At 37.1% G+C, this 50,000-nt stretch carries 50 protein-coding genes, 2 tRNA genes and 2 rRNA genes (2 of these 54 running past the window's edge); 53 read left to right on the top strand and 1 reads right to left on the bottom strand.

Annotated features, from left to right (window positions below):
- From MKX66_RS19700 to rsmI, 11 genes are all read left to right on the top strand, one after another.
- Positions 1-2,479 (top strand): 23S ribosomal RNA (locus MKX66_RS19700); it begins 443 nt to the left of the window's first position.
- 49 nt (positions 2,480-2,528) lie between these two features.
- Positions 2,529-2,644 (top strand): 5S ribosomal RNA (gene rrf / locus MKX66_RS19695).
- A gap of 199 nt (positions 2,645-2,843) precedes the next feature.
- Positions 2,844-3,023, top strand: coding sequence for a sigma factor G inhibitor Gin (locus MKX66_RS19690; RefSeq protein ID WP_002130199.1), 180 nt, complete (start codon positions 2,844-2,846; stop codon positions 3,021-3,023).
- 79 nt (positions 3,024-3,102) lie between these two features.
- Positions 3,103-4,524 (top strand): aminotransferase class I/II-fold pyridoxal phosphate-dependent enzyme, encoded by a 1,422-nt coding sequence (locus MKX66_RS19685; RefSeq protein WP_033708702.1) that lies wholly within the window; start codon positions 3,103-3,105, stop codon positions 4,522-4,524.
- A 1-nt stretch (position 4,525) separates the two neighbouring features.
- A complete protein-coding gene (tmk, locus tag MKX66_RS19680; protein ID WP_002009634.1) occupies positions 4,526-5,152 on the top strand; it encodes a dTMP kinase in 627 nt (208 codons plus the stop codon).
- A gap of 35 nt (positions 5,153-5,187) precedes the next feature.
- Positions 5,188-6,171: a DNA polymerase III subunit delta' gene (gene holB, locus MKX66_RS19675; RefSeq protein ID WP_002009636.1), complete on the top strand. Its 984-nt coding sequence runs from the start codon at positions 5,188-5,190 to the stop codon at positions 6,169-6,171.
- Positions 6,172-6,176: 5 nt separating this feature from the next.
- Positions 6,177-7,004 carry a PSP1 domain-containing protein gene (locus MKX66_RS19670; protein WP_002009637.1) on the top strand — a complete coding sequence of 276 codons (828 nt, stop codon included), beginning with the start codon at positions 6,177-6,179 and terminating at the stop codon, positions 7,002-7,004.
- 14 nt (positions 7,005-7,018) lie between these two features.
- Positions 7,019-7,369 carry a DNA replication initiation control protein YabA gene (gene yabA, locus MKX66_RS19665; RefSeq protein ID WP_002009639.1) on the top strand — a complete coding sequence of 117 codons (351 nt, stop codon included), beginning with the start codon at positions 7,019-7,021 and terminating at the stop codon, positions 7,367-7,369.
- A 120-nt stretch (positions 7,370-7,489) separates the two neighbouring features.
- The gene (locus MKX66_RS19660) at positions 7,490-8,230 is read left to right on the top strand and encodes a tRNA1(Val) (adenine(37)-N6)-methyltransferase (RefSeq protein ID WP_002029328.1); all 741 of its coding nucleotides are present in this window, start codon (positions 7,490-7,492) and stop codon (positions 8,228-8,230) included.
- On the top strand, positions 8,217-8,507 hold the full coding sequence (locus tag MKX66_RS19655) for a GIY-YIG nuclease family protein (protein WP_215591271.1): 291 nt from the start codon (positions 8,217-8,219) through the stop codon (positions 8,505-8,507). The genes MKX66_RS19660 and MKX66_RS19655 overlap by 14 nt, the downstream gene beginning before the upstream one ends.
- Positions 8,476-9,351 (top strand): 16S rRNA (cytidine(1402)-2'-O)-methyltransferase, encoded by an 876-nt coding sequence (rsmI, locus tag MKX66_RS19650; protein ID WP_002143972.1) that lies wholly within the window; start codon positions 8,476-8,478, stop codon positions 9,349-9,351. The genes MKX66_RS19655 and rsmI overlap by 32 nt, the downstream gene beginning before the upstream one ends.
- A 20-nt stretch (positions 9,352-9,371) precedes the next feature.
- On the opposite strand, the gene MKX66_RS19645 is transcribed toward rsmI, so the two are convergent.
- Positions 9,372-9,656, bottom strand: a complete 285-nt coding sequence (locus tag MKX66_RS19645; RefSeq protein ID WP_000843037.1) for an AbrB/MazE/SpoVT family DNA-binding domain-containing protein — start codon at positions 9,654-9,656, stop codon at positions 9,372-9,374.
- Between the two features lie 519 nt (positions 9,657-10,175).
- Between MKX66_RS19645 and metG the strand changes: the two genes are divergently transcribed.
- From metG to lysS, 42 genes are all read left to right on the top strand, one after another.
- A complete protein-coding gene (gene metG, locus MKX66_RS19640; RefSeq protein WP_002029324.1) occupies positions 10,176-12,158 on the top strand; it encodes a methionine--tRNA ligase in 1,983 nt (660 codons plus the stop codon).
- A gap of 165 nt (positions 12,159-12,323) precedes the next feature.
- Positions 12,324-13,091: a TatD family hydrolase gene (locus MKX66_RS19635; protein WP_215590554.1), complete on the top strand. Its 768-nt coding sequence runs from the start codon at positions 12,324-12,326 to the stop codon at positions 13,089-13,091.
- Positions 13,092-13,351: 260 nt separating this feature from the next.
- Positions 13,352-13,909, top strand: a complete 558-nt coding sequence (gene rnmV, locus MKX66_RS19630) for a ribonuclease M5 (protein ID WP_002029323.1) — start codon at positions 13,352-13,354, stop codon at positions 13,907-13,909.
- Positions 13,906-14,784 (top strand): 16S rRNA (adenine(1518)-N(6)/adenine(1519)-N(6))-dimethyltransferase RsmA, encoded by an 879-nt coding sequence (rsmA, locus tag MKX66_RS19625; protein WP_002091590.1) that lies wholly within the window; start codon positions 13,906-13,908, stop codon positions 14,782-14,784. The genes rnmV and rsmA overlap by 4 nt, the downstream gene beginning before the upstream one ends.
- A gap of 117 nt (positions 14,785-14,901) precedes the next feature.
- A complete protein-coding gene (yabG, locus tag MKX66_RS19620) occupies positions 14,902-15,765 on the top strand; it encodes a sporulation peptidase YabG (protein WP_002009651.1) in 864 nt (287 codons plus the stop codon).
- Between the two features lie 238 nt (positions 15,766-16,003).
- Complete coding sequence (gene veg / locus MKX66_RS19615) at positions 16,004-16,267, top strand: biofilm formation stimulator Veg (RefSeq protein WP_002009653.1); 264 nt, start codon at positions 16,004-16,006, stop codon at positions 16,265-16,267.
- A 91-nt stretch (positions 16,268-16,358) separates the two neighbouring features.
- The gene (sspF, locus tag MKX66_RS19610) at positions 16,359-16,538 is read left to right on the top strand and encodes an acid-soluble spore protein SspF (RefSeq protein ID WP_002094215.1); all 180 of its coding nucleotides are present in this window, start codon (positions 16,359-16,361) and stop codon (positions 16,536-16,538) included.
- Positions 16,539-16,734: 196 nt separating this feature from the next.
- Positions 16,735-17,604 carry a 4-(cytidine 5'-diphospho)-2-C-methyl-D-erythritol kinase gene (gene ispE / locus MKX66_RS19605; protein WP_012260164.1) on the top strand — a complete coding sequence of 290 codons (870 nt, stop codon included), beginning with the start codon at positions 16,735-16,737 and terminating at the stop codon, positions 17,602-17,604.
- A gap of 54 nt (positions 17,605-17,658) precedes the next feature.
- On the top strand, positions 17,659-18,507 hold the full coding sequence (purR, locus tag MKX66_RS19600) for a pur operon repressor (RefSeq protein WP_002091587.1): 849 nt from the start codon (positions 17,659-17,661) through the stop codon (positions 18,505-18,507).
- A gap of 123 nt (positions 18,508-18,630) precedes the next feature.
- Positions 18,631-19,005 carry a RidA family protein gene (locus MKX66_RS19595; RefSeq protein WP_000869819.1) on the top strand — a complete coding sequence of 125 codons (375 nt, stop codon included), beginning with the start codon at positions 18,631-18,633 and terminating at the stop codon, positions 19,003-19,005.
- Between the two features lie 152 nt (positions 19,006-19,157).
- On the top strand, positions 19,158-19,451 hold the full coding sequence (spoVG, locus tag MKX66_RS19590; protein WP_000454042.1) for a septation regulator SpoVG: 294 nt from the start codon (positions 19,158-19,160) through the stop codon (positions 19,449-19,451).
- A 324-nt stretch (positions 19,452-19,775) separates the two neighbouring features.
- Positions 19,776-21,155 carry a bifunctional UDP-N-acetylglucosamine diphosphorylase/glucosamine-1-phosphate N-acetyltransferase GlmU gene (gene glmU, locus MKX66_RS19585; RefSeq protein WP_002166365.1) on the top strand — a complete coding sequence of 460 codons (1,380 nt, stop codon included), beginning with the start codon at positions 19,776-19,778 and terminating at the stop codon, positions 21,153-21,155.
- Between the two features lie 18 nt (positions 21,156-21,173).
- Positions 21,174-22,127: a ribose-phosphate diphosphokinase gene (locus MKX66_RS19580; RefSeq protein WP_002091580.1), complete on the top strand. Its 954-nt coding sequence runs from the start codon at positions 21,174-21,176 to the stop codon at positions 22,125-22,127.
- Positions 22,128-22,199: 72 nt separating this feature from the next.
- A complete protein-coding gene (gene pth, locus MKX66_RS19575) occupies positions 22,200-22,760 on the top strand; it encodes an aminoacyl-tRNA hydrolase (protein WP_002144538.1) in 561 nt (186 codons plus the stop codon).
- Between the two features lie 70 nt (positions 22,761-22,830).
- Positions 22,831-23,055 carry an anti-sigma-F factor Fin family protein gene (locus MKX66_RS19570; protein WP_002091576.1) on the top strand — a complete coding sequence of 75 codons (225 nt, stop codon included), beginning with the start codon at positions 22,831-22,833 and terminating at the stop codon, positions 23,053-23,055.
- Positions 23,056-23,160: 105 nt separating this feature from the next.
- A complete protein-coding gene (gene mfd / locus MKX66_RS19565) occupies positions 23,161-26,691 on the top strand; it encodes a transcription-repair coupling factor (RefSeq protein WP_016102352.1) in 3,531 nt (1,176 codons plus the stop codon).
- Positions 26,692-26,826: 135 nt separating this feature from the next.
- Complete coding sequence (gene spoVT, locus MKX66_RS19560) at positions 26,827-27,363, top strand: stage V sporulation protein T (RefSeq protein ID WP_002009670.1); 537 nt, start codon at positions 26,827-26,829, stop codon at positions 27,361-27,363.
- 231 nt (positions 27,364-27,594) lie between these two features.
- The gene (locus MKX66_RS19555) at positions 27,595-29,196 is read left to right on the top strand and encodes a putative polysaccharide biosynthesis protein (protein WP_326997314.1); all 1,602 of its coding nucleotides are present in this window, start codon (positions 27,595-27,597) and stop codon (positions 29,194-29,196) included.
- A 12-nt stretch (positions 29,197-29,208) separates the two neighbouring features.
- Positions 29,209-30,669: a nucleoside triphosphate pyrophosphohydrolase gene (mazG, locus tag MKX66_RS19550; protein ID WP_002009675.1), complete on the top strand. Its 1,461-nt coding sequence runs from the start codon at positions 29,209-29,211 to the stop codon at positions 30,667-30,669.
- 14 nt (positions 30,670-30,683) lie between these two features.
- Positions 30,684-30,959: an RNA-binding S4 domain-containing protein gene (locus MKX66_RS19545; protein WP_002009677.1), complete on the top strand. Its 276-nt coding sequence runs from the start codon at positions 30,684-30,686 to the stop codon at positions 30,957-30,959.
- A gap of 58 nt (positions 30,960-31,017) precedes the next feature.
- Positions 31,018-31,326 (top strand): sporulation protein YabP, encoded by a 309-nt coding sequence (yabP, locus tag MKX66_RS19540; RefSeq protein ID WP_001059101.1) that lies wholly within the window; start codon positions 31,018-31,020, stop codon positions 31,324-31,326.
- Positions 31,323-31,976 carry a spore cortex biosynthesis protein YabQ gene (gene yabQ / locus MKX66_RS19535; protein ID WP_002091573.1) on the top strand — a complete coding sequence of 218 codons (654 nt, stop codon included), beginning with the start codon at positions 31,323-31,325 and terminating at the stop codon, positions 31,974-31,976. Before yabP ends, yabQ begins: the two co-directional genes overlap by 4 nt.
- The gene (divIC, locus tag MKX66_RS19530; RefSeq protein WP_002091572.1) at positions 31,973-32,332 is read left to right on the top strand and encodes a cell division protein DivIC; all 360 of its coding nucleotides are present in this window, start codon (positions 31,973-31,975) and stop codon (positions 32,330-32,332) included. Before yabQ ends, divIC begins: the two co-directional genes overlap by 4 nt.
- A gap of 87 nt (positions 32,333-32,419) precedes the next feature.
- Positions 32,420-32,905, top strand: coding sequence for a S1 domain-containing RNA-binding protein (locus MKX66_RS19525; protein WP_002009683.1), 486 nt, complete (start codon positions 32,420-32,422; stop codon positions 32,903-32,905).
- Between the two features lie 159 nt (positions 32,906-33,064).
- Positions 33,065-33,138, top strand: a tRNA-Met gene (locus MKX66_RS19520).
- Positions 33,139-33,151: 13 nt separating this feature from the next.
- Positions 33,152-33,223, top strand: a tRNA-Glu gene (locus MKX66_RS19515).
- A 261-nt stretch (positions 33,224-33,484) separates the two neighbouring features.
- A complete protein-coding gene (gene spoIIE, locus MKX66_RS19510) occupies positions 33,485-35,956 on the top strand; it encodes a stage II sporulation protein E (protein WP_326997315.1) in 2,472 nt (823 codons plus the stop codon).
- Positions 35,957-36,159: 203 nt separating this feature from the next.
- Positions 36,160-37,590, top strand: a complete 1,431-nt coding sequence (tilS, locus tag MKX66_RS19505) for a tRNA lysidine(34) synthetase TilS (protein ID WP_002107305.1) — start codon at positions 36,160-36,162, stop codon at positions 37,588-37,590.
- On the top strand, positions 37,587-38,129 hold the full coding sequence (gene hpt, locus MKX66_RS19500; protein ID WP_002124550.1) for a hypoxanthine phosphoribosyltransferase: 543 nt from the start codon (positions 37,587-37,589) through the stop codon (positions 38,127-38,129). The genes tilS and hpt overlap by 4 nt, the downstream gene beginning before the upstream one ends.
- Before the next feature lie 85 nt (positions 38,130-38,214).
- Complete coding sequence (gene ftsH / locus MKX66_RS19495) at positions 38,215-40,116, top strand: ATP-dependent zinc metalloprotease FtsH (protein WP_002091565.1); 1,902 nt, start codon at positions 38,215-38,217, stop codon at positions 40,114-40,116.
- Between the two features lie 221 nt (positions 40,117-40,337).
- Complete coding sequence (locus MKX66_RS19490; RefSeq protein WP_002009692.1) at positions 40,338-41,126, top strand: type III pantothenate kinase; 789 nt, start codon at positions 40,338-40,340, stop codon at positions 41,124-41,126.
- 6 nt (positions 41,127-41,132) lie between these two features.
- Positions 41,133-42,008, top strand: coding sequence for a redox-regulated molecular chaperone HslO (gene hslO / locus MKX66_RS19485; RefSeq protein ID WP_002009693.1), 876 nt, complete (start codon positions 41,133-41,135; stop codon positions 42,006-42,008).
- A 117-nt stretch (positions 42,009-42,125) separates the two neighbouring features.
- Complete coding sequence (gene cysK, locus MKX66_RS19480) at positions 42,126-43,049, top strand: cysteine synthase A (RefSeq protein WP_002130221.1); 924 nt, start codon at positions 42,126-42,128, stop codon at positions 43,047-43,049.
- Positions 43,050-43,272: 223 nt separating this feature from the next.
- Entirely contained in the window at positions 43,273-44,670 is a 1,398-nt protein-coding gene (gene trpE, locus MKX66_RS19475) for an anthranilate synthase component I (RefSeq protein WP_060750757.1), read from the top strand.
- A gap of 5 nt (positions 44,671-44,675) precedes the next feature.
- Entirely contained in the window at positions 44,676-45,263 is a 588-nt protein-coding gene (pabA, locus tag MKX66_RS19470) for an aminodeoxychorismate/anthranilate synthase component II (RefSeq protein WP_002029312.1), read from the top strand.
- Positions 45,257-46,129, top strand: coding sequence for an aminodeoxychorismate lyase (pabC, locus tag MKX66_RS19465; RefSeq protein WP_002091560.1), 873 nt, complete (start codon positions 45,257-45,259; stop codon positions 46,127-46,129). The genes pabA and pabC overlap by 7 nt, the downstream gene beginning before the upstream one ends.
- Positions 46,104-46,964, top strand: coding sequence for a dihydropteroate synthase (gene folP / locus MKX66_RS19460; protein ID WP_061689485.1), 861 nt, complete (start codon positions 46,104-46,106; stop codon positions 46,962-46,964). Before pabC ends, folP begins: the two co-directional genes overlap by 26 nt.
- A complete protein-coding gene (gene folB, locus MKX66_RS19455; RefSeq protein ID WP_000358063.1) occupies positions 46,965-47,327 on the top strand; it encodes a dihydroneopterin aldolase in 363 nt (120 codons plus the stop codon).
- Complete coding sequence (folK, locus tag MKX66_RS19450) at positions 47,324-47,839, top strand: 2-amino-4-hydroxy-6-hydroxymethyldihydropteridine diphosphokinase (protein ID WP_002138868.1); 516 nt, start codon at positions 47,324-47,326, stop codon at positions 47,837-47,839. The genes folB and folK overlap by 4 nt, the downstream gene beginning before the upstream one ends.
- Positions 47,791-47,994, top strand: coding sequence for a helix-turn-helix domain-containing protein (locus MKX66_RS19445; protein ID WP_002009706.1), 204 nt, complete (start codon positions 47,791-47,793; stop codon positions 47,992-47,994). Before folK ends, MKX66_RS19445 begins: the two co-directional genes overlap by 49 nt.
- A 23-nt stretch (positions 47,995-48,017) precedes the next feature.
- Entirely contained in the window at positions 48,018-49,016 is a 999-nt protein-coding gene (gene dusB / locus MKX66_RS19440; protein ID WP_002009708.1) for a tRNA dihydrouridine synthase DusB, read from the top strand.
- 160 nt (positions 49,017-49,176) lie between these two features.
- A protein-coding gene (gene lysS, locus MKX66_RS19435; RefSeq protein ID WP_002009709.1) for a lysine--tRNA ligase crosses the window boundary here: on the top strand, positions 49,177-50,000 show its 5' portion. It continues 676 nt past the right edge of the window; the window shows 824 of its 1,500 coding nt (coding positions 1-824); it begins with the start codon at positions 49,177-49,179; its stop codon lies off the right edge, out of view.

Below are 50,000 nucleotides of genomic sequence, written 5' to 3'. Positions count from 1 at the left end.
TCGGAATCTGGGAGGACCATCTCCCAAGGCTAAATACTCCCTAGTGATCGATAGTGAACCAGTACCGTGAGGGAAAGGTGAAAAGCACCCCGGAAGGGGAGTGAAAGAGATCCTGAAACCGTGTGCCTACAAATAGTCAGAGCCCGTTAATGGGTGATGGCGTGCCTTTTGTAGAATGAACCGGCGAGTTACGATCCCGTGCGAGGTTAAGCTGAAGAGGCGGAGCCGCAGCGAAAGCGAGTCTGAATAGGGCGTTTAGTACGTGGTCGTAGACCCGAAACCAGGTGATCTACCCATGTCCAGGGTGAAGTTCAGGTAACACTGAATGGAGGCCCGAACCCACGCACGTTGAAAAGTGCGGGGATGAGGTGTGGGTAGCGGAGAAATTCCAATCGAACCTGGAGATAGCTGGTTCTCCCCGAAATAGCTTTAGGGCTAGCCTTAAGTGTAAGAGTCTTGGAGGTAGAGCACTGATTGAACTAGGGGTCCTCATCGGATTACCGAATTCAGTCAAACTCCGAATGCCAATGACTTATCCTTAGGAGTCAGACTGCGAGTGATAAGATCCGTAGTCAAGAGGGAAACAGCCCAGATCGCCAGCTAAGGTCCCAAAGTGTGTATTAAGTGGAAAAGGATGTGGAGTTGCTTAGACAACTAGGATGTTGGCTCAGAAGCAGCCACCATTTAAAGAGTGCGTAATAGCTCACTAGTCGAGTGACTCTGCGCCGAAAATGTACCGGGGCTAAATACACCACCGAAGCTGCGAATTGATACCAATGGTATCAGTGGTAGGGGAGCGTTCTAAGTGCAGTGAAGTCAGACCGGAAGGACTGGTGGAGCGCTTAGAAGTGAGAATGCCGGTATGAGTAGCGAAAGACGGGTGAGAATCCCGTCCACCGAATGCCTAAGGTTTCCTGAGGAAGGCTCGTCCGCTCAGGGTTAGTCAGGACCTAAGCCGAGGCCGACAGGCGTAGGCGATGGACAACAGGTTGATATTCCTGTACCACCTCTTTATCGTTTGAGCAATGGAGGGACGCAGAAGGATAGAAGAAGCGTGCGATTGGTTGTGCACGTCCAAGCAGTTAGGCTGATAAGTAGGCAAATCCGCTTATCGTGAAGGCTGAGCTGTGATGGGGAAGCTCCTTATGGAGCGAAGTCTTTGATTCCCCGCTGCCAAGAAAAGCTTCTAGCGAGATAAAAGGTGCCTGTACCGCAAACCGACACAGGTAGGCGAGGAGAGAATCCTAAGGTGTGCGAGAGAACTCTGGTTAAGGAACTCGGCAAAATGACCCCGTAACTTCGGGAGAAGGGGTGCTTTCTTAACGGAAAGCCGCAGTGAATAGGCCCAAGCGACTGTTTAGCAAAAACACAGGTCTCTGCGAAGCCGTAAGGCGAAGTATAGGGGCTGACACCTGCCCGGTGCTGGAAGGTTAAGGAGAGGGGTTAGCGTAAGCGAAGCTCTGAACTGAAGCCCCAGTAAACGGCGGCCGTAACTATAACGGTCCTAAGGTAGCGAAATTCCTTGTCGGGTAAGTTCCGACCCGCACGAAAGGTGTAACGATTTGGGCACTGTCTCAACCAGAGACTCGGTGAAATTATAGTACCTGTGAAGATGCAGGTTACCCGCGACAGGACGGAAAGACCCCGTGGAGCTTTACTGTAGCCTGATATTGAATTTTGGTACAGTTTGTACAGGATAGGCGGGAGCCATTGAAACCGGAGCGCTAGCTTCGGTGGAGGCGCTGGTGGGATACCGCCCTGACTGTATTGAAATTCTAACCTACGGGTCTCATCGACCCGGGAGACAGTGTCAGGTGGGCAGTTTGACTGGGGCGGTCGCCTCCTAAAGTGTAACGGAGGCGCCCAAAGGTTCCCTCAGAATGGTTGGAAATCATTCGTAGAGTGCAAAGGCATAAGGGAGCTTGACTGCGAGACCTACAAGTCGAGCAGGGACGAAAGTCGGGCTTAGTGATCCGGTGGTTCCGCATGGAAGGGCCATCGCTCAACGGATAAAAGCTACCCCGGGGATAACAGGCTTATCTCCCCCAAGAGTCCACATCGACGGGGAGGTTTGGCACCTCGATGTCGGCTCATCGCATCCTGGGGCTGTAGTCGGTCCCAAGGGTTGGGCTGTTCGCCCATTAAAGCGGTACGCGAGCTGGGTTCAGAACGTCGTGAGACAGTTCGGTCCCTATCCGTCGTGGGCGCAGGAAATTTGAGAGGAGCTGTCCTTAGTACGAGAGGACCGGGATGGACGCACCGCTGGTGTACCAGTTGTTCTGCCAAGGGCATAGCTGGGTAGCTATGTGCGGAAGGGATAAGTGCTGAAAGCATCTAAGCATGAAGCCCCCCTCAAGATGAGATTTCCCATAGCGTAAGCTAGTAAGATCCCTGAAAGATGATCAGGTTGATAGGTTCGAGGTGGAAGCATGGTGACATGTGGAGCTGACGAATACTAATAGATCGAGGACTTAACCATATAATATGAAGCTAATGTTATCTAGTTTTGAAGGAATATGCCTTCATAGTTTGGTGATGATGGCAGAGAGGTCACACCCGTTCCCATACCGAACACGGAAGTTAAGCTCTCTAGCGCCGATGGTAGTTGGGACCTTGTCCCTGTGAGAGTAGGACGTCGCCAAGCAAGATAAAAACACAAGTCTTTTGACTTGTGTTTTTTTGTTTTTAAACAGTACATGAAAGAAGTAAAGGGAATACATAAGTAATACAAACACGTTGCCCAAGAATAAATCATATTATATAAAAAAATGATGTATATTTTCCGGAAATTTGTTAAGGAATAGAGGTATATAATATGTTTATTTAAAAAGGGAGGAAAGATTATGAAATTACCAAGTGAAATTTGCATCGTTTGTGAGACAAAAAGAGGGGAAGGAATATATGTATATAATAATTTAATATGTTACGAGTGCGAAAGGAATCTGGTGAATACTGAGACAACTGACCCGAAGTATATACATTATTTAAAACAACTGCGAAAATTAGAAGTATCATATTTTTAAATAGGCATTATGCCTATTATTTTTTTTGCCCTAATATCTGTATAATAGATACAGAATGAATAATAAGGAAGAGATATATATGAATCAAAATCGTATGCCTTTATATGAGGCGCTAATGGAATTTAAAGAAAGGCGACTACTATCTTTTCATGTTCCGGGTCATAAGAATGGTTTAAACTTCCCTCAGAAAGCTTCAGGGGGGTTTAAGGACATATTATCAATTGATGTAACAGAGTTAACAGGATTAGATGATTTACATAGCCCGTTTGAATGTATAGATGAAGCACAGCAATTATTAGCTGAAGTATATGGCGTGCATAAAAGTTATTTTTTAATTAATGGTTCAACAGTTGGAAATTTAGCAATGATTTTGTCTTGCTGCGGCGAACATGATATTGTCCTCGTACAAAGAAATTGTCATAAATCGATCATTAATGGTTTGAAATTAGCAGGGGCTAATCCGGTCTTTTTAAATCCATGGATTGATGAAGTACATAACGTACCAGTAGGGGTTCATGATGAAATTATTAAGGAGGCAATTACAAAGTATCCAAATGCAAAAGCACTTATTTTAACACATCCTAATTACTATGGTATGGGAATTGATTTAGAGGCAAGTATCGCTTACGCACATGCACATAAAATTCCTGTTCTAGTAGATGAAGCCCATGGGGCGCATTTTTGTATAGGGGACCCCTTCCCGAAGTCAGCATTAGTTTATGGTGCGGATATTGTGGTTCATTCCGCACATAAAACATTACCTGCGATGACAATGGGATCTTATTTACATATAAATAGCCGTTTGGTGAGCGAAGAAAAAGTTTCCTCCTATTTAAGTATGCTACAATCTAGTAGCCCATCGTATCCAATTATGGCTTCTCTTGATATAGCACGTTTTGCAATAGCAGTTATAAAGGAAGAGGGTCATGATGAAATCGTTGAGTTTTTACGCCGATTTAAAGAAGGATTGCGATCTATCCCACAAATAGCCATTTTGCAATATCCATCGCAAGATGAATTAAAAGTTACGGTGCAAACTCGCTGTCAGTTATCAGGGTATGAATTACAGTCTGTATTTGAAAAAGTCGGTATATATACGGAAATGGCAGATCCATATAACGTCCTATTTATATTACCGTTACAAGTAAATGAGGGGTATATGAAAGCTATAGAGATCATTCGATTAGCTATGCAGCAATATAAGGTAAAAGACAAGACAGTATCAATTCGTTATACTTATAAAGGGGAGATTTCCCCTTTACCGTATACGTATAAACAATTAGAGAGATACGAAACGAAGTTAGTATCTATAGAAGAAGCCGTTGGTATGATAGCTGCAGAAATGGTGATTCCGTATCCACCTGGAATTCCATTGATCATGTATGGAGAGAGAATTACTCAAGAACATACAAAGCAAATTACTCATTTAGAGAAAACAGGGGCTCGTTTTCAAGGTAGTACGCAATATATGAACGTGTATGATATAGAAAGTAGGTTTTAGGATGAAGGGATTATTTGTAACAATTGAAGGGCCAGAAGGTTCGGGTAAAACAACATTAATTAAAAGTTTATTACCATATTTTGAGCAAAAGGAACAAAAGGTAATGGCGACCAGAGAACCGGGTGGTATTGCAATTTCTGAAGATATTAGAACAATTTTACATAAACAAGAGTATACGATGATGGAAGCACGTACAGAGGCGCTCTTATATGCTGCTGCACGTAGACAACATTTAGTGGAAAAAGTTATGCCAGCACTTGAGGAAAACTATCTTGTACTATGTGATCGTTTTATAGATAGCTCTTTAGCATATCAAGGATATGCAAGAGGCTTAGGTATGGATAAAGTATTTGAAATTAATCGTTTCGCAACGGAAGATTGTATGCCTAGTTTAACAATCTATTTAGATATTGAGCCAGAGGTAGGTTTAGCACGAATTGGAAAAGATGCAGGACGTGAAGTAAATCGACTAGATATGGAAGATATCTCTTTCCATAAACGTGTGCGTGAAGGGTATTTACAAGTTGTAGAGCGTTTCTCTAATCGCATTGTATTAGTAAATGCTGATCAACCAATGAAAAAACTTATAGAAGAAGTTGTTCAGATTATAGAAGATAAATTGTTATAATAGAAGGAAAGAATGAAATAAGTGAGGTATGCAGTATGATAAATACGTGGGAGCAGCTTTCTGCTATACAGCCCATCGGTGTCAAAATGTTGATGAATAGCATTGCAAAAGAGCGTATATCCCACGCTTACTTGTTAGAGGGAGGGAAAGGGACTGGGAAGTTCGCCACAGCAATTCAAATGGCAAAAAGTTTTCTCTGTTCACAAAGAAATGGTGTAGAGCCTTGTCATGTATGTACGAATTGTCGCCGAATTGATTCAGGTAACTACCCAAACTTACATATTGTAAAACCAGATGGATTATCTATTAAAAAACAGCAAATTCATGATTTACAAGAAGAGTTTTCAAAAACAGGATTAGAAGCAAATAAAAAAGTATATATTATTGAGCATGCAGATCGTATGACAGCAAATGCAGCGAATACGCTCTTAAAGTTTTTAGAAGAACCAAGTAGTGATACAACAGCTATTTTACTTACTGAACAAAGTCATCAGATTTTAAATACAATCTTATCTCGTTGTCAGGTTGTTACGTTTAGGCCGTTGCCTACAGAATCTTTAATTAAGAGGTTAGAGGAAGAAGGTATTACAGTTTCTTTATCTACACTTGCTGCGCAGCTTACAAATAGTTTTGAAGAAGCTTTATTAATGTGTAATGATGAATGGTTTGCACAAGCGAGAGCTTTAGTGATAAAATTATGTGAAGCGCTCGAAAAAGATAAGGCCTCTATTTTTTTTGTACAAGAAAAATGGGGGAAGCACTTTGGAGAGAAAGAACAATTACAGCAAGGCTTAGATATGTTACTCCTTATTTATAAGGATTTATTATATGTTCAACTTGGAGAAGAAGATCGTCTTGTTTTTCATGAGCAGAAAGAGATGTTTGAATCCTTTTCTTATGCTCAGAAGCGCATTGTATCAGCTCTCTTTAATATATTAGAGGCAAAAAATAGAATCAACGCTAATGTAAATGCGCAGCTTGTGTTCGAACAGTTAGTGTTGCGGTTGCAGGAGGGATGACCGTTTTGTATGATGTAGTAGGTGTTCGCTTTAAGAAGGCCGGAAAGGTATATTACTTTGATCCGAATCAGTTCGATATCTCAGAAAATGAGTTTGTAATTGTAGAAACGGTAAGAGGTATTGAGTACGGAAAAGTAGTTATTACCAAAAAGCAAGTTGATGAAAATGACGTTGTATTACCGCTAAAAAAAGTTATTCGTATTGCAAATGAAAATGATCGTACCATTGTTGAAGAGAATAGGCATGCTGCGAAAGAAGCATATCAAGTTTGTCAACAAAAGGTAGGAGAACATAATCTTGATATGAAGCTTGTAGATGTAGAGTATACGTTCGATCGTAATAAGATTATTTTTTACTTTACTGCGGATGGTCGGATTGATTTCCGGGAACTAGTGAAAGACTTAGCGGCAATTTTTAGGACAAGAATTGAGCTGAGACAGATCGGCGTTCGTGACGAAGCAAAAATGCTTGGTGGTATTGGTCCATGTGGTCGTATGCTTTGTTGTTCTACTTTTTTAGGAGATTTTGAACCTGTATCCATTAAAATGGCAAAGGATCAAAATTTATCATTAAATCCTGCAAAAATCTCTGGTTTATGTGGTCGCTTAATGTGTTGCTTAAAATATGAGAATGATGAATATGAGGCAGCAAAGGAACAACTTCCTGATTTAGATCAACGTATACAAACACCGCACGGTACTGGCCGTGTTATCGGATTAAATATTTTAGAAAGATTAATTCAAGTGGAACTAGTAGACAAGGAACGGATAGTAGAATATACGTTAGATGAATTAATGAATAAAGGGGTCGTTTCGAGTCAAACCACAGATTAATGAGGTGGGTGCTTGTGGAGAAAAAGGATATTTTTGCATCGGTTTCTAGTATGGAAGAGCAAATTGGACATTTATACAAACAGTTGGGAGAATTAAAACAACATCTTGCAGAATTATTGGAAGAAAACCAACATATAAAAATGGAAAATGAAAATTTGCGACATCGTTTTGAAGAAGTGCAGAACAAGGAAAAACAAAAAACTCAAAAACGCAAAGAAATGAAGGCGAAGACAGATATTGGTGAAGGCTACGATAATCTAGCGAGACTATATCAAGAAGGTTTTCATATTTGCAATCTACATTATGGAAGTGTACGTAAAGAGGGAGATTGTTTATTCTGTCTGTCATTTTTAAATAAAAAGTGAGATTACCTTTCCAATATAATTGGAAAGGTAATTTTTTATACATGAGAGTAGAATGAAATTTATTTTTACATTAATAGAAGATGAAATAGGGTAGGTTAAGTGTAAGAAAGGGAGCAATATATGAATTTATATGAAGATGAGCGTTTAGATTACTTATTAGCGCAAGATATGAAGATTGTACAAAGTCCATCAGTATTTAATTTTTCTTTGGATGCTGTTTTACTTGCAGATTTTGCTTGGGTGCCAATTCAAAAAGGTAATTTACTTGATTTGTGTACAGGTAACGCAGTTATCCCTCTTTTATTAAGTACAAGGACAAAAGGGAAAATTACAGGTGTAGAAATTCAAGAGCGCTTATATGATATGGGAATAAGAAGCGTTCAATACAATAATTTAGCAGAAAGAATTCATTTAATCCATGGAGATTTGAAAGATATGCCGGAGAAACTTGGACGTCATCAATATGATGTTGTAACATGTAATCCTCCTTATTTTCAAACACCACAAACTTCTGAGAAGAATATGAATGAACATTTAGCGATAGCTCGTCATGAAATTATGTGCACACTAGAAGATGTTGTATACGCAAGTAGTCAGCTAGTGAAACAGGGTGGGAAAGTAGCATTTGTACATCGTCCAGGTCGTTTGCTCGACATCGTCACATTAATGCGTAAATACAAAATTGAACCGAAACGTGTGCGATTTGTTTATCCTAAGGCTGGTAAAGAAGCGAATACATTGTTAATTGAAGGAATTAAGGATGGAAATGCAGATTTAAAAATCTTACCACCTCTTTTTGTATATGAAGAAAATAATGAATATACAAAGGAGCTTCGTTCAATTTTATATGGAGAAGAATAAGCATTGTTTTTATGTGGTGGAGTGTTCTGATGGAAGTTATTATGCTGGATACACGAATCATATAGAAAAACGGATTGAGACCCATAATAGTGGAAAAGGTGCTAGATATACACGCGCTAGACTTCCAGTTGTTTTAAAATATGTAGAGGATCACGAGGATAAACGAACGGCTATGCAAGCTGAGTATCACTTTAAGCAGTTAACGAGGAAAAAAAAAGAAGAATATATGCAAAAAGGAGAACGCTATGTGGCAGCAAAAAAGCTTTCAGCAAAATGAAAAGGGAGTTTTATATTTAGTACCGACTCCAATCGGAAATTTAGAGGATATGACATTTCGTGCAATCCGAATTTTAAAAGAGGCAGACATTATTGCAGCGGAAGATACAAGGCAAACGAAGAAACTTTGTAATTACTTTGAAATTGAAACACCAGTTATGAGTTATCATGAGCATAATAAAGGAGTAAGTGGACGGAAAATTTTAGATAAGTTAGAAGAAGGTAAGACTGTAGCCATTGTGAGCGATGCTGGTATGCCATGTATTTCAGATCCTGGTTATGATATCGTTGTAGAGGCTGTAGCAGAACAATATCATGTTATCCCGCTTCCTGGGGCAAATGCAGCCCTTACAGCATTGATTGCATCAGGACTTGAGACAAAACATTTTTATTTCTATGGTTTCCTGCAAAGAAATAAAAAGGGACGTAAGCTTGAATTAGAAAAACTACGCTATATTCCAACTACAATGATGTTTTATGAGGCGCCACATCGTTTAGATGATACTTTAATCTCTATGCAAGAAGTATTAGGAAATAGGGAAATCGTATTATGTCGTGAGCTAACGAAAAAATTTGAAGAGTTTATTCGTGGAACAATTGAAGAAGCGATTGAGTGGACGAAGCAAAATGAAGTTCGTGGTGAGTTTTGTATTTTAGTAGCAGGTTCAACAGAAGAACCTACTCCAGAAGAACAATGGTGGGAAGCTATTTCAGTATATAATCATATTGAACATTATATAAATGAAAAAGGTATGAATTCAAAAGAAGCGATAAAAACAGTCGCTAAAGATCGAGATTTGTCGAAACGAGACGTATATCAAATCTATCATGTGGATAAAAAATAAGCTTCTCATAATTGAGAAGCTTATTTTGCTGTTTCGATATAATCTTGAAGTTCGTTTAAGACTTGTTCAGCGCCTTCTTTACTTAAGATAATTTTACCTTCAGCTAAAGATAGGTTACCATCAGATACTTCACCAGTTACTTGGCAAGTCATGTTTGGTTTATATTTCTTTAAGATGATTTTTTCATCATCAACGTAGATTTCAAGAGCATCCTTTTCTGCAATACCTAAAGTACGGCGTAATTCGATTGGAATTACTACACGACCTAATTCATCAACTTTACGAACGATACCAGTAGATTTCATAATTCTTTTCCTCCTAAATAAATAGTTTATAAGTTTCGAGTCTATTTTTTTGATTCGTCATTTTTCGACAAAATACCCTATGGACATATGATACCAATCATTTACATTTCCGTCAATTATTAAATTCTATATTTTTTAAAAAGATTTATAGATTTTTATACTTCTTATATATGATAGAATGTAAGTCATTTCTACAATTGTTTTGTATTTTTTTTGTAATGTTTATACTTTTCGGGAAATATATTGTATATTTTTTTGAATATGAGTAATAGATGATAAAGATATCGAGCATTAACTCGTTTTTATCCCGCTATTTGCGAGCAGTAAGACTCCCACTTTAAAATTTAGCCGGAGCAAAGAAGTTAAGTGGGAGTCGGGCTGCTCGTAAAAGCCCGATTGGTGTGGGCTAATAATCCATGGGGGATGAACCCTCTCCACGGATTAAAGTTTCACTTTATATATGAGTTTTTGATATACTGTTTATAAATACATATGAGGTTATTCGGGAGGTCCAAAACGATGAAAGAGGAAAATAAGTCCTTTTATATTACTACCCCAATTTATTATCCAAGTGGAAAGTTACACATTGGACATGCTTATACGACAGTAGCAGGAGATGCGATGGCACGATATAAGCGTATGCAAGGATACAATGTTCATTATTTAACAGGAACTGATGAGCATGGACAGAAGATCCAAAAGAAAGCAGAAGAACTAAATGTTACACCACAGGCATATGTGGATAACATTGTATCAGGGATTAAAGAACTTTGGGAGAAGATGGATATCTCTTATGATGATTTTATTCGTACAACTGAAGATCGTCATAAAGATGTTGTTGAGAAAATCTTCAAGCAACTAGTAGATCAAGGCGATATTTATCTTGATGAATATGAAGGTTGGTATTCTGTACAAGATGAAACATTCTATACAGCGCATCAATTAGTAGATCCAATTATGGAAGGTGACAAAGTAGTTGGTGGAAAAAGCCCAGATAGTGGTCACGCTGTAGAACTTGTTCGCGAAGAGTCTTATTTCTTTAGAATGGGTAAATATGTAGACCGACTATTAAAGTTCTATGAAGATAACCCTCATTTCATTCAGCCGGAGTCCCGTAAAAATGAAATGATTAATAACTTCATTAAACCAGGATTAGAAGATTTAGCTGTTTCTCGTACTTCATTTGACTGGGGAGTTCGTGTTCCAGGTAACCCCAAACACGTTATTTACGTATGGGTAGATGCGTTGTCTAATTACATTACTGCATTAGGATATGGAACAGAAAATGAAGAGAAGTATAAAAAATTCTGGCCAGCAGATGTCCATTTAGTTGGGAAAGAAATCGTTCGTTTCCACACAATTTATTGGCCAATTATTTTAATGGCTTTAGATTTACCACTTCCGAAGAAAGTCTTTGCTCATGGCTGGATTTTAATGAAGGATGGAAAAATGAGTAAGTCAAAAGGAAACGTAGTAGATCCAGTTACACTAATTGATCGTTACGGATTAGATGCATTGCGTTACTACTTACTTCGCGAAGTTCCATTTGGATCTGATGGGGTATTCACACCAGAAGGATTTGTTGAACGAATCAACTTTGATTTAGCGAATGATTTAGGTAACTTATTAAATCGTACAGTAGCTATGATTGATAAATACTTTAACGGGGAAATCCCTGCATTTAAAGCAAATGTAACTGAGTTCGATGAAACGTTAGTGACATTTGCCAAAGATACATTGAAAAAAGTAGAAGAGGCAATGGAGAATATGGAATTCTCTGTAGCGCTAAGTTCCATTTGGCAATTAGTTAGCCGTACGAACAAATATATTGATGAAACGCAGCCGTGGGTATTAGCGAAGGATGAGAATGATCGCGAAAAACTTGCGTCTGTAATGGCCCACTTAGCTGAGGTACTTCGTCAAACAGGTATTATGCTTATGCCATTCCTAACAGTAGCACCAAGTAAGATGTTTGCTCAACTTGGACTTACTGAAGAGGCGCATAAATCTTGGGAAAGCCTATCTACAATTGGATGTATTCCAGCTGGAACAAAAGTAGAAAAAGGAAACCCAATCTTCCCTCGTTTGGAAATGGAAGTAGAAGTGGGGTATATTAAAGAACAAATGCAAGGTTCTGCTCCTAAAGTAGAAGAGAAAAAAGCAGAAGAACCAAAGGCAGAAGAAATTACAATTGATGATTTCTTTAAAGTAGAATTACGAGTAGCTGAAGTAATATCCGCTGAACCTGTGAAAAAAGCAGATAAGTTGTTAAAAATTCAGCTTGATTTAGGTACAGAGAAGCGCCAAGTGGTTTCTGGGATTGCTAAATTCTATTCCCCAGAAGAACTAAAAGGTAAAAAGGTTATTTGTGTAACGAATTTAAAACCTGTAAAATTACGTGGTGAATTATCACAAGGTATGATTTTAGCAGGTGAAGAGAATGGCGTATTGTCATTAGCGTCAATTGACCAGAATTTACCAAATGGTACAAAAATCAAGTAATTGAGACAAGAAAAGAGATGTTTCACGTGTAACATTGGTGAAGCGTCTTTTTTCTTTTTACATTCCGTTTTTTGCATTAAAATTGAAGTATTGTTATCGTTAAGTTAGAAAGAGTGTAGTTTTTCTATGAGAGAATTGATTTCAATATAAAAGGAGTTATTTATTATGTTGTTTGATACACATTCACATTTAAATGCAGAGCAATTTGAAGAAGATTTACAAGAAGTTATCGTGAGAATGAAAGAAGCGGGAGTTACATATACAGTTGTTGTTGGATTTGATGAAGTAACGATAAAGAAAGCAATTGAATTAGCAGAGGCTTATGATTTTATTTACGCTGCAGTTGGATGGCATCCTGTTGATGCAATCGATATGAAAGAAGAACATTTAGCTTGGTTAGAAGAATTAGCGGCTCATCCTAAAGTAGTTGCAATTGGGGAAATGGGATTAGATTATCACTGGGATAAGTCTCCAAAAGAAATACAGAAGGAAGTATTCCGTAAACAAATTGCATTAGCGAAAAAGGTGAAATTACCGATTATTATACATAACCGCGATGCAACTCAAGATATTGTTGATATCCTAGAGGAAGAGAATGCAGCTGAAGTAGGGGGCATTATGCATTGCTTTAGCGGTAGTGTAGAAGTAGCGCAGCGATGTGTCGATATGAACTTTTTAATTTCATTAGGTGGGCCAGTAACATTTAAAAATGCCAAGAAACCGAAAGAAGTTGCTATGGAGATTCCGTTAGAAAAATTATTGATAGAGACAGATTGCCCGTATTTAACACCACACCCATTTCGAGGGAAACGAAATGAACCTAGTTATGTAAAACTGGTAGCAGAAGAAATTGCGAATTTAAAAGGAATTTCTTATGACGAAGTAGCACAAGTAACAACAAAGAATGCCAAATCCTTATTTGGTGTTGAATAAAAAAGAATGGGGAGTCCCATTCTTTTTTTGTTTTTTGAGAAGAGAGATAGTAGAAGTGATAAGAACCCACTATTTACTCATAACATAAGTGTAGAAATATTGTGGATAAATTAAGATGGAGATAGAAGTGTTACAATAAGGATAGTGAACAAAGATTTTTCTCTTCTACTTTTTAAAATGTACGATTGGGAAAATAATAATGGAAAAGTCGTCATTTTTTTGTTTTACTAAGTAGAGATGAAAAGAGTGTGGAGGCAAGCATGAAAATTAAAGAGATTATCGTTGTAGAAGGTAAAGATGATACAGTTGCGATTAAACGTGCTGTTGATGCGGATACAATCGAAACGAACGGTTCAGCAATCGGTGATCACGTTATTGAGCAAGTTAAATTAGCGCAGCAAAAACGAGGCGTTATTATTTTCACAGATCCGGATTATCCTGGAGAGCGTATTCGAAAAATTATTTCTGACAAGGTTCCTGGATGTAAGCATGCTTTTTTAACGAAGGAAGAAGCACTTGCTAAAAGGAAAAAGGGTGTTGGAATCGAACATGCTTCTAATGAGTCGATTCGCCGTGCTTTAGAGAATATACATGAAGAAATGGAAGCTTACACAAGTGAAATTAGTTGGAGTGATCTAGTCGATGCGGGCTTAGTGGGCGGAGAAATGGCAAAGAGTCGCAGAGAAAGAGTGGGTAAGCTATTAAAGATTGGTTATACAAACGCAAAACAGTTACATAAACGTTTACAAATGTTTCAGGTTTCAAAGGAATCATTTGCAGAAGCTTATAAGCAAGTAATACAGGAGGAAAAAAAATGAAGGATATCGCAACACCAAATCGTACGAAAGACATTGTTGAAAAGTATGGATTTTCATTCAAAAAAAGTTTAGGACAAAATTTTTTAATTGATACGAATGTATTAAATCGTATCGTTGATCACGCAGAAATCGGTTCAGAAAGTGGCGCAATTGAAATTGGACCAGGTATCGGTGCGTTAACAGAGCAATTGGCAAAGCGTGCTAAAAAAGTAGTGGCTTTTGAAATTGATCAGAGATTATTACCAATTTTAGACGAGACGTTAGCTCCATATAGCAACGTTACAGTTATAAATAAAGATGTACTAAAAGCAGATGTACATGAAGTGTTTAGTGAGCAATTTGAAGAAGGGCAAGATGTAATGGTAGTAGCTAACTTACCATACTATATTACAACGCCAATTTTATTTAAATTGCTTGAAGAAAAATTACCGGTTCGTGGATTTGTTGTTATGATGCAAAAAGAAGTTGGGGATCGTTTAGCTGCTAAACCAGGAACGAAAGAGTATGGTTCTTTATCAATTGCCATTCAGTATTATACAGAGGTAGAAACAGTTATGACTGTACCGCGTACAGTGTTTGTGCCACAACCAAATGTTGATTCTGCGATTATCCGTCTTCTAAAGCGTCCTAAACCAGTTGTAGAAGTGACAGATGAAACTTTCTTCTTTGAAGTAGTACGAGCGAGTTTCGCACAGCGTCGTAAAACTTTAATGAATAATTTATCAAATAATTTAAATGGTTTCCCGAAAGATAAAGAGCTGTTGGATCGAATTTTGACAGAAGTAGGAATTGATCCGAAGCGAAGAGGCGAAACGCTATCTATCGAAGAGTTTGCAACATTAAGTAATGCATTAATTCTTCATAAATTGTCATAAGAATATGAAAGGGACAGTTCAACTTGAGCTGTCCCTTTTGTCACCTTTCCTTTCCTAAATTCATACTTTAAAAACAGGTAAGATGGCCTAACGAGTTTGGAGTTTGGAGGTAGGAGAATGGATTTACATGTTGGAGAATTAGTTGAACGATATTCTCATAATAGGGATATTCTTTTTCGTATTATAGAAATAAAAGGCGATATGGCAATATTATTTGGAGAGGAAATTAGACTTGTGGCGGATGCACCACTTGCAGATTTAGTTAGTATAGATCAACGAGAACATAAAAATAGAGTGAAGCGTGAAAAAGAAACGATGGAGCGTACTTACCGGTTGTTTCAGCAAGATTACGTGTTGATGAAACAAAGACATGAACATAATTCAACTGGTGGATATACAAGTGAAGTGAATTATTTTCAAATGCCAGGACGTGTATTGCATATAGATGGAGATCCTTTATATTTGCGCAAGTGCTTAGATTTATATAATAAAATAGGCGTTCCTGTTCAAGGTATTCATTGTAAGGAAACGGAGATGCATGAAAAGGTAGTAGACTTAATAGATCATTTTCGCCCAGACATTTTAGTTATTACAGGACATGATGCATATACAAAGTCAAAAGGAGTTATGGGAGATTTAGCAGCATATAGACATTCTAGACATTTTGTACAGGCCGTTCGAGAAGTGCGGAAAAAGTATCCATCGTTAGATCAACTCGTTATTTTTGCTGGGGCTTGTCAATCACACTTTGAGGCGTTGATTCGGGCAGGTGCTAATTTTGCTAGTTCACCGTCTAGAATTAATATTCATGCTCTAGATCCTGTATATGTAGTTGGCAAAATTAGTTTCACTTCATTTATGGAAAGAGTAAATGTATGGGACGTTGTGCGTAATACAATTACTGGCGAAAAGGGACTAGGCGGAATTGAAACAAGAGGGATTTTACGAACAGGATTGCCCTTTCAACATTATGACGAATGAGCAAGGTACATACGTATCTTGCTTTTTTATGTGGAAATGATTTAAATGAGTCTGGATAAAAAGCGGCAAGAACGTGCAGACTATACAATGATACTTTTAGAATATAGTATTTCTTCTATCTATTTGAACGCATGATGCTTTTATAATGATATTGTCTGTGAATTGCGGTTAATAATTGGGATAGATATATCGTGTTTTAAGTGTTCAATCTAAATTACAGCGAGGTGTAGCAAAGTATATGTCAAAACGTTTAGATGAAATTAAAAGCGAATTAGATCACCATCTTGGACAGCGACTTATGTTAAAGGCAAATAGTGGGAGAAGAAAAACTGTGGAGCAATCAGGTGTACTTGCAGAAACGTATCGTTCTGTGTTTGTTGTACAATTAGACCAGCAAGAAGATGCATTGCAACGTGTATCTTATAGTTATGCAGATGTTTTAACAGAGACAGTAGAGCTAACATTTTACGATGAATCTCAAAATGAAGTATTTTATAATTAATGTATTTTTCGTTACATATATTCCCATAAATGAAAAGCTATATTATTTTGCATACTAATTATACCGTAGCAAAATAAGGAGGGACTCTGCATTGAGTAGACGAAGAGGAGTCATGTCAAATCAATTTAAAGAAGAGCTTGCAAAAGAGCTTGGATTTTATGATGTTGTTCAGAAAGAAGGATGGGGCGGAATTCGTGCGAAAGATGCTGGTAATATGGTGAAACGTGCTATAGAAATTGCAGAACAGCAATTAATGAAACGAAACCAGTAGTTGTAAGATACTTTCTATGCTACGGTAGCCGAGGAGAGATTCCTCGGCTTTTTGCACGCTAAAAGGTGCCATCATTTGACATAAGTAGTTTCATTCTGAATGCTTTTCGATATAATTAGGGAAGTGTCATCGTCTTACTATAAATTTATGGTAAAATAAACGATAAAAGATTGAGTACATAGAGTGGGTGAATAGATTGAAGCTACTAGTGAAAGCACCAGCAAAGATTAATCTGTCGTTAGATGTACTGGGAAAAAGACAAGATGGATATCATGAAGTGAAAATGATTATGACAACAATCGACTTGGCAGATCGTTTAGAGCTAACGGAATTAGCAGAAGACCGTATTGAAATTTTGTCCCATAATCGGTATGTCCCAGACGACCAACGCAATTTAGCTTATCAAGCAGCGAAATTATTAAAAGTGAAGTTTAATGTAAAAAAAGGTGTGTCTATTACTATTGAAAAAACGATTCCAGTAGCCGCTGGATTAGCAGGTGGAAGTAGTGATGCAGCAGCGACATTACGTGGCCTTAATAAGTTATGGAATTTAGGGCTAACAATCGATGAATTAGCAAAGCTTGGCGCAGAAATTGGATCAGATGTATCGTTCTGTGTATATGGTGGAACTGCTATTGCCACTGGAAGAGGAGAAGAAATTGAACATATAAAGACTCCGCCTTCTTGTTGGGTTGTTTTAGCAAAGCCCCACATTGGTGTATCTACTGCTGACGTGTACGGAAATTTAAAATTAAATCGTGTTACTCATCCAAATGTAGATAAAATGGTTGAAGTCATTAACCATGGCGATTATAAAGGAATTTGTGATACTGTTGGTAACGTTTTAGAAGATGTGACGTTTGCGATGCATCCCGAGGTTGCACGTATTAAATCACAGATGAAACGCTTTGGGGCAGATGCCGTATTAATGAGTGGAAGTGGCCCAACTGTATTTGGTCTTGTACACCATGATTCGCGAATGCACCGCATATATAACGGGTTAAAAGGATTTTGCGAGCAAGTATATGCAGTGCGTTTATTAGGAGAGCGAGAAACGCTTGAATAAAGACGTATAATACGTTATGATTTGTTTAGAATATTCGTGATTTGAGGTGAGAGTATGAAAATTAGACGAAGTACAAGATTGGTCGATCTGACGTATTACTTGTTACAAAATCCTCGTCAGCTAGTTTCTCTCACTTTTTTTGCTGAAAGGTATCAATCGGCTAAATCTTCCATTAGTGAAGATTTAGTTATTATTAAGCAAACGTTTGAACAACAAGGTGTCGGCACATTGCAAACGGTACCAGGAGCAGCAGGAGGAGTGAAATATATTCCTTATATAAGTGAAGAAGAGGCAAATCTGATTATTAACGAGCTTTGTAGCTTATTTGAAAACCCAGACCGTATTTTGCCTGGCGGTTACTTATATATGACGGATCTTTTAAGTAATCCTCGCCAGATTAATGGCGCAGGTCGTTTATTTGCTTCTGTTTTTGCTAGGCAACCAATTGATGCGGTTATGACGGTAGCGACAAAAGGAATTCCGCTTGCTTATGCAGTAGCGAACTACTTAGATGTACCGGTAGTAATTGCGAGAAAAGATAATAAGGTAACAGAAGGACCCACTGTTAGTATTAACTATGTATCAGGTTCCTCTAAGCGAATCCAAACGATGACTTTAGCAAAGCGTAGCCTTCCAGAAGGGTCCAATGTTTTAATTATTGATGACTTTATGAAAGCTGGCGGAACCATTCAAGGTATGATGAGCATGCTAGAAGAGTTTAAAGCTAATGTTGTTGGGATTGGCGTATTAGTAGAGTCTACGGATATTGAAGAAAGACTTATTAATAACTTTGTATCATTAATTCGTCTGTCAGAAGTTGATGTGAAAGAAAAAGCGATTCAAGTGGAAAAGGGGAATTATGCACTTGCACCATTTGATAAAGGGCTTGTAGAGGCTGAATAAAAAGGTAAAGCAGATAGCTTTACCTTTTTTTATTCCTATTTATAAATTACAAAATAGATGGACAAACTGCCTTTGGTACACTATTTTTAAAGAGTAAAAATAAATAATAAAAGGGTGAAAAGTATGAAAGTTGTTCAAACAAGCAAAGCACCACAGGCAATCGGACCATATTCACAAGGGATTATTGTAAATAATATGTTCTATAGTTCAGGACAAATTCCGTTAACGGCAAGTGGAGAACTTGTAACAGGAGATGTAACAGTACAAACAGAGCAAGTATTTGAAAATTTACAAGCGGTATTAGCAGAAGCAGGTGCTTCATTTGATACAGTGGTAAAAACAACAGTATTCTTGAAGGATATGGATGATTTTAATGCTGTTAATGAAGTATACGGTTCTTATTTCTCTACTCATAAACCAGCGCGTTCTTGTGTACAAGTAGCAAAATTACCGAAAGATGTTTCTGTTGAAATCGAAGTAATTGCCCTAGTTAAGTAACTCTTTGTAAGCGATAACCTCTACTAATCCTTATATTCAACTACAATAAAAATTTTTATCTTAAAAATTTTTAAAAAATTAAAGGAAAAATAGAAATTTTGTGGAATTTATACAAATATATCGCTTATTTAGAAAAGGGTGGTGAACACAAGATGGAAGTGACTGACGTAAGATTACGCCGCGTAAACACAGAAGGCCGCATGAGAGCAATTGCCTCTATTACTCTAGACCATGAATTTGTTGTTCATGATATTCGTGTAATTGATGGTAATAATGGATTATTTGTAGCAATGCCAAGTAAACGTACTCCAGATGGAGAATTCCGTGACATTGCACATCCAATTAATTCTAATACACGCTCTAAAATTCAAGATGCGGTTTTAACAGAGTATCATCGTTTAGGCGAGTTAGAAGAGGTTGAGTTTGAAGAAGCAGGCGCTTCGTAAAATTCGAATGAAAAGGGCTTTTGAAAGAAAGTCTTATAATTTTGTAGCAAACTCCTGTAAGCATTTACAGGAGTTTGTTTTTTTTTGAATAATACACGTTTCTAATTATAAAAATTCATATTTTGAAAAAATAAAGATGAAAAACTTCTAATTTTTTCAAAATCATTTAAAATAGTATAGCTTATTCCTTAAAAAAGATACTAAAGAGTAAAACATCTTATAAGAATTATGGTAAAATTTAATAGTTATAATGTGTTTCTTGAAATATATGATGATTTAGGATAATATCGTTAATGGATAAATAGGTTGCGATGGAGGGTCTATATGTCAAACAGATTTGCAGTGATTCTAGCTGCAGGTAAAGGCACACGTATGAAGTCCAAGCTATACAAAGTGCTGCATCCTGTATGTGGAAAACCAATGGTACAACATGTAGTCAATGAAGTATCTCAATTAGGATTGCAGAAACTTGTAACAGTCGTTGGACATGGTGCTGAAAAGGTACAAGAACAGCTAGGAAACGTAAGTGAGTTTGCATTACAAGCAGAACAACTTGGTACAGCTCATGCTGTTGATCAAGCTGCAAGTGTACTTGCAAATGAAGAGGGAACAACTTTAGTTATTTGTGGTGATACACCTCTAATAACTGCTGAAACGATGGAAGCATTGCTTCAGCAACACGAAGAAGCGGGAGCAATGGCGACGGTACTAACAGCGTACATAGAAGAGCCTGCTGGATATGGCCGTATCGTTCGTAATGAGAATGGTCATGTTGAAAAGATTGTTGAGCATAAGGATGCAAATGAAAAAGAATTAGCTATTAAAGAAATCAATACAGGTACGTATTGTTTTGATAATAAAGCTTTATTTGCTTCACTTTCTAAAGTTTCAAATGATAATGTACAGGGCGAATATTACCTTCCGGACGTTATTGAAATTTTAAAAAATGAAGGTCATATTGTATCAGCTTATCAAACAGAGCACTTCGATGAAACGTTAGGTGTTAACGACAGAGTCGCTCTATCGCAAGCGGAAATTATTATGAAAAATCGTATCAACAGAAAGAACATGGTAAATGGTGTTACAATTATTGATCCAAGTAACACATACATTTCTGCGGATGCAGTTATTGGTAGTGATACAGTTCTTCACCCAGGAACGGTTATTGAGGGGAACACTGTAATTGGTTCTGATTGTGAAATTGGACCGCATACAGTAATTCGCGATAGTGAAATTGGAGATCGTACGGTAATTCGTCAATCTACTGTACATGACAGCAAACTTGGTACAGAAGTATCAGTTGGTCCATTTGCACATATTCGCCCAGATTCAGTTATTGGAGATGAAGTGCGCGTTGGAAACTTCGTAGAAATCAAAAAAACTGTTTTTGGTAATAGAAGTAAAGCTTCACACTTAAGTTATATCGGGGATGCACAAGTTGGAGAAGACGTGAATCTTGGTTGTGGTTCAATTACGGTGAACTACGACGGCAAGAATAAATTTAAAACTGTAATTGGTAACGGGGTATTTATTGGATGTAATTCAAACCTTGTTGCGCCTGTAACAGTTGAAGATGGTGCTTATGTGGCAGCAGGCTCTACAATAACAGAGAATGTTCCATCAAAAGCATTATCAGTAGCACGTGCACGTCAAGTTAACAAAGAAGACTATGTTGATCAATTGCTGAATAAGAAAAAATCATAATGTGGAGGGTTAATCTAGATGTCGACTCAATATCTAAATTCTAATTTGAAAGTATTCTCTTTAAACTCTAATAAGGAACTTGCTGAGCAAATCGCAAAGCATATTGGAGTAGGACTAGGAAAATGTTCTGTTGATCGTTTTAGTGATGGAGAAGTTCAAATTAACATTGAAGAAAGTATCCGTGGTTGCGATGTATTCATTATTCAATCTACAAGCTTCCCAGTAAACGAACATATCATGGAATTACTTATTATGATTGATGCATTAAAACGTGCATCTGCAAAAACAATTAATATTGTTATTCCTTACTATGGTTATGCGCGTCAAGACCGTAAAGCGCGTTCTCGTGAACCAATTACATCGAAACTTGTAGCAAACTTGCTTGAAACAGCAGGTGCAACTCGTGTAATCACTCTAGATTTACATGCTCCGCAAATTCAAGGATTCTTTGATATCCCGATCGACCACTTAATGGGTGTACCGATTCTTTCAGACTACTTTGAAGCAAAAGGCCTTAAAGATATCGTAATCGTATCTCCTGATCACGGTGGTGTAACTCGTGCTAGAAAAATGGCAGATCGCCTAAAAGCGCCAATCGCTATTATTGATAAGCGTCGTCCTCGTCCGAATGTATCTGAGGTAATGAACATTATCGGTAACATCGAAGGCAAAACAGCAATTTTAATTGATGACATCATTGATACAGCTGGTACAATTACATTAGCGGCAAACGCTCTTGTTGAGAACGGTGCTTCTGAAGTATATGCTTGCTGTACACACCCAGTATTATCTGGTCCAGCAATTGAGCGTATTCAAAATTCGAATATTAAAGAGTTAGTTGTAACGAACTCTATCGTATTACCAGAAGAGAAGAAAATTGATAAAGTACATGAACTTTCAGTTGCTCCATTAATCGGAGAAGCAATCATTCGTGTATACGAAGAAGAATCTGTAAGTGTATTATTCAATTAATTGGATAGAATGAGACGTAACCAAGCTTGGTTACGTCTTTTCGTATCGAAAAAAGAAAGTAGTGGTACAAGAATGAAATTAATAGTAGGACTTGGGAACCCAGGTAGAGAATATGAATTAACAAGGCATAATATTGGATTTATGGCAATCGATGAACTTGCAAAACGTTGGAGTATTTCTTTGAATGAACAAAAGTTTAAAGGGGTATTTGGCGCAGGTTTTGTTAATGGGGAAAAAGTAATCTTACTAAAGCCACTTACATATATGAATTTATCTGGGGAAAGTATCCGTCCACTCATGGATTATTATAAAATTGATGTCGAGGACTTCATTGTTATGTACGATGATTTAGATATTCCTGTAGGTAAATTACGCCTTCGCATGAAAGGTAGTGCGGGTGGACATAATGGTGTGAAATCAACAATTTCACATTTAGGAACACAAGAATTTCAACGTATCCGCATGGGAATCGATCGTCCGAAAAATGGGATGAAAGTAGTGGATTACGTATTAGGACGTTTTACATCTGAAGAAATATCTGGCGTTAATCAATCCATTGAAAATGCAGCAGATGCATGTGAGGAATGGTTAAATAAACCTTTTCTCCAAATCATGAATACTTTTAATAGTTAAGCGCACAATCTGGAATATTTTATTTTGTTTTATCCCATACTAGTAGCAATTGGATATTTAGGAGGCTAGTATGGAAGGTTATTATTACTGTAGACATTGTGGAAGTAATGTGGGCTCCATTATCGCAGAAAAAGTATATAGCGACGTTTTGTTTCAACTAACAGAGCAAGAAGTAGTGGATATGATTCATTTTCATGAGAATGGAAATATATATATAAAAACGATTTGTGAATCGTGTCAAGAAACGCTCGCATCTTATCCTGAGTATTATGAATATGAAAAATTTCTGCAATAAAATGTTGTCGCTTTGGCGTGTCCAAAGCATTTTTCTGTTTTCTTTTTCCAAAATATTTGCATAAAATATAGTAACTTGCTCTTTATGTTGAGAGGAGTTTTGAAAATGATAGGTTTATTAGAGCAATTTTATAAAAATGAAGAAATACAATCGGTTATTAATGGGCTAGAAGATGGGTTGAAAGAACAACTTGTATCGGGTATGGCAACATCCTCTCGTTCATTATTAATGGCAGCTTTATATAAAAAGACAAAGCAATCACAACTTATCGTGACGCACAATTTATACCAAGCACAAAAAGTACATGAAGATTTAGTGGCGTTACTTGGTGAAAAAGATGTTTGGCTATATCCGGTAAATGAATTGATAGCATCGGAGGTTGGTGTTGCAAGTCCAGAATTGAAGGCACAGCGTATTGAAGTGTTAAATCGCTTAGCTGCAGGAGAGAATGGGATTATTGTAGCGCCAGTTGCAGGGCTGCGTAGGTTTTTACCAATAAAAGAATTATGGAAGCAAAGGCAAATTGAAATCAATCTAGGGCAAGAGATTGATTTAGATGCACTCTTGCATACTTTACATCATATTGGCTACGAGCGTAAGTCAATGGTAGAAGCTCCAGGAGAGTTCAGTTTACGCGGGGGAATATTAGATATTTACCCATTAACGGAAGAATTACCGTTTCGTATTGAATTCTTCGATACAGAAGTCGATTCTATTCGATTGTTTGATGTGGATGAACAGCGTTCTCAAGATAAAAAGGAAAGTGTTAAGTTCGGTCCAGCAACAGAGTTTTTATTTTCACAGGAAGAATTGAAATCGGGAATTAAGCATCTTGAAGAAGGTTTGACTAAGACGATGCAAAAGCTTTCCGATGATAAATTAAAGACTACTGTGCTTGAGACGGTTAGTCATGAAATTGAAATGTTGAAAAACGGGCAGAGTATAGAACAAATGTTTAAATATTTATCTATTTTCTATAAAGAACCTGCTAGTCTGATAGATTATTTACCAGAAAATGGTGTTGTGATTTTAGATGAGATTTCCCGTATTCAAGAAACAGCATCACATCTTGAAACAGAAGAAGCGGAATGGTATATCTCACTTCTTGGCGAAGGAACAATTATTCAGGATTTATCTTTCTCCCACTCGTTTGAGGAGTTTCTTCATAATAAAAAAAGAAGTTTTGTATATTTAACGTTATTCTTACGCCATATAGCACACACGCATCCTCAAAATATTGTAAATGTGACATGTAAAACGATGCAAGATTTCCACGGACAGATGCATTTGTTAAAAACTGAAATTGATAGATGGAATGAAGGTAATTTTACGACCGTTGTGCTTGGAACAGATGATGAACGTGTAAAAAAACTACAACATATTTTAAGTGATTATGATATTGATGCAGACATTGTAGAGGCGACAGATATCTTATTGCCTGGAAGGTTACAAATTGCTGTAGGTGATTTACATGCAGGCTTTGAAATGCCGATGCAAAAGTTTGTTGTCATTACTGAAAAGGAGCTTTTTCATAAGAAGGTTAAAAAATCACAACGTAAGCAAAAGTTATCTAACGCTGAACGTATTAAAAGTTATTCGGAATTAAAAGTTGGAGACCATGTAGTTCATGTAAATCATGGTATAGGTAAATTTTTAGGTATTGAGACATTAGAGATTAATGGTGTTCATAAAGATTATTTAAATATTAAATATCAAGGTAATGATAAGTTATACGTTCCAATTGAACAAATTGATCAAGTGCAAAAATACGTAGGGTCTGAAGGTAAGGAACCAAAAGTTTATAAATTAGGCGGAAATGATTGGAAGAAGGTCAAAACGAAAGTTGAAAAATCTGTACAAGACATTGCAGATGACCTAATTAAATTATATGCCGAGCGTGAAGCTTCGAAAGGTTATGCATATACACCAGATACGGCAGAGCAACAAGAGTTTGAATCTTTATTCCCATATCAAGAGACAGAGGATCAATTACGTTCTATTGAAGAGATTAAGAAAGATATGGAACGCGGACGTCCGATGGATAGGCTTCTTTGTGGTGACGTAGGATATGGAAAGACTGAAGTAGCTATTCGTGCGGCATTTAAAGCAATTATGGATGAAAAACAAGTTGCGATTTTAGTACCAACAACAATCCTTGCACAACAACACTATGAAACAATTCGAGAGCGTTTTCAAGATTATCCGATTAATATAGGGTTACTAAGTAGATTCCGTACACGAAAACAACAAAATGAAACGATTAAAGGTTTAAAAGATGGAACGGTGGATATTGTAATCGGAACGCATCGTATTTTATCTAAAGATGTTACTTATAAAGATTTAGGACTTCTTATTATTGATGAAGAACAAAGATTCGGCGTTACACATAAAGAAAAAATTAAACAATTGAAAGCAAATGTTGACGTGTTAACATTAACGGCAACTCCGATTCCACGTACACTTCATATGTCTATGCTTGGTGTGCGCGATTTATCTGTTATTGAGACACCACCAGAGAATCGTTTCCCAGTACAAACATATGTAGTAGAGTATAATCCAGCGTTAATGCGAGAAGCGATAGAGCGAGAGTTAGCAAGAGGCGGTCAAATTTACTTCCTATATAACCGTGTGGAGGATATTGAAAGAAAAGCAGATGAAATTTCGATGTTAGTTCCAGATGCTCGTGTAACATACGCACATGGGAAAATGAATGAAGGTGAATTAGAGTCTGTTATGCTATCGTTTTTAGAAGGGCAGCATGATGTTCTTGTAAGTACAACAATTATTGAGACGGGTGTAGATATTCCGAATGTAAATACATTAATTGTATTTGATGCAGATCGTATGGGATTATCGCAGTTGTATCAGCTTCGTGGTCGTGTTGGGCGTTCTAATCGCGTCGCGTATGCATACTTTGCATACAAACGTGATAAAGTGTTATCGGAAGTTGCAGAGAGGCGTCTGCAAGCAATTAAAGAGTTTACAGAGCTTGGATCTGGTTTCAAAATTGCGATGAGAGACTTATCAATTCGTGGTGCGGGTAATTTGTTAGGGGCAGAACAACATGGATTTATTGATTCTGTCGGATTTGATCTATATTCTCAAATGTTAAAAGATGCAATTGAGCAACGTAGAGGAACAGACGGAGTTGAAAATACCGTTAATGTTGAAATTGATTTAGAAGTAGATGCATATTTACCGGATGCGTACATTTCAGATAGTAAACAAAAAATTATGATGTATAAACAATTTAGAGGTATTTCTGCAATTGAGGATATTGAAGAGCTGCAGGAAGAGATGATCGACAGATTTGGTGATTATCCACAAGAGGTTGGTTATTTATTACAAATTGCAAACATTAAAGTGTTGGCAATGAAAGAACAAATTGAGTTAATTAAGCAAAATAAATTTGAAGTAACATTCCTGTTTTCTGAACAAGCGAGCCAAAATATAGATGGTGGAAAATTATTCATGCTAGGAAGTAGTTTTGGCCGTATGATCGGTCTGGGTATGGAGGGGTCACAATTGAAAATTGTGATGAAAACGAATGGATTAGAGACGTCGAAATGGTTAACAATTGCTGAAAATTTATTAAAAGGCTTGCCAGATGTAAAAAAAGAAGTAATAAATGCCTAATATAAGATAAAAAATACAATTCGACGTGCATAGAAGAACTAATGTGTAAAATACTATGTTTAATAGTTGGTGATTTTTACATGAACAGGTAAATTCACCACTTTGATCATCAGTAGAAAGTGAGGCAGCATTAGAATGAAAGCAACTGGAATCGTACGTCGAATTGATGATTTAGGCAGGGTAGTAATTCCGAAGGAAATTCGTAGAACTTTACGTATTCGTGAGGGAGATCCACTAGAAATATTTGTTGATCGCGATGGAGAAGTGATTTTGAAAAAATATTCTCCAATTAGTGAACTAGGTAATTTTGCAAAGGAATATACGGAAGCTTTATACGATAGCTTAGGACATAATGTGCTTGTATGCGATCGTGATTCTATTATCGCAGTAGCAGGCGCATCTAAAAAAGAATACTTAAATAAAAGTGTTGGCGATTTAATTGAGAAGACAATGGAAGAGCGTAAGTCTGTAATTATGACAGATGAAAGCGAAATTTCAATTATTGATGGAGTAACAGAAAAAGTGAGCTCTTATACAATTGGCTCGATTATTGCAAATGGAGATCCAATCGGAGCTGTCGTTATCTTCTCTAAAGAGGCTATTATAAGTGAAGTAGAGCATAAATCAGTAAATACAGCTGCAAGCTTTTTAGCGAAACAAATGGAGCAGTAGCGAAGTGTAATTTCTATAAGTAGCAATCTTTCCTAATTATGATATTTCTATTTGAGAAATTAACTATTTGGAGATATAAGTATATTGAACGAAGGTAGCGCTTTGCTACCTTTTTTCATTGAATATTTTTGCTGTTGAAAGAAGTCAGTGAATGTAAGGAATATGAAGGAGAGCCAGTTTTTCTTTGTGATATAATACGAGGGGTGAGAATAGAAAAAGGAGTTTTCTTGTATGGAAGCGAAGAAGTACCAAGCCTTTTGGCGTGGGGCTATTATATTAACAATCGCAAGTTTTGTTACGAAGGTATTAAGCGCTTTTTACCGTATTCCATATCAAAATATAGCGGGTGATGTTGGTTTTTATATTTACCAACAAATTTATCCGTTTTATGGATTTTGTTTGATTTTAGCTACTTATGGGTTTCCCATTATTATTTCAAAAATGGTCGCAGAAAGATTAGAACGAGGAAAACAAAAAGAAGCAGAAGAAATTATTTGTGTATCTTTTTGGTTTTTATTAGGAATTGGATTTATAGGGTTTTTCACATTATTCTTTGGGGCCGAAACAATTGCATCGGCTATGGGCGATATACATTTAGATAAATTATTACGTGTTATTTCGTTTTCATTCCTACTAATGCCATTTTTATCTGTAGCGAGAGGATATTTTCAAGGTTTCAATAATATGATGCCGACGGCTGTTTCGCAAGTAATTGAACAAACGATTCGTGTTTCTATTATTGTATTTTTATCACTATTCCTTATTGCTCATGGATTTGATTTATATACAGTTGGTGCGGGTGCCATGCTAGGTTCAATTGCAGGCGGGCTTATTGGGATTATCGTACTTTTACTTTATATGCGTCATGATTTCCATGCTATTTTCTTCAAAGGATGGAAGGGAATTAGAAATAAAAAAGGGATTGTTCGAATCCTTTTTTGGCAGGGATTAGCGATTTGTGTTAGTAATTTAGTCCTTATTTTTATACAAATGGCGGATTCTATTTCCTTGTATACTTTGCTTATTCGTGCGGGAGAGCAAGTTGAAAATGCAAAGGTACTAAAAGGTGTTTATGATAGAAGTATCCCGCTTATGCAATTAGGTACTGTTGTGACAACTTCTTTCTCATTGTCACTTATTCCTATTATTACAGCGGCGAAAGAAAGAGGAGATCTTTCATTTATTCAAGAAAAGGTAAAGTTAGCAATGAAAATAACATTTGTTATTGGATCTGCAGCTGCTATTGGATTAACTTGTATTATTCAACCTACAAATATTATGTTGTTTGAAAATAGTGATGGATCAGATGTGTTATCGATTTTATCTTTATCTATTTTATTTAGTTCATTGTCAATTACAACTGCTTCCATTTTGCAAGGAGTGGGACAAACATTAAAACCAGCAATATTCGTTGTATTTGGAGGTTGTTTGAAGTTAGTTTTAAACTATATATTAATGCCGTATTTTGGTGTAAAGGGAGCTGCAATTGCAACTTTAGTTGCGCTTATTGTAATTGTCTTGCTAAATAGTGTGTTACTTATGCGAGCTGTATCGGAGCCGCTTATTGATAGGCGGAATATGTTAGGTGTAGCTATTAGTGGTATCGGTATGGGGTTTGTATTAATAATCTTTATGCGTATGTTACGAATGTCCGGATTAGTAATTGATACAGGACATAGAGGAATTGCGACGCTTGAAGCGCTGTTAGGTGTAGCTATCGGTGGATTAGCATATATGTTTTTAATTTTAAAATTACGTGTATTTACAAAAGAAGAATTAGGAACCGTTATGAAACAAGAGAAAAAAGAAGGTTCATTGAAGAAGAGTGGATAGAGGTGACTGGTTGTGAGTGGAATCATTACTATTTTAGGATTAGGTGCTGGTGAGTTAGATCAGTTAACGATGGGTGTATATCGAAAGATAAAAGAAGCAGACCATATGTTTGTTAGAACGAAGGAGCACCCAGTTATAGAAGAATTGGAGAAAGAAGCTATAAAGTATACGGCCTTTGATAATGTATATGAGGCACATGATACATTTGAAATCGTATATGAAACAATTGCGAATACATTGCTAGAACAAGCTAAAGGCGCAGAAATTATTTATGCTGTTCCAGGTCATCCGCTTGTAGCAGAAAGAACAGTTCAGCTACTTTTGGAAAAAGGAGAAGCAGCAAATATTGAAGTGCGAATTGAAGGTGGACAAAGTTTCCTTGATCCGATGTTTGCAAGTCTAAAAATTGATCCGATTGAAGGGTTCCAATTAATTGATGCTACATCATTTGAAAGAGGACAATTAGAATTACGTCAACATTTAATCTTTTGCCAAGTGTATGATGCATTCGTTGCTTCAGATGTGAAGCTAACGTTAATGGAGATTTTGCCAGATGATTACGAAGTGTATATCGTAACAGCTGCAGGGACTTCATTCGAGCAAGTGAAAAAGGTATCGTTATACATGTTAGATCACGAAACAGAATTAAATAATTTAACGAGTGTGTATGTACCGCCGGTTAAGGAACGTGCGTCCTTATATCAGCAGTTTGATGTGCTTAGAGCAATTATTGCTGATCTTCGTGGACCGAATGGTTGCCCATGGGATAAAAAGCAAACTCATCAATCTTTAAAGAAATACTTAATTGAAGAAGCGTATGAAGTGCTAGAAGCAATTGATGAAGAGGATGATGATCATTTAGTAGAAGAACTAGGTGATATATTATTACAAGTTATGCTTCATGCCCAAATTGGAGAGGATGAAGGTTGGTTCTCTATAGATGATATTATTCGGACTTTAGCTGAGAAAATGGTTCGTCGTCATCCGCATGTGTTTGGGGATACGGATGTAAATAATGCTGATGAAGTGATTGCAAATTGGGAAGAAATTAAAAAACAAGAAAAGGGATTCGTGAAAGAATCTGTTTTAGCGGGTATTCCAAAAAGCTTGCCACAACTAATGCGTGCTTATGAAATTCAGAAGAAAGCTGGAAAGGTTGGATTTGATTGGGTTGATGTGCAGCCGATGATAGAGAAGGCCTTAGAAGAATGGCAAGAATTCCAACAAGAAGTTGTAAACATGGATGAGAAAAAGATGCTAGGTGAATTTGGTGATTTACTATTTGCATTTGTGAATATAGCTCGTCATTATAAATTAGATCCAGAAGAAGCGTTACGTTCAACTAATGAGAAATTTATGGATCGCTTTTTATACATGGAAGCAAAAGTAGCTGAAATGAATAAGGAAATGCAAGATTTATCATTAGAACAGTTAGATATTTTATGGGAAGAGGCAAAACAAACAGAGCGTTAATAGGGGGATTTGATATGCGTCTAGATAAATTTTTGAAAGTATCACGTTTAATTAAAAGAAGAACATTAGCAAAAGAAGTGTCTGACCAAGGAAGAATTTCGATTAATGGCCAAGTGGCAAAAGCGAGTTCAGATGTGAAGGTAGAGGATGAATTAACAATTCGTTTCGGGCAAAAAATAGTAACTGTGAAAGTAAATGAATTGAAAGAAACAACTAAAAAAGAAGATGCAGCAAACATGTATAGTCTCGTTCGTGAGGAAAAAGTGAAAGCGGAAGAAGGCTTGTTCTAAAATAGGTTAGCCCTTCATACATTACTATTAGCTAGTATAAAGCTATGGGGGGATTTTCGTGAATAATGGTTACTCACCTATGTCTTCTAATCAACAAAATGTTTCTGTAGAGCATGATATTATCATGCGTGGCAGGCGTGTAATCGATATTACTGGTGTAAAGCAAGTAGAGAGTTTTGATAGCGAAGAGTTTTTACTCGAGACTGTAATGGGTTTTTTAACAATTCGTGGTCAAAATTTGCAAATGAAGAATTTAGATGTAGAAAAGGGTGTTGTATCAATTAAAGGGAAAGTTCATGAAATGCTGTATATTGATGAGAACCAAGGGGAGAAAACTAAAGGCTTCTTTAGTAAGCTGTTTAAATGAGCCTAACAATTCAGTTGTATACAATGCTTTCGATGATTGGAATGGGTGCTTGGATTGGTGCTTCTTTAGATACATACCAACGGTTTTTAAAACGCCAAGAGCGTAAACGTTGGCTTGTATTTATACATGATATACTATTTTGGATTGTCCAAGCATTATTCGTTTTTTATGTATTACTGCGTGTAAATGAAGCTGAACTACGTATATATGTATTTTTGGCGTTACTATGTGGTTTTGCAGCATATCAAAGCTTATTGAAAGCACTATACATGAAGATGTTAAATTTTCTCATCTATATTTTTGTACAAACAACACAATTTTTTGTTCGAATTATACAGCTACTCATGATAAAACCTGTTATTATTATAGCACAGCTATTTATTGCATTTATATTATTCTTATTTCGTATACTGCTTTCAATTGGACATGTGTTATGGAAAATGGTGATTTGGATATTACTTTTCATATGGAAAGTTTTTTTCTCGCCTGTTCGGTTTATTGCTTCGCTCATATGGAAACTTCTCCCTAATCGTGTTAAACTTTTTATAATGAAGCATGTAGGGTTCCTGCAATATGTAGCAAAATTGAAGGGACATATCTTCCAATTATGGGTGCGTATAAAAAAGAAGTTAGGGGGACCTCGAAAATGAGGGAACTGAGACAAAGAACAATCGACAAACAGAGTCCAAATCCTGTTAAAGAACATATAATACAAACGGATGAGAACAGGAAGCGACTTTATCGCCGTTTAGCGGTTTTTCTTGTCTTTGCTTTTACAATTATTGCTAGTATTAGTGTGACGTTTTATCAACAAAACAGTTCCATTAAAGCAAAAGAAGCAAAAGTTAAGGACATGAAAAAAGAACTGGATTCATTAACGAAAAAAGAAAAGAATCTAAAAGATGAAGTTCAAAAGTTGAATGATGAAGAGTACGTTTTAAAGATTGCTAGAAGGGATTATTTCTTCTCCGGAAAAGGGGAGATAATTTTTCCTGTTTCTAAGTAGAGTATGTCTTATTGACACTGTATTTTAGGATTATATATAATAAAGTAAAATTTGACTTTTTAACCACTAAGGAGGAGCATTTTTTTTATGTCAATCGAGGTAGGCAGCAAGTTACAGGGTAAAGTAACAGGTATTACAAATTTTGGGGCTTTTGTGGAGCTGCCAGAAGGCTTAACAGGTCTTGTTCATATTAGTGAAGTTGCTGATAATTATGTGAAAGATATTAACGATCACTTAAAAGTAGGCGACCAAGTAGAAGTAAAAGTTATCAATGTTGAAAAAGATGGCAAAATTGGCCTATCTATTAAGAAAGCGAAAGAACGTGAAAAAACAGAAGGAGATCGTCCACGCGGTGAATACCAACGTGGTGGTGATCAACAACGTTCTGGACGTCCACAACGTAATAATCGTTCTTCCAACAGAGATAACCGCGGTGGCGGTAACGAACGAGCTCCAAAAGAAACATTTGAGCAAAAGATGGCACGCTTTTTAAAAGATAGTGAAGATCGTTTAACTTCTTTAAAGCGTAACACAGAATCTAAACGTGGTGGCCGTGGCGCACGTCGCGGATAATGAGTCCGTTTAATTCTTAACATATAGAGAGGTACCCAGAGTAATTACTCGGGTACTTTTTTATGTGAGAGAATATATTTTTAAAAAAGTTTTTGAGATGTATTGACTTTAAAATATATCTGATGTAATATACTAATTGTCCGTTAAATACGACGACATGGCGGTGTAGCTCAGCTGGCTAGAGCGTACGGTTCATACCCGTGAGGTCGGGGGTTCGATCCCCTCCGCCGCTATATTTAATTTAACGGCCCGTTGGTCAAGTGGTTAAGACACCGCCCTTTCACGGCGGTAACACGGGTTCGAATCCCGTACGGGTCATCTAAAAAGATCATGCAAATTTGCATGGTCTTTTTTTGTTAAATATAAATTAAGACGTACAATACTTCTACAAAATCACCCTATATTTTCTGAACATTCTTTCAACTCTCTTTGAATAAATTAAATACTATGTATATATGTAGATTTATTTCGAATAAAAAGTCGAACGATTATAAAAGTCAAAACTGTTGTTTTGACAAAAAAACCAATAATCATCTTTTATAATAACAGTAATTAAACTATGCAGGTGGTGTTAAAAATATGCCTAAAGCAGGAAGGAATACTATGAATACAAGTGCATTGGCGATGAATGAAAGTCAGCTTGGAACAATAAAGTGGACGAGTAAGTTGCGAATGAAGTTTGAAAAAGTTTTCTTTAGATGGGGATTCATTATTGCTGTTATTGGTTTTCTTTTGGGACGAGCATATATATTAACAAACATTTTACCGTTTGCATTGCCGTTTTTTGCTGCTGTTTATGTTATGAAGCGAGATAAAATGCCGCTCGCGTTCTTAGCCCTAATGGGGGGGGCACTTTCAGTTTCAATAGATAATTTATTTTTTACTTTTGCATCTATCTTTACCTTCTTTATTTATAATATCTTCTTTAATCGGTTTACACGTAAAACTGTTGGACTTGTACCATTCCAAGTATTTATCTCCGCATTAACCGCACATTTAGTTGTTGTATATTTTGCACAGCAAACCGTCACCATGTATGATCTGCTCGTCAGTACGATCGAAGCGGGGCTTAGCTTCGTATTAACGATGATATTTTTACAAAGTGTTCCGCTTTTAGTGGAAAGGAAAGGGAAGCAACAAGCGTTAGAAACAGAAGAAATTGTTTGTTTAATTATATTACTAGCATCTGTTTTAACGGGCACAACAGATTGGTTTGTTTATGATGCTTCTATTCAACATATTTTCACTAGATATTTAGTATTAGTATTTGCCTTTATTGCAGGGGCAGCTACAGGGTCCACGGTAGGAGTTGTCACTGGGTTAATATTAAGTTTAGCAAATGTGGCGAGCTTGTCTCAACTTAGTCTCCTTGCCTTTTCAGGATTGCTTGGGGGATTGTTAAAAGAAGGGAAGCGTATAGGAGTTAGTTTAGGTTTATTAATTGGTACAAGCTTAATTACATTATATGTAGACAAGCAAACAAGTATTGTAACAACTTTAATTGAATCTGGTGTAGCGATTGTTTTCTTCTTATTAACACCGAAGCTTGTTATGGATCGTATTGCTAAATTTATGCCGGGTACACAGGAACATTCACAGGATCAACAACAATATTTAAGAAGAGTGCGCGATGTTACAGCGAACAAAATCAATCAATTTGCTAATGTATTTGCTGCTTTGTCTAATAGCTTTTCTGTATACGGGTATGTGGAGGAGGAAGATAAAGAAACAGAAGCTGATTTATTTTTAAGTACAATTACTGCAAAAACATGTCAAACATGCTTTAAGAAGGATCAATGTTGGGTAGTTAATTTTGATAAAACATACGATTATATGAAACAAATAATGAGTGAAACAGAAGAAGGAACGCTGCAGCATAATCGGAAGTTAGTTCGTGAATGGGACAAGCATTGTGTGAGAGGGAAGAAAGTAACGGATTTGGTAGCGGGTGAATTAGATCACTTCTATGAGGGGCAGAAGTTAAGAAAACAAATGAAGGAAAATCGTAGAATTGTAGCGGAGCAATTACTAGGTGTATCAAAAGTGATGGAGGATTTCGCTAAGGAGATACAACGAGAAAGAGAGAACCATCAAGCGCAGGAGGAGCAAATTTTACAAGCGTTTCGTGATTTTGGTGTCGAAGTGGAGCATGTTGATATTTATTGTTTAGATAGAGGAAGTATTGATATTGAAATGTTGATTCCGGCTGCATCTAATGAACATGGGGAATGTGAGAAGTTGGTTGCTCCAATGCTTTCAGATATTTTAAAAGAGAATATCGTCGTTAAGCATGAAGAGAAATCCTCATATCCAAATGGGCACAGTTTAATATCATTTGGTTCAGCGAAGACGTATTCTCTTGATACAGGATTGGCCACAGCTGCAAAAGGTGGTGGGTTTATTTCAGGTGATTCCTACGCGATGATGGATTTGAGCGTTGGTAAATATGCACTTGCGATTAGTGATGGTATGGGAAATGGACAAAGGGCTCATATGGAGAGTAGGGAAACGGTAAAATTATTACAAAAGATACTTCAATCAGGTATTGATGAAGAAATAGCGATTAAGTCCATCAATTCGATTCTTTCTTTAAGGACGACAGAGGAGATGTATACAACGCTTGACTTGGCTATGGTAGATTTAAGAGATGCGAGTGCGAAGTTTTTAAAGATTGGATCGACGCCGAGTTTTGTTAAACGCGGAAATAATATTTTGAAAATTGAGGCAAGTAATTTGCCGATGGGAATCATTGAAGATGTTGAAGTTGATGTGGTTGGTGAGCAATTAAAAACGGGTGATCTTCTTATCATGATGAGTGACGGCATCTTTGAGGGAGCGCAACATGTGGAGAATCACGAATTATGGATAAAACGTAAAATTAAAGAACTACAAACAGAGGACCCACAGGAAATCGCTGATATTATTATGGAAGAAGTAATTCGCTCTGGTGATGGTTATATAAATGATGATATGACTATTGTGGTGGCGAAAGTAAAGAAAAATATGCCGAAGTGGGCTACGATTCCAATAGTAGGAATGCAGGCGCAATAAAATAATCAAAAAACCTAGGTAGATGCCTAGGTTTTTTTGATTAAAAAGGTAATGTGATTACTTTGTTAAATATACAGGAGGGATGTAAGATAAAAATATGGATTTTGTACATCTTTTTTTTGCACAATGTTTGTAAAAGTTGTACCATTATATACAAGGTAACTAATGTTGTTGTTCTTGTTTAATGAAAGGTGATTGCGAAGTTGAAAGATGCATTTGTTGAAAAAGTAGATGACTTTGTAAAGCAGCATGATGTATTAAAGAAACATTCAACAATTGTTGTAGGGGTTTCTGGTGGTCCTGACTCTTTGGCTCTTTTATATTATTTGTTAGAAAAAAGGGCAGAAAAACAGCTAGAAATTGTAGTAGCACATGTGGACCATATGTTTAGAGGTAATGAATCTTATGAGGATTTACAGTTTGTACAGGGTCTTTGCAAAGAGCTAGGAGTTATTTGTGAAACGCTAAGGATTAATGTGTCGCAATATCAACAGCAATATGGAATGAATGCACAAGTTGCAGCTAGAGAATGCAGATATGCATTTTTGGAAAGAATAATGAAGAAATATGATGCGAGATATGTAGCTCTTGGTCACCATGGAGATGATCAAGTAGAGACGATTTTAATGCGCCTTGTACGAGGGAGTACTCCGAAAGGATACGCAGGAATTGCAGTGAAGCGATCTTTTCATAATGGATATTTAATTAGGCCGTTACTTGGGGTAACTAAGGAAGAAATTGTTGATTACTGTAATAAATTAAAAGTTATTCCGCGTATAGATCCGAGTAATAAAAAAGAAGTATATACAAGGAATCGATTACGTAAATATGTCCTTCCTTATTTGAAAGAAGAAAATCCACAAATGCATGAGAAATTTCAAAAATTTAGCGTGCAGATGCAAGAGGATGAGGCTTATTTGCAGGAATTAGCTTTTGAGAAAATGAATAAAGTAATTACAAAAAAAAGCGATAAACAAATTAGCTTATCAATTCCTGCCTTTGAATCCATGTCTATGCCTTTACAAAGAAGAGGGATTCAACTAATATTAAACTATCTTTATGAATATAAGATTCCATCTTCGCTTTCTTCTATACATATTGACAAGGTGATTGAATTTTTTAAGCGGGCACAACCTTCAGGTTCACTAGATTTTCCAGGTGGTTTGAAAATTGTTCGCACATACGAAGAATGTGGTTTTGGATTTAAACAAGAAATTGTTTCTCCTTTTTCGCAAGATTTATCAGTACCTGGGACAATTATATTGCCGAATGGGGATAAACTTGTAACAGAGGTGAGCGAAGATATACCGAGTAACATGAATGAAACAGTATTTGTTGCTAAGTATAATGATATATCGTATCCACTTCGTATTCGGTCTAGGGAAAATGGAGATCGCATGTCAATGCAAGGTATGGATGGTACAAAAAAGATAAAAGCTGTTTTTATCGAAGCAAAAGTACCAAAAGAAAAAAGAGAAGAATGGCCGATCGTTTGTGACGCAAGTGGAAATATTATTTGGGTACCCTTGTTGAAACGATCTGCGTTTGCTACTTCGAAAGAGCTAGCAAAGAAGGGTAAATACATGATTATTCACTACAAAAGCAAGGAGTCTTCCGGGAGGATAATGAAATGATGAATCAAGATATCGAAAAAGTATTAATTTCTGAAGAACAAATACAAGAAAAGGTGCACGAACTAGGTGCAGTTATTGCAGAGGATTACAAAAATACAGTACCTCTTGCGATTGGTGTACTAAAGGGTGCAATGCCATTTATGGCAGATTTATTAAAGAGAACAGATACATATCTTGAAATGGATTTTATGGCTGTATCTAGCTACGGTCACTCTACAGTTTCGACAGGCGAAGTAAAAATCTTAAAAGATCTTGATACTTCGGTAGAAGGTCGCGATATTTTAATCGTTGAAGATATTATTGATAGCGGTCTTACACTAAGCTATTTAGTGGATCTGTTTAAATATCGTAAAGCGAAATCTGTAAAAATTGTTACTTTATTAGATAAGCCAACAGGCCGTAAGGTTGATCTGAAAGCAGATTATGTTGGATTTACTGTTCCTCATGAATTTGTTGTAGGATATGGATTAGATTATAAAGAGCAGTACCGTAATCTTCCTTATGTAGGAGTATTAAAACCAAGTGTTTACTCAAATTAATTAAATATAGGCGTTACAATTGTATAGGAAATTTTTTTTATGTTACGATTTACTATAGTGTTTATGCCGTGAGAGGAGGTTAGGAATGAATCGTATCTTCCGTAATACCATCTTTTATTTACTGATATTCTTAGTAGTAATTGGAATCGTGAGCTATTTTAATGGTTCGACGCAAAAAACGACATCAGTTAGCTACGATAAATTCATTACTCAACTTGAAAAAGGTGAAGTGCGTAATGTGCAGCTTCAACCGAAAAATGGTGTGTTTGAGGTAAAGGGACAATTCAAGACTTCTAGCCAAGGAGAACAATTTGTTACTTATGCACCAAATACTGAGGAATTACAAAAGAAAATTAATGATAAAGCGCAAGGGGCTGAAGTTAAGTATCAACCAGCAGAAGAAACAAGTGCTTGGGTAACGTTCTTTACTTCTATCATTCCGTTTGTCATTATCTTCATTTTATTCTTCTTCTTATTAAACCAAGCTCAGGGCGGCGGTAGCCGTGTTATGAACTTCGGGAAAAGTAAGGCGAAGCTATACAATGATGAAAAGAAAAAAATTCGTTTCAGAGATGTTGCTGGAGCGGATGAAGAGAAACAAGAACTTGTTGAGGTAGTTGAATTCTTGAAAGACCCTCGTAAGTTCGCTGAAGTTGGTGCCCGTATTCCAAAGGGTGTTCTATTAGTGGGACCTCCAGGTACAGGTAAAACTTTACTAGCACGTGCTGTTGCAGGTGAAGCAGGCGTTCCGTTCTTCTCTATTAGTGGTTCTGACTTTGTAGAGATGTTCGTCGGTGTCGGTGCATCCCGTGTACGTGATTTATTTGAAAACGCAAAGAAAAATGCTCCTTGTATCATTTTCATTGATGAAATTGATGCAGTAGGACGTCAACGTGGCGCGGGTCTTGGCGGTGGTCATGATGAGCGTGAACAAACGTTGAACCAATTGCTTGTTGAAATGGATGGATTCGGTGCAAATGAAGGTATTATTATCATCGCTGCGACAAACCGTCCTGATATTCTTGATCCAGCGTTATTACGTCCAGGTCGTTTTGACCGTCAAATTACAGTAGATCGTCCAGATGTAAATGGTCGTGAAGCTGTACTTAAGGTACACGCTCGTAATAAACCGCTTGATGAGAATGTCAACTTAAGAGCAATTGCAACTCGTACACCAGGATTCTCTGGTGCCGATCTTGAAAACTTATTAAACGAAGCTGCTTTAGTAGCTGCGCGTCAAGATAAGAAGAAAATTGATATGAGTGACATCGATGAAGCGACGGATCGTGTTATTGCAGGTCCAGCTAAGAAAAGTCGCGTTATCTCTGAAAAAGAGCGTAATATCGTTGCATTCCATGAGGCCGGCCATACTGTAATTGGTGTTGTCCTTGATGAAGCAGATATCGTTCATAAAGTAACAATTGTCCCTCGTGGTCAAGCTGGTGGATATGCGGTAATGCTTCCGAAGGAAGATCGTTACTTCATGACAAAACCAGAGTTACTTGATAAAATCACTGGTTTACTTGGTGGTCGAGTAGCTGAGGAGATTGTATTTGGTGAAGCAAGTACAGGTGCTCACAACGACTTCCAACGTGCGACTGGTATTGCAAGACGTATGGTTACAGAATTCGGGATGAGTGATAAGCTTGGACCGATGCAATTTGGTAGCTCACAAGGTGGTCAGGTATTCTTAGGAAGAGACTTCCATTCAGAACAAAACTACAGTGATGCAATCGCGCATGAAATTGATGTGGAAATGCAAATAATTATTAAAGACTGTTATGCTCGTGCGAAACAAATTCTTACTGAAAAACGAGATAAGCTTGATATTATCGCGAAAACGTTACTTGAAGTAGAAACATTAGATGCAGAGCAAATTAATCATTTATATGATTATGGCAGATTACCTGAGCGTCCAACATCTTCAGATGATGTGAAAGTAAACATCAATATGAAGAAAGACGATGAAGATACAGAAGATAAGTAAGAAAAAAGGAGTGACAATAGTCACTCCTTTTTTTTGTGGAATGAATTTAAGTGGCAAAAAAAAATGAATGAAACTATTATTAAAAATTGAAATAGAGAGTAATCTTTTTGTACAATGATGAGTATAGAAAAAATGATTATATAAGTATGTGTGATATGATGTTTTTATAAGTTTTATACATACTGCGCAAATATAGATTAAATAAGATAAGTGGTGAGAATATGATTTTTGTATTGGATGTAGGGAACACAAATGCGGTACTAGGTGTGTTTGAAGAGGGAGAACTTCGTCAGCATTGGCGCATGGAAACAGATCGTCATAAAACAGAAGATGAGTATGGGATGCTTGTAAAGCAGTTACTTGAGCATGAAGGTCTTTCTTTTGAAGATGTGAAAGGTATTATTGTGTCTTCAGTCGTACCGCCAATTATGTTCGCTTTAGAGCGTATGTGTGAAAAGTATTTTAAAATTAAACCGCTTGTAGTGGGGCCTGGGATAAAAACTGGCTTGAATATTAAATATGAAAATCCACGTGAAGTAGGCGCGGACCGAATTGTAAATGCAGTAGCAGGAATCCACTTATATGGAAGTCCGCTTATTATTGTTGATTTTGGTACGGCTACTACATATTGTTATATTAACGAAGAGAAGCATTATATGGGTGGCGTCATTACGCCAGGAATTATGATTTCGGCAGAGGCTTTATATAGCAGGGCAGCAAAGCTTCCTCGTATTGAAATTACAAAACCGGGTAGTGTTATCGGGAAGAATACAGTAAGTGCAATGCAATCAGGTATTCTTTATGGATACGTTGGACAAGTGGAAGGTATTGTTAAGCGTATGAAGGAAGAAGCTAAGCAAGAACCGAAAGTTATTGCAACAGGTGGATTAGCAAAATTAATTTCAGAAGAATCAAATGTAATTGATATTGTAGATCCGTTTTTAACGTTAAAAGGTTTGTATATGTTATATGAGCGTAATGCAAATTTACAACATGAGAAGGGTGAATAAATAAGTATGAAAGATTATTTAGTAAAAGCGTTAGCGTTTAATGGAGAGGTTCGTGCTTATAGTGTACGTACAACAAATACAGTAAGTGAGGCGCAAAAGCGTCATGATACATGGAGAACAGCTTCAGCGGCACTTGGTCGTTCTTTAACTGCGGGTACAATGATGGGTGCTATGTTAAAAGGCGAGCAGAAGTTAACGATTAAAGTAGAGGGTAACGGCCCGATTGGTCCTATTTTAGTCGATGCTCATGCAAATGGGGATGTACGTGGTTATGTAACGAATCCGCATGTTGATTTTGAAGGAACGGAACAAGGAAAATTACGTGTATATCAAGCGGTAGGTACAGAAGGATTTGTAACGGTAATTAAAGATATCGGTATGCGTGAACCGTTTATTGGTCAATCTCCCATTGTTTCAGGAGAACTAGGGGAAGATTTCACATATTATTTCGCGGTTTCTGAGCAGACACCTTCTTCTGTAGGTGTTGGTGTTCTTGTAAATGGAGATGATAGCGTATTAGCGGCGGGTGGATTCATTCTTCAAATTATGCCAGGTGCGCAGGAAGAAACAATTTCATTTATTGAAGAGCGTCTTCAACAAATCCCGCCGGTATCACAATTAATCGAACAAGGTCTTTCTCCAGAAGAATTACTGTATGAAGTGCTTGGAGAAGATAAAGTGAAAGTGCTAGAAACAATGGATGTTCAATTTAATTGTACATGTTCACGTGAGCGTATTGAAAGTGTGCTAATTAGTTTAGGTAAAGCGGAGTTAGAACAAATTCGTGCAGAAGAAGAAGAGACGGAAGTTCACTGTCACTTCTGTAATGAACGACATAAATTCGCTAAAGAAGATATTACAAGTCTAATTGAGAAGTTGTAATAAAGAAGTTTAGGTGGAGAATCAGCCGCCCAAATAGATTGACAAACAGGGAATTTTCTGACAAAATCTAAATATAGATAAAACCAATAAAAATACTCGGTGTTAGGAGTGACAGGAATGCGAGTGGCACAATCAGTTTCAGAATTAATCGGGAAAACGCCGATCGTTAAGTTGAACCGCATCGTAGAATCAGACAGCGCAGATGTATACTTAAAATTAGAATTTATGAATCCGGGGAGCAGTGTTAAAGATCGTATCGCGTTAGCTATGATTGAAGATGCTGAAAATAAAGGATTATTAAAAGAGGGCGATACAATCATTGAGCCGACAAGTGGTAACACAGGTATTGGCTTAGCGATGGTAGCAGCTGCTAAAGGATATAAAGCAATTTTAGTAATGCCAGAAACAATGAGTATTGAGCGTCGTAATTTATTACGCGCTTACGGTGCTGAATTAGTATTGACTCCAGGACCTGAAGGAATGGGCGGAGCAATTCGAAAGGCAACTGAATTAGCAGAAGAACATGGGTACTTTATACCACAACAGTTCCAAAATCAAGCGAATCCAGAAATCCATCGTATAACAACAGGTCCAGAAATTGTTGAACAGATGGGGGATCAATTAGATGCGTTTATCGCAGGTATTGGTACAGGTGGAACAATTACAGGTGCCGGTGAAGTGCTGAAAGAGGCTTATAAAGATATCAAAATTTACGCGGTAGAACCTGCGGATTCACCAGTATTATCTGGTGGAAAGCCAGGACCACATAAGATCCAAGGAATTGGAGCGGGGTTTGTTCCGGAGACATTGGATGTAGAGGTATATGATGAAATTATTCAAGTGAAAACGGAGCAAGCGTTCGAATATGCGAGAAGAGTGGCTAAAGAAGAAGGTATTTTAGTTGGTATCTCTTCGGGAGCAGTCGTTTATGCAGCGACAGAAGTTGCGAAGAAATTAGGTAAAGGGAAAAAGGTACTTGTTATTATCCCAAGTAACGGTGAACGTTATTTAAGTACACCACTTTATCAATTTGAGTCATAAGTGAATGTGATTTGAAAAGCATCCTTAAAAAAGGATGCTTTTTCTTTTTTGATTGGAAAAAGGAAAAGAGTGAATGACTAGAAAACTTCATGTAAAATAAGAAGTAGTATAATTAATTTATTTTCACTAGCCCTCAAGTATAATCATTCTCTATATAAATAATTTTATGTAGTTTGATTTGATTGGCTTAAGAGGGTGGGATAACAGAAGACGGGGTGTTGATATGCAACGAAGAAAATCTTTAGCGCTTTCTATTCCATATCAGTTAGATTTCTTTAAGCAATATAAATTTCTTTCTCAGGATAAGCCGCAACATATTTTGTTAGAAAGTGGACGTGGTGGTCGTTATAATATTGTTGGGCTGGATCCAGTAGCGGTAATTCAGGGTAAGAATGAGACGTTACATATAAGTGAAAGTGGTAAGGAAACAATAAAGCGAGGGAATCCGTTAGATTTAATGCAAGCGTATATGGAGAAATGGAAAACGGATTATAATCCGGAGTACCCACCTTTTCAAGGTGGGGCAATTGGATACTTTAGTTATGATTGTATCCGTTATATTGAAAAACTTTCTTCTCTTGCGAAGGATGATATTAATATACCTGACATATTCTTTTTGTTATTTGATGACGTGTTTGTGTATGATCAACAGGAGAGAGTATTATGGATTATTACGCATTATGTAGATGAGTGTGAAGAGGCAGAAGAACGATTAAATGAATGGAAGGGTCTTTGGATGAAAGAAGCCCCCGAAGTGACTATGCCGTTTGAATCTCCTGAAAAGAAAAATGAAGCAGTCGCTTTTACGGAAGAGGGCTTTATGAAGGCCGTTGAACGTATTCAAGAATATATTGGAGCGGGTGATGTGTTTCAAGTAAACTTGTCGACAAGACAAGAAAGAACATTACAAACACATCCACTAGAAATATATACAAGTCTTCGTGAAATTAATCCATCTCCATATATGGGTTACTTGGAGTTTGGAGATTTTCAAATTGTTAGTGCTTCGCCTGAATTGCTAATTAAAAAGCAAGGAAAAGAAGTGAGTACAAGACCGATTGCTGGTACGCGCTCTCGAGGAGCAAGTGAGCAAGAGGATGAAGAATTAGCGAAAGAATTAATTGAAAATGAAAAGGAAAGAGCAGAGCATGTAATGCTTGTGGATTTAGAACGAAATGACTTGGGCCGGGTTTGTAAATATGGCACTGTTGAAGTAGATGAATTTATGGTGATTGAAAAATACTCACACGTTATGCATATTGTTTCTAATGTGCGTGGTGAGGTGGAAGCAGATAAAGATGCTTTCGATTTGGTGAAGGCTGTATTTCCTGGTGGGACAATTACCGGTGCCCCGAAAATACGTACGATGGAAATTATTGAAGAATTAGAACCTGTTCGCCGAGGAATTTATACAGGGTCAATTGGTTGGATTGGTTATTCTGGAGATACGGAATTGAATATTGTAATCCGAACACTACTTGCTAAAGATGGACAAGCGCATGTGCAAGCTGGAGCGGGTATTGTAATTGATTCAAATCCAAAAAATGAATATAAAGAGTCGTTAAAAAAAGCAATCGCTTTATGGCGTGCAAAAGAAAGTAGCGAAGAAACGGTTAGGTGAGAGAAATGATATTAATGATTGATAATTATGATTCTTTTACATTTAATTTAGTGCAGTTTCTTGGAGAACTTGGACAAGAGCTTGTTGTTAGGCGTAATGATGAAGTGACTATTTCGGATATTGAGAATATGAAACCGGATTTTTTAATGATTTCGCCAGGTCCATGTAGTCCTAATGAGGCGGGAATCAGTATGGATGTTATTAAATATTTTGCAGGTAAGCTTCCGATTTTTGGGGTCTGTCTTGGACATCAATCAATTGCACAAGTATTTGGAGGGGATGTTGTCAGGGCAGAGCGTTTGATGCATGGAAAAACATCTTTAATGCATCATGATGGGCAGACGATTTTTTCTGATATCCCAAATCCATTTACCGCGACACGTTATCACTCTCTTATCGTTAAAAAAGAGACGTTACCGAATTGTTTAGAGATAACATCTTGGACTGAAGAAGGTGAAATTATGGCGCTTCGTCATAAAACGTTGCCGATTGAAGGGGTACAATTCCATCCGGAATCTATTATGACTTCTCACGGGAAAGAATTGCTACAGAATTTCATTCGCAAATATAGCCCAAGTGTGACATCGTGTTAATTTACGTAAATGGCGCGTATGTAGAAGCGAGTGAAGCGAAAATTTCTCCTTATGACCACGGTTACCTATATGGACTTGGGGTTTTTGAGACATTTCGTATTTATAATGGTCATCTCTTTTTATTGGATGATCATTATGAACGCTTAATGGATGCGCTCGATATATTGCAAATCAAATGGACAATGACAAAAGATGAAGTGATGCTTATTTTAAAGAATCTACTTGTTAAGAATGGGTTAAAGCATGCATATGTGCGCTTAAATGTATCGGCGGGTATAGATGAAATAGGATTACAAACGGAAGTATATGAAGAACCGTCTGTTATTGTTTTTATAAAACCTTTAGCAGCTCCAGGGAATGTAGTGGAAAAAGAAGGAGTTATTTTAAAGCAAGTGAGAAATACACCAGAGGGTGCATTTCGCTTGAAGTCCCATCATTATTTAAATAATATTTTAGGGAAACGCGAAATTGGAAATGTTGTGAATAAGGAAGGTATTTTTCTTACCGAAACAGGTTATGTTGCAGAGGGTATTGTTTCGAATCTCTTTTTTGTTAAAGGAGATATTTTATATACTCCTTCATTAGAAACAGGGATTTTAAACGGAATCACTCGTGCGTTTATTATAAAGGCTGCTGAAGAGCTAGATATAGAAGTAAAGGAAGGTTTCTTTACAAAAGATGAATTGCTTTCAGCGGATGAAGTGTTCGTAACGAACTCTATTCAAGAGATTGTCCCCCTTTATCGTATAGAGGAGAAAGATTTCCCGGGTAAAGTGGGAGTGGTTACAAAAAGACTTATGGATCTTTATGGAGTGCAGAGAGAGAAATTGTGGAGCAGAAATGAATTGCGAAGAGGAGATGTGTAGTTTGAAGTGGGATTATGATTTGCGCTGCGGCGAATATACATTGAACTTAAATGAAAAGACATTAATTATGGGGATTTTAAATGTAACGCCAGATTCATTTTCTGATGGTGGGAGTTACAACGAAGTAGATGCTGCGGTGCGACATGCGAAAGAAATGAAAAGTGAAGGTGTCCATATTATTGATATTGGCGGCGAATCTACCCGTCCGGGTTTCGCTAAAGTTTCAGTAGAAGAGGAAATAAAGCGAGTTGTTCCAATGATTCAGGCAGTGTCAAAAGAAGTAAAGCTACCTATTTCTATTGATACGTATAAAGCTGAGGTTGCGAAACAAGCGATTGAAGCTGGTGCTCATATTATTAATGATATTTGGGGAGCGAAGGCGGAACCGAGGATTGCTGAAGTTGCAGCCTATTATGATGTGCCTATTATCTTAATGCATAACCGAGATAATATGAATTACCGCAATTTAATGGCCGATATGATTGCTGATTTGTATGAAAGTATTAAAATTGCTAAAGATGCTGGTGTGCGAGATGAGAATATTATTTTAGACCCAGGTATCGGTTTTGCGAAAACACCTGAGCAAAATTTAGAAGCGATGCGCAATTTAGAACAGTTAAATGTACTGGGTTACCCAGTTCTCTTAGGTACTTCAAGAAAGTCCTTTATTGGCCATGTGTTAGATTTACCAGTGGAGGAACGTCTTGAAGGAACGGGAGCTACCGTTTGTCTTGGTATTGAAAAGGGCTGTGAGTTTATCCGTGTTCATGATGTGAAAGAAATGGCGCGTATGGCTAAGATGATGGACGCGATGATTGGTAAGGGGGTAAAGTAATTGGATAAAATTTATATCCATGATATGGAGTTTTACGGTTATCATGGTGTATTCCCAGAAGAGAATAAATTAGGTCAGAGATTTAAAGTAGATTTAACGGTGGAGTTGGATTTAAAACGCGCAGGAGAAAGTGACGACTTAGAGCATTCTGTCAATTACGGGGAACTTTTTGAGCTGTGTAGAAAAGTTGTTGAAGATAGAACGTATAAGCTTGTAGAGAGTATCGCTGAAAATATCGCTACAGATATATTGAAACAATATGAGAGTATTTCACGGTGTACAATTAAGGTAATTAAACCGGATCCGCCGATACCAGGACATTATCGTGCTGTAGCGGTAGAAATTACGAGAGAGCGTCCATGAATAATATAGCGTACATTGCATTAGGTTCCAATATTGGGGAGCGTTATACTTATTTAACTGAAGCAATTCAGTTTTTAAATAAAAACCAGCATATCCAAGTTGATGATGTTTCGTCTGTATATGAAACTGATCCGGTTGGCTATACTGACCAAAATTGCTTTTTAAATTTAGTTATAAAAATTTCTACCAATTTATCACCGCAAGAATTATTGAAAGTAACACAAAGGGTAGAGAATGACCTAGGAAGAAAAAGGGAAATTAGATGGGGCCCGAGGACCATCGACCTTGACATTTTACTATATAATCAAGAAAATATTGAAGCAGAGAATCTTATTGTTCCGCATCCGCGGATGTTCGAAAGAGCTTTTGTTATCGTTCCGTTGTTAGAAATCAATCAAGATATAAAACAAGACATTTCACGTTCACAAGTAGAAGAAATGAAAAGGCGAGAGGGAGTAACGGTATGGAAGCAGAAAAATGGGGAAGACGCATTCGTGCTTTTCGAAAGCTAAAAGGCTATACGCAAGAAGGTTTTGCGAAAGAATTAGGGGTATCTGTATCGGTTTTAGGTGAAGTTGAGAGGGGCAATAGATCACCTTCCCAAGATTTTGTAGTAGAAGTCGCTAAAACATTAAACGTTTCAATAGACGAATTGATGCCAAAGTGACCGTAAAGGAAGGAGTAAGTCGGGTGTTAAAGATTGCAAATATTGAGATGAAAAATCCAGTTGTACTAGCACCGATGGCGGGAGTGTGTAACTCTGCATTCCGTTTGACGGTAAAAGAATTTGGTGCAGGTTTAGTTTGTGCTGAAATGGTAAGTGATAAGGCAATATTACTTAATAACAAAAGAACATTAGATATGTTATATATCGATGAGAGAGAAAAGCCATTAAGTTTACAAATTTTTGGTGGAGAGAAAGAAACTCTTGTAGATGCTGCGAAATACGTAGATAAATATACGACAGCAGACATTATTGATATTAATATGGGGTGCCCAGTACCGAAAATCACTAAGTGTGATGCAGGAGCAAAGTGGCTTTTAGACCCAAATAAAATATATGAGATGGTAGCGGCGGTTGTAGATGCTGTTGAAAAGCCAGTTACAGTTAAAATGCGTATTGGTTGGGATGAAGAACATATTTTCGCAATAGAAAATGCTAGAGCTGTTGAGCGTGCTGGTGGACAAGCGATAGCTGTTCATGGGCGTACACGAGTGCAAATGTATGAAGGTAAAGCGGATTGGAATATTATTAAACAAGTAAAGCAGGCTGTAAATATTCCGGTTATCGGAAATGGCGATGTCGAAACACCACAAGATGCAAAGCGTATGCTTGATGAAATTGGTGTAGATGGTGTTATGATTGGTCGCGCTGCTCTTGGAGATCCGTGGATGATTTATCGTACGGTAAAGTATTTAGAGACAGGTGAGTTAATGCCGGAACCAACAGTGCGTGAGAAAATTGATGTATGTATGTTGCATCTAGATCGTCTTATCGATTTAAAGAACGAAAATGTTGCCGTAAGAGAGATGAGAAAGCATGCAGCTTGGTATTTAAAAGGTGTTCGTGGTAATGCGAGTGTGCGTAATGGTATCAATACTTGCGACACACGTGAAGACCTTGCGAATGTATTAGGTGCATTTGTAGAAGAAGTAGAAGCGAAACAACAAACAATTTATGTTGGTTAATAAGGGGGCATAGGAGATTGACATTCTTCTATACACTTCCTATAATTACGTGAAAGAAAGAAGAACTGCCAGTTAGTTGCTGGCAGTTTTTCTAGTTGAGTAGAAAATGCTATACTGTATATATTGTAAAAATTAATAGAGCTGGAGTGATATTAATATCATGGATAACATGAACCACGAAGAATTAAACGACCAATTGCTTGTTCGTCGTGAAAAGCTACATAATTTACGTGAGCAAGGAATCGATCCGTTCGGTAAACGATTTGAACGCACAAATTCAACAACTGACTTAGTAAGTCTATATGGAGAATTCTCTAAAGAGGAATTAGAAGAGAAAGAAATCACTGTTTCTATCGCTGGTCGTATTATGACAAAACGCGGTAAAGGAAAAGCGGGATTTGCGCATATTCAAGATTTACAGGGGCAAGTTCAAATTTATGTTCGTAAAGATACTGTTGGAGATGAAGAGTACGAGTTATTTACGACAGCAGATTTAGGTGACTTAGTAGGTATTGAAGGTAAAGTGTTCAAAACAAACGTTGGAGAACTTTCAGTAAAAGCAATAGGATTTACACTTTTAACGAAATCCCTTCGTCCATTACCGGATAAATACCATGGATTAAAAGATGTTGAACAACGCTATCGTCAACGTTACTTGGACTTAATTACAAGTATGGAAAGCCGTGAAACGTTCGTTACCCGTAGTAAAATCATTCGTGAAATGAGAAGATATTTAGATGACAACGGTTATCTTGAAGTGGAAACGCCTATGATGCACGCGATTGCAGGTGGAGCGTCTGCTCGTCCTTTCACTACACACCATAATGCGTTAGATATGGAATTATATATGCGTATCGCAATTGAACTTCATTTAAAACGTCTTATTGTGGGTGGATTAGAAAAGGTTTATGAGATCGGCCGTGTATTCCGTAATGAGGGTGTATCAACTCGTCATAACCCTGAGTTTACGATGATTGAATTATA

It is taken from the genome of Bacillus sp. FSL R9-9530, assembly GCF_038008145.1.
GTDB lineage: Bacteria > Bacillota > Bacilli > Bacillales > Bacillaceae_G > Bacillus_A > Bacillus_A mycoides.
This window is presented reverse-complemented; position numbering and strand designations above follow the sequence as displayed.

Bases quoted from the DNA above. Each gene is read 5' to 3' on its own strand.
- MKX66_RS19635 (WP_215590554.1), top strand. From the start codon at position 12,324: ATGTTGTTTGATACACATTCACATTTAAATGCAGAGCAATTTGAAGAA.
- MKX66_RS19655 (WP_215591271.1), top strand. From the start codon at position 8,217: ATGGAGAAGAATAAGCATTGTTTTTATGTGGTGGAGTGTTCTGATGGA.
- MKX66_RS19595 (WP_000869819.1), top strand. From the start codon at position 18,631: ATGAAAGTTGTTCAAACAAGCAAAGCACCACAGGCAATCGGACCATAT.
- rnmV (WP_002029323.1), top strand. From the start codon at position 13,352: ATGAAAATTAAAGAGATTATCGTTGTAGAAGGTAAAGATGATACAGTT.
- MKX66_RS19570 (WP_002091576.1), top strand. From the start codon at position 22,831: ATGGAAGGTTATTATTACTGTAGACATTGTGGAAGTAATGTGGGCTCC.
- yabQ (WP_002091573.1), top strand. From the start codon at position 31,323: ATGAGCCTAACAATTCAGTTGTATACAATGCTTTCGATGATTGGAATG.
- hslO (WP_002009693.1), top strand. From the start codon at position 41,133: ATGAAAGATTATTTAGTAAAAGCGTTAGCGTTTAATGGAGAGGTTCGT.
- MKX66_RS19490 (WP_002009692.1), top strand. From the start codon at position 40,338: ATGATTTTTGTATTGGATGTAGGGAACACAAATGCGGTACTAGGTGTG.
- folP (WP_061689485.1), top strand. From the start codon at position 46,104: ATGAATTGCGAAGAGGAGATGTGTAGTTTGAAGTGGGATTATGATTTG.
- rsmI (WP_002143972.1), top strand. From the start codon at position 8,476: ATGTGGCAGCAAAAAAGCTTTCAGCAAAATGAAAAGGGAGTTTTATAT.
- hpt (WP_002124550.1), top strand. From the start codon at position 37,587: ATGATGAATCAAGATATCGAAAAAGTATTAATTTCTGAAGAACAAATA.
- MKX66_RS19685 (WP_033708702.1), top strand. From the start codon at position 3,103: ATGAATCAAAATCGTATGCCTTTATATGAGGCGCTAATGGAATTTAAA.
- spoVT (WP_002009670.1), top strand. From the start codon at position 26,827: ATGAAAGCAACTGGAATCGTACGTCGAATTGATGATTTAGGCAGGGTA.
- MKX66_RS19555 (WP_326997314.1), top strand. From the start codon at position 27,595: ATGGAAGCGAAGAAGTACCAAGCCTTTTGGCGTGGGGCTATTATATTA.
- veg (WP_002009653.1), top strand. From the start codon at position 16,004: ATGTCAAAACGTTTAGATGAAATTAAAAGCGAATTAGATCACCATCTT.
- MKX66_RS19690 (WP_002130199.1), top strand. From the start codon at position 2,844: ATGAAATTACCAAGTGAAATTTGCATCGTTTGTGAGACAAAAAGAGGG.
- yabG (WP_002009651.1), top strand. From the start codon at position 14,902: ATGGATTTACATGTTGGAGAATTAGTTGAACGATATTCTCATAATAGG.
- ftsH (WP_002091565.1), top strand. From the start codon at position 38,215: ATGAATCGTATCTTCCGTAATACCATCTTTTATTTACTGATATTCTTA.
- divIC (WP_002091572.1), top strand. From the start codon at position 31,973: ATGAGGGAACTGAGACAAAGAACAATCGACAAACAGAGTCCAAATCCT.
- MKX66_RS19445 (WP_002009706.1), top strand. From the start codon at position 47,791: ATGGAAGCAGAAAAATGGGGAAGACGCATTCGTGCTTTTCGAAAGCTA.
- MKX66_RS19545 (WP_002009677.1), top strand. From the start codon at position 30,684: ATGCGTCTAGATAAATTTTTGAAAGTATCACGTTTAATTAAAAGAAGA.
- spoIIE (WP_326997315.1), top strand. From the start codon at position 33,485: ATGCCTAAAGCAGGAAGGAATACTATGAATACAAGTGCATTGGCGATG.
- pth (WP_002144538.1), top strand. From the start codon at position 22,200: ATGAAATTAATAGTAGGACTTGGGAACCCAGGTAGAGAATATGAATTA.
- purR (WP_002091587.1), top strand. From the start codon at position 17,659: ATGAAAATTAGACGAAGTACAAGATTGGTCGATCTGACGTATTACTTG.
- folK (WP_002138868.1), top strand. From the start codon at position 47,324: ATGAATAATATAGCGTACATTGCATTAGGTTCCAATATTGGGGAGCGT.
- MKX66_RS19525 (WP_002009683.1), top strand. From the start codon at position 32,420: ATGTCAATCGAGGTAGGCAGCAAGTTACAGGGTAAAGTAACAGGTATT.
- cysK (WP_002130221.1), top strand. From the start codon at position 42,126: ATGCGAGTGGCACAATCAGTTTCAGAATTAATCGGGAAAACGCCGATC.
- glmU (WP_002166365.1), top strand. From the start codon at position 19,776: ATGTCAAACAGATTTGCAGTGATTCTAGCTGCAGGTAAAGGCACACGT.
- mfd (WP_016102352.1), top strand. From the start codon at position 23,161: ATGATAGGTTTATTAGAGCAATTTTATAAAAATGAAGAAATACAATCG.
- pabA (WP_002029312.1), top strand. From the start codon at position 44,676: ATGATATTAATGATTGATAATTATGATTCTTTTACATTTAATTTAGTG.
- MKX66_RS19660 (WP_002029328.1), top strand. From the start codon at position 7,490: ATGAATTTATATGAAGATGAGCGTTTAGATTACTTATTAGCGCAAGAT.
- trpE (WP_060750757.1), top strand. From the start codon at position 43,273: ATGCAACGAAGAAAATCTTTAGCGCTTTCTATTCCATATCAGTTAGAT.
- rsmA (WP_002091590.1), top strand. From the start codon at position 13,906: ATGAAGGATATCGCAACACCAAATCGTACGAAAGACATTGTTGAAAAG.
- MKX66_RS19580 (WP_002091580.1), top strand. From the start codon at position 21,174: ATGTCGACTCAATATCTAAATTCTAATTTGAAAGTATTCTCTTTAAAC.
- spoVG (WP_000454042.1), top strand. From the start codon at position 19,158: ATGGAAGTGACTGACGTAAGATTACGCCGCGTAAACACAGAAGGCCGC.
- holB (WP_002009636.1), top strand. From the start codon at position 5,188: ATGATAAATACGTGGGAGCAGCTTTCTGCTATACAGCCCATCGGTGTC.
- tmk (WP_002009634.1), top strand. From the start codon at position 4,526: ATGAAGGGATTATTTGTAACAATTGAAGGGCCAGAAGGTTCGGGTAAA.
- MKX66_RS19645 (WP_000843037.1), bottom strand. From the start codon at position 9,656: ATGAAATCTACTGGTATCGTTCGTAAAGTTGATGAATTAGGTCGTGTA.
- metG (WP_002029324.1), top strand. From the start codon at position 10,176: ATGAAAGAGGAAAATAAGTCCTTTTATATTACTACCCCAATTTATTAT.